50 protein-coding genes, 1 tRNA gene and 1 riboswitch (2 of these 52 cut by a window edge) are annotated in these 56,951 nt (G+C 62.9%); of the genes, 13 read left to right on the forward strand and 38 right to left on the reverse strand.

Translation table 11 applies throughout. From position 1 onward, the window contains the following. The 14 genes from nuoN to ACFC20_RS02440 all read right to left on the reverse strand — a co-directional run. Nucleotides 1-606: the beginning of an NADH-quinone oxidoreductase subunit NuoN gene (nuoN, locus tag ACFC20_RS02375; protein ID WP_375191635.1), read on the reverse strand. 825 nt of this gene lie to the left of the window's left edge; only the first 606 of its 1,431 coding nucleotides appear in the window; it begins with the start codon at nucleotides 604-606; its stop codon lies beyond the left edge, outside the window. Then, nucleotides 603-2,135 (reverse strand): NADH-quinone oxidoreductase subunit M, encoded by a 1,533-nt coding sequence (gene nuoM / locus ACFC20_RS02380; protein WP_375191596.1) that lies wholly within the window; start codon nucleotides 2,133-2,135, stop codon nucleotides 603-605. The genes nuoN and nuoM overlap by 4 nt, the downstream gene beginning before the upstream one ends. Next, the gene (nuoL, locus tag ACFC20_RS02385) at nucleotides 2,132-4,009 is read right to left on the reverse strand and encodes an NADH-quinone oxidoreductase subunit L (protein WP_375191597.1); all 1,878 of its coding nucleotides are present in this window, start codon (nucleotides 4,007-4,009) and stop codon (nucleotides 2,132-2,134) included. Before nuoL ends, nuoM begins: the two co-directional genes overlap by 4 nt. Beyond that, nucleotides 4,006-4,314 carry an NADH-quinone oxidoreductase subunit NuoK gene (gene nuoK, locus ACFC20_RS02390; protein ID WP_375183194.1) on the reverse strand — a complete coding sequence of 103 codons (309 nt, stop codon included), beginning with the start codon at nucleotides 4,312-4,314 and terminating at the stop codon, nucleotides 4,006-4,008. The genes nuoL and nuoK overlap by 4 nt, the downstream gene beginning before the upstream one ends. Next, nucleotides 4,314-4,841 (reverse strand): NADH-quinone oxidoreductase subunit J, encoded by a 528-nt coding sequence (gene nuoJ, locus ACFC20_RS02395; RefSeq protein WP_375183195.1) that lies wholly within the window; start codon nucleotides 4,839-4,841, stop codon nucleotides 4,314-4,316. The genes nuoK and nuoJ overlap by 1 nt, the downstream gene beginning before the upstream one ends. 18 nt (nucleotides 4,842-4,859) lie before the next feature. Beyond that, nucleotides 4,860-5,429, reverse strand: a complete 570-nt coding sequence (gene nuoI / locus ACFC20_RS02400) for an NADH-quinone oxidoreductase subunit NuoI (RefSeq protein WP_375183196.1) — start codon at nucleotides 5,427-5,429, stop codon at nucleotides 4,860-4,862. Nucleotides 5,430-5,448: 19 nt separating this feature from the next. Next, nucleotides 5,449-6,426, reverse strand: a complete 978-nt coding sequence (gene nuoH / locus ACFC20_RS02405) for an NADH-quinone oxidoreductase subunit NuoH (protein ID WP_375183197.1) — start codon at nucleotides 6,424-6,426, stop codon at nucleotides 5,449-5,451. Beyond that, nucleotides 6,423-9,176, reverse strand: coding sequence for an NADH-quinone oxidoreductase subunit NuoG (nuoG, locus tag ACFC20_RS02410; RefSeq protein WP_375183198.1), 2,754 nt, complete (start codon nucleotides 9,174-9,176; stop codon nucleotides 6,423-6,425). Before nuoG ends, nuoH begins: the two co-directional genes overlap by 4 nt. 38 nt (nucleotides 9,177-9,214) lie before the next feature. After that, the gene (nuoF, locus tag ACFC20_RS02415) at nucleotides 9,215-10,585 is read right to left on the reverse strand and encodes an NADH-quinone oxidoreductase subunit NuoF (protein WP_375191598.1); all 1,371 of its coding nucleotides are present in this window, start codon (nucleotides 10,583-10,585) and stop codon (nucleotides 9,215-9,217) included. After that, nucleotides 10,582-11,109 carry an NADH-quinone oxidoreductase subunit NuoE gene (nuoE, locus tag ACFC20_RS02420; protein WP_375191599.1) on the reverse strand — a complete coding sequence of 176 codons (528 nt, stop codon included), beginning with the start codon at nucleotides 11,107-11,109 and terminating at the stop codon, nucleotides 10,582-10,584. The genes nuoF and nuoE overlap by 4 nt, the downstream gene beginning before the upstream one ends. Continuing rightward, complete coding sequence (gene nuoC, locus ACFC20_RS02425) at nucleotides 11,109-12,869, reverse strand: NADH-quinone oxidoreductase subunit C/D (protein WP_375191600.1); 1,761 nt, start codon at nucleotides 12,867-12,869, stop codon at nucleotides 11,109-11,111. The genes nuoE and nuoC overlap by 1 nt, the downstream gene beginning before the upstream one ends. Before the next feature lie 50 nt (nucleotides 12,870-12,919). Further along, complete coding sequence (locus ACFC20_RS02430) at nucleotides 12,920-13,597, reverse strand: NuoB/complex I 20 kDa subunit family protein (protein ID WP_375183489.1); 678 nt, start codon at nucleotides 13,595-13,597, stop codon at nucleotides 12,920-12,922. Nucleotides 13,598-13,671: 74 nt separating this feature from the next. Then, on the reverse strand, nucleotides 13,672-14,079 hold the full coding sequence (gene ndhC / locus ACFC20_RS02435) for an NADH-quinone oxidoreductase subunit A (RefSeq protein ID WP_375183491.1): 408 nt from the start codon (nucleotides 14,077-14,079) through the stop codon (nucleotides 13,672-13,674). Between the two features lie 169 nt (nucleotides 14,080-14,248). Further along, nucleotides 14,249-14,322, reverse strand: a tRNA-Gly gene (locus ACFC20_RS02440). Between the two features lie 71 nt (nucleotides 14,323-14,393). Between ACFC20_RS02440 and ACFC20_RS02445 the strand changes: the two genes are divergently transcribed. The 3 genes from ACFC20_RS02445 (at nucleotide 14,394) to ACFC20_RS02455 (ending at nucleotide 17,277) form a co-directional block, all read left to right on the forward strand. Continuing rightward, on the forward strand, nucleotides 14,394-16,118 hold the full coding sequence (locus ACFC20_RS02445; protein ID WP_375191601.1) for a potassium/proton antiporter: 1,725 nt from the start codon (nucleotides 14,394-14,396) through the stop codon (nucleotides 16,116-16,118). A 107-nt stretch (nucleotides 16,119-16,225) separates the two neighbouring features. Continuing rightward, on the forward strand, nucleotides 16,226-16,789 hold the full coding sequence (locus ACFC20_RS02450; RefSeq protein WP_375191602.1) for a murein L,D-transpeptidase family protein: 564 nt from the start codon (nucleotides 16,226-16,228) through the stop codon (nucleotides 16,787-16,789). A gap of 206 nt (nucleotides 16,790-16,995) precedes the next feature. Then, the gene (locus ACFC20_RS02455) at nucleotides 16,996-17,277 is read left to right on the forward strand and encodes an Lpp/OprI family alanine-zipper lipoprotein (RefSeq protein ID WP_091989520.1); all 282 of its coding nucleotides are present in this window, start codon (nucleotides 16,996-16,998) and stop codon (nucleotides 17,275-17,277) included. Between the two features lie 40 nt (nucleotides 17,278-17,317). Here the strand turns inward: ACFC20_RS02455 and ACFC20_RS02460 are convergent, their stop codons facing one another. The 7 genes from ACFC20_RS02460 to ACFC20_RS02490 form a co-directional block, all read right to left on the reverse strand. Further along, nucleotides 17,318-18,121, reverse strand: a complete 804-nt coding sequence (locus ACFC20_RS02460) for a slipin family protein (protein ID WP_375191603.1) — start codon at nucleotides 18,119-18,121, stop codon at nucleotides 17,318-17,320. A gap of 39 nt (nucleotides 18,122-18,160) precedes the next feature. Then, nucleotides 18,161-19,657: a nodulation protein NfeD gene (locus ACFC20_RS02465; RefSeq protein ID WP_375191604.1), complete on the reverse strand. Its 1,497-nt coding sequence runs from the start codon at nucleotides 19,655-19,657 to the stop codon at nucleotides 18,161-18,163. Further along, nucleotides 19,629-20,615 (reverse strand): L,D-transpeptidase family protein, encoded by a 987-nt coding sequence (locus ACFC20_RS02470; RefSeq protein WP_375191636.1) that lies wholly within the window; start codon nucleotides 20,613-20,615, stop codon nucleotides 19,629-19,631. Before ACFC20_RS02470 ends, ACFC20_RS02465 begins: the two co-directional genes overlap by 29 nt. Before the next feature lie 115 nt (nucleotides 20,616-20,730). After that, nucleotides 20,731-21,300 (reverse strand): TMEM165/GDT1 family protein, encoded by a 570-nt coding sequence (locus tag ACFC20_RS02475; RefSeq protein ID WP_375191605.1) that lies wholly within the window; start codon nucleotides 21,298-21,300, stop codon nucleotides 20,731-20,733. A 7-nt stretch (nucleotides 21,301-21,307) separates the two neighbouring features. Then, nucleotides 21,308-21,493: riboswitch (yybP-ykoY riboswitch) on the reverse strand. A 51-nt stretch (nucleotides 21,494-21,544) separates the two neighbouring features. Next, complete coding sequence (locus ACFC20_RS02480; RefSeq protein ID WP_375191606.1) at nucleotides 21,545-22,936, reverse strand: DHA2 family efflux MFS transporter permease subunit; 1,392 nt, start codon at nucleotides 22,934-22,936, stop codon at nucleotides 21,545-21,547. Nucleotides 22,937-22,939: 3 nt separating this feature from the next. Then, complete coding sequence (locus tag ACFC20_RS02485) at nucleotides 22,940-23,365, reverse strand: MarR family transcriptional regulator (protein WP_091989504.1); 426 nt, start codon at nucleotides 23,363-23,365, stop codon at nucleotides 22,940-22,942. 152 nt (nucleotides 23,366-23,517) lie between these two features. Next, entirely contained in the window at nucleotides 23,518-24,801 is a 1,284-nt protein-coding gene (locus tag ACFC20_RS02490) for an MFS transporter (RefSeq protein WP_375191607.1), read from the reverse strand. A gap of 272 nt (nucleotides 24,802-25,073) precedes the next feature. Between ACFC20_RS02490 and ACFC20_RS02495 the strand changes: the two genes are divergently transcribed. From ACFC20_RS02495 to ACFC20_RS02510, 4 genes are all read left to right on the forward strand, one after another. Further along, nucleotides 25,074-25,976: a helix-turn-helix transcriptional regulator gene (locus ACFC20_RS02495; protein WP_375191608.1), complete on the forward strand. Its 903-nt coding sequence runs from the start codon at nucleotides 25,074-25,076 to the stop codon at nucleotides 25,974-25,976. A gap of 23 nt (nucleotides 25,977-25,999) precedes the next feature. After that, nucleotides 26,000-27,763, forward strand: coding sequence for an ExeM/NucH family extracellular endonuclease (locus ACFC20_RS02500; protein WP_375191609.1), 1,764 nt, complete (start codon nucleotides 26,000-26,002; stop codon nucleotides 27,761-27,763). A gap of 111 nt (nucleotides 27,764-27,874) precedes the next feature. After that, a complete protein-coding gene (locus ACFC20_RS02505) occupies nucleotides 27,875-28,762 on the forward strand; it encodes an alpha/beta fold hydrolase (protein WP_375191610.1) in 888 nt (295 codons plus the stop codon). A gap of 148 nt (nucleotides 28,763-28,910) precedes the next feature. Then, entirely contained in the window at nucleotides 28,911-29,975 is a 1,065-nt protein-coding gene (locus tag ACFC20_RS02510) for an AraC family transcriptional regulator (protein WP_375191611.1), read from the forward strand. Nucleotides 29,976-29,978: 3 nt separating this feature from the next. On the opposite strand, the gene queE is transcribed toward ACFC20_RS02510, so the two are convergent. Both queE and queC read right to left on the reverse strand, forming a co-directional pair. Beyond that, nucleotides 29,979-30,635, reverse strand: a complete 657-nt coding sequence (queE, locus tag ACFC20_RS02515) for a 7-carboxy-7-deazaguanine synthase (RefSeq protein WP_375191612.1) — start codon at nucleotides 30,633-30,635, stop codon at nucleotides 29,979-29,981. Next, complete coding sequence (queC, locus tag ACFC20_RS02520) at nucleotides 30,635-31,303, reverse strand: 7-cyano-7-deazaguanine synthase QueC (RefSeq protein ID WP_375191613.1); 669 nt, start codon at nucleotides 31,301-31,303, stop codon at nucleotides 30,635-30,637. Before queC ends, queE begins: the two co-directional genes overlap by 1 nt. Nucleotides 31,304-31,489: 186 nt before the next feature. Between queC and ACFC20_RS02525 the strand changes: the two genes are divergently transcribed. After that, on the forward strand, nucleotides 31,490-32,023 hold the full coding sequence (locus ACFC20_RS02525; RefSeq protein WP_375191614.1) for a hypothetical protein: 534 nt from the start codon (nucleotides 31,490-31,492) through the stop codon (nucleotides 32,021-32,023). A gap of 20 nt (nucleotides 32,024-32,043) precedes the next feature. Here ACFC20_RS02525 and ACFC20_RS02530 read toward each other — a convergent pair whose 3' ends face one another. Beyond that, nucleotides 32,044-32,283, reverse strand: a complete 240-nt coding sequence (locus ACFC20_RS02530; RefSeq protein WP_375191615.1) for a hypothetical protein — start codon at nucleotides 32,281-32,283, stop codon at nucleotides 32,044-32,046. A 542-nt stretch (nucleotides 32,284-32,825) separates the two neighbouring features. Here ACFC20_RS02530 and ACFC20_RS02535 point away from each other — a divergent pair. Beyond that, entirely contained in the window at nucleotides 32,826-33,098 is a 273-nt protein-coding gene (locus ACFC20_RS02535; RefSeq protein ID WP_375191616.1) for a hypothetical protein, read from the forward strand. 33 nt (nucleotides 33,099-33,131) lie between these two features. Here ACFC20_RS02535 and ACFC20_RS02540 read toward each other — a convergent pair whose 3' ends face one another. From ACFC20_RS02540 to ACFC20_RS02550, 3 genes are read right to left on the reverse strand one after another with little or no spacing between them, the layout of a single operon-like run. Beyond that, nucleotides 33,132-33,545, reverse strand: coding sequence for a response regulator (locus ACFC20_RS02540; RefSeq protein WP_375191617.1), 414 nt, complete (start codon nucleotides 33,543-33,545; stop codon nucleotides 33,132-33,134). Nucleotides 33,546-33,558: 13 nt separating this feature from the next. After that, nucleotides 33,559-34,116, reverse strand: a complete 558-nt coding sequence (locus tag ACFC20_RS02545) for a hypothetical protein (protein ID WP_375191618.1) — start codon at nucleotides 34,114-34,116, stop codon at nucleotides 33,559-33,561. Nucleotides 34,117-34,146: 30 nt separating this feature from the next. Then, entirely contained in the window at nucleotides 34,147-37,614 is a 3,468-nt protein-coding gene (locus ACFC20_RS02550) for a response regulator (RefSeq protein ID WP_375191637.1), read from the reverse strand. 201 nt (nucleotides 37,615-37,815) lie between these two features. Between ACFC20_RS02550 and ACFC20_RS02555 the strand changes: the two genes are divergently transcribed. Next, nucleotides 37,816-38,886, forward strand: coding sequence for a hypothetical protein (locus ACFC20_RS02555; protein WP_375191619.1), 1,071 nt, complete (start codon nucleotides 37,816-37,818; stop codon nucleotides 38,884-38,886). Here the strand turns inward: ACFC20_RS02555 and ACFC20_RS02560 are convergent. Beyond that, nucleotides 38,883-39,140 (reverse strand): hypothetical protein, encoded by a 258-nt coding sequence (locus tag ACFC20_RS02560; protein WP_375191620.1) that lies wholly within the window; start codon nucleotides 39,138-39,140, stop codon nucleotides 38,883-38,885. The two genes, ACFC20_RS02555 and ACFC20_RS02560, sit on opposite strands and share 4 nt — an antisense overlap. A gap of 197 nt (nucleotides 39,141-39,337) precedes the next feature. On the opposite strand from ACFC20_RS02560, the gene ACFC20_RS02565 reads away from it, so the two are divergent. After that, nucleotides 39,338-39,682, forward strand: a complete 345-nt coding sequence (locus ACFC20_RS02565; RefSeq protein WP_091989469.1) for a hypothetical protein — start codon at nucleotides 39,338-39,340, stop codon at nucleotides 39,680-39,682. Between the two features lie 10 nt (nucleotides 39,683-39,692). Here the strand turns inward: ACFC20_RS02565 and ACFC20_RS02570 are convergent, their stop codons facing one another. Both ACFC20_RS02570 and ACFC20_RS02575 read right to left on the reverse strand, forming a co-directional pair. Next, nucleotides 39,693-40,979, reverse strand: a complete 1,287-nt coding sequence (locus tag ACFC20_RS02570; protein WP_375191621.1) for a serine hydrolase domain-containing protein — start codon at nucleotides 40,977-40,979, stop codon at nucleotides 39,693-39,695. Nucleotides 40,980-41,099: 120 nt separating this feature from the next. Then, on the reverse strand, nucleotides 41,100-42,290 hold the full coding sequence (locus tag ACFC20_RS02575; RefSeq protein ID WP_375191622.1) for a GGDEF domain-containing protein: 1,191 nt from the start codon (nucleotides 42,288-42,290) through the stop codon (nucleotides 41,100-41,102). 177 nt (nucleotides 42,291-42,467) lie between these two features. Here ACFC20_RS02575 and ybaK point away from each other — a divergent pair, with 177 nt between their 5' ends. Continuing rightward, nucleotides 42,468-42,938 (forward strand): Cys-tRNA(Pro) deacylase, encoded by a 471-nt coding sequence (gene ybaK, locus ACFC20_RS02580; protein ID WP_375191623.1) that lies wholly within the window; start codon nucleotides 42,468-42,470, stop codon nucleotides 42,936-42,938. A gap of 90 nt (nucleotides 42,939-43,028) precedes the next feature. Here ybaK and ACFC20_RS02585 read toward each other — a convergent pair whose 3' ends face one another. From ACFC20_RS02585 to ACFC20_RS02620, 8 genes are all read right to left on the reverse strand, one after another. Beyond that, nucleotides 43,029-45,272: an NADP-dependent isocitrate dehydrogenase gene (locus ACFC20_RS02585; protein WP_375191624.1), complete on the reverse strand. Its 2,244-nt coding sequence runs from the start codon at nucleotides 45,270-45,272 to the stop codon at nucleotides 43,029-43,031. A 482-nt stretch (nucleotides 45,273-45,754) separates the two neighbouring features. Further along, on the reverse strand, nucleotides 45,755-47,743 hold the full coding sequence (locus tag ACFC20_RS02590; RefSeq protein ID WP_375191625.1) for an acetoacetate--CoA ligase: 1,989 nt from the start codon (nucleotides 47,741-47,743) through the stop codon (nucleotides 45,755-45,757). 16 nt (nucleotides 47,744-47,759) lie between these two features. Continuing rightward, the gene (locus tag ACFC20_RS02595) at nucleotides 47,760-48,539 is read right to left on the reverse strand and encodes a 3-hydroxybutyrate dehydrogenase (protein WP_375191626.1); all 780 of its coding nucleotides are present in this window, start codon (nucleotides 48,537-48,539) and stop codon (nucleotides 47,760-47,762) included. Nucleotides 48,540-48,550: 11 nt separating this feature from the next. Further along, nucleotides 48,551-49,915, reverse strand: a complete 1,365-nt coding sequence (locus ACFC20_RS02600) for a TRAP transporter large permease subunit (protein WP_375191627.1) — start codon at nucleotides 49,913-49,915, stop codon at nucleotides 48,551-48,553. Beyond that, nucleotides 49,915-50,553 (reverse strand): TRAP transporter small permease subunit, encoded by a 639-nt coding sequence (locus tag ACFC20_RS02605; protein ID WP_375191628.1) that lies wholly within the window; start codon nucleotides 50,551-50,553, stop codon nucleotides 49,915-49,917. The genes ACFC20_RS02600 and ACFC20_RS02605 overlap by 1 nt, the downstream gene beginning before the upstream one ends. Nucleotides 50,554-50,668: 115 nt before the next feature. After that, entirely contained in the window at nucleotides 50,669-51,721 is a 1,053-nt protein-coding gene (locus ACFC20_RS02610; protein WP_375191629.1) for a TRAP transporter substrate-binding protein, read from the reverse strand. 324 nt (nucleotides 51,722-52,045) lie between these two features. Next, nucleotides 52,046-53,458 carry a sigma-54 interaction domain-containing protein gene (locus tag ACFC20_RS02615; RefSeq protein WP_375191638.1) on the reverse strand — a complete coding sequence of 471 codons (1,413 nt, stop codon included), beginning with the start codon at nucleotides 53,456-53,458 and terminating at the stop codon, nucleotides 52,046-52,048. Nucleotides 53,459-53,605: 147 nt separating this feature from the next. Beyond that, nucleotides 53,606-55,705, reverse strand: a complete 2,100-nt coding sequence (locus ACFC20_RS02620) for a 3-hydroxybutyrate oligomer hydrolase family protein (RefSeq protein ID WP_375191630.1) — start codon at nucleotides 55,703-55,705, stop codon at nucleotides 53,606-53,608. A gap of 352 nt (nucleotides 55,706-56,057) precedes the next feature. Here ACFC20_RS02620 and ACFC20_RS02625 point away from each other — a divergent pair, with 352 nt between their 5' ends. Beyond that, nucleotides 56,058-56,951: the 5' portion of an alpha/beta hydrolase fold domain-containing protein gene (locus ACFC20_RS02625; RefSeq protein ID WP_375183305.1), read on the forward strand. 69 nt of this gene lie beyond the right edge of the window; the window shows 894 of its 963 coding nt (coding positions 1-894); its start codon is at nucleotides 56,058-56,060; its stop codon lies off the right edge, out of view.

Genomic DNA, 56,951 nt, shown 5'->3' on the forward strand with positions numbered 1-56,951 from the left:
CGCCGCCCCAGCCAGCATCCAGATATCCGCATTGCCTGTCAGTGCGGTTGCCACGCCGTTCAGATCGAGAAAGCCGGTGCGCGCGTAGATCAGCGCCATGCCGAACAGCAGGAAGGCGGTCGCCGCAGCCGACAGCACCAGATACTTGATGCCCGCCTCCAGGGATTTTTCCGCCCGGAAACTGTAGGCCAGCATGCCGTACAGGGGCATGGACAGCAGCTCCAGGCTGATGAACAGCATGGCCAGGTGGTCGCTCGCCACCAGCCCCAGGGCACCGGCGGTGGCGCACAGCAGCAGCAGATAGAATTCTTCCTTGGGGCCGATGTAGCCGGTCAGGTAATGGTGGCTGAGGATCACCGTGACCAGCGCCGACACCAGCACCAGGGTGCCGGCCATCAGGGCCAGTCCGTCCACCGCCATCAGCGGCGGCGCCCCCCGGGGCACCAGGGGCAGCACCACCAGGGCCAGCAGCAGACCGGCCCCGGACAGCACGGCAGTGAGTCCGTGGCGTCGCTGCCAGGCAATGGCCAGCATGGCGACCACCGCCGTGGCGCCCACGATGATCAGGGGCATCAGGGTGAGCAGGTGGGCAGCGGTCAGCATCAGTACACCTCCCCGAGCGCCGCCGAGAGCCCGTCACCGCCGGCGAACAGGGCAGCGACCGCATGGGCAAGACTCTCCGTGGTGTCCAGTACCGGCTGAGGGTACAGGCCCACCAGAATCACCAGGGCCACCAGGCTCAGCATCATCAGATACTCCCGCGGGGTGGGTCCGTGCAAGGCACCGGTGCGATACACCGGGCCGAAATGCACCCGTTGCATGAGAATCAGGGAATAAATGGCGGCCAGCACCAGACCGGTACTGGCAATCACCACCACCACCGGTGCCGTCGGAAAGGTACCGAACAGGATCATGAACTCGCCGACAAAATTGGCGGTAGCCGGCATGCCCAGCGAGGCCGCCACAAAGCATAGAGTGAACCCGGGCAGCACCGGTATGCGCCCCCAGAGGCCACCCATGATGCGCATGTCCCGGGTGTGGATACGCTCGTACAGCTGGCCGCTGAGGATAAACAGGCCGGCCGAGGAAAACGCATGCGCGACCATCAGCACCACTGCCCCCTGGATGGCCAGCTGGGAGCCGGAGTAGATGGCGATGAGCACAAAGCCCATGTGGGAAATGCTGGTGTAGGCGATCAGCCGCTTGATGTCCTGCTGGCCGCAGGCCACCACGGCGCCGTAGACAATGCCCACCAGGCCCAGGGTCATCGCCACCGGTGCGAAGGCCGCCGACTCGGCCGGGAACAGCGGCAGCGCAAAACGCAGCATGCCGTAGGCGGCGGTTTTCAGCAGGATACCGGCCAGGTCGACACTACCGGCAGTCGGCGCCTGGGCGTGGGCATCCGGCAGCCAGCCGTGGAGCGGCACCACCGGCAGCTTGACGGCAAACGCCACGAAGAAGCCGAGCATCAGCCAGGGGGCCAGCGCCTCCGGCACCTCGGTGGTCAACAGCACCTCGTAGCTGAACGACAGCTGGCCGGTGTTGTCGAAATGGATGAACACCAGCGCCAGAATGGCCACCAGCATCAGCAGGCCGCTGGCCTGGGTGTAGATGAAGAACCGGGTGGCGGCCCGGATACGGGTCTGGCCGGCGGACCCGCTGTGGCCCCAGAGCGCGATCAGGAAATACATGGGCACCAGCATCATTTCCCAGAACAGGAAAAACAGGAACAGGTCCAGGGCCAGGAACACGCCCACCACGCCGCCGAGAATCCACAGCAGGTTCAGGTGGAAGAAGCCGATGCGGTGGCCGATTTCATGCCAGGAACAGAGCACGGCGAGCGCGCCCAGAAACCCGGTCAGGGCCACCAGGATGAGGGACAGGCCGTCCATGGCCAGGTGAATCTCTATGCCGAAACGGGGGATCCAGTCCGCCCGCCATTCGATCAGCCAGGAGGCGTGGCCGGGGCCGTCCAGCACAAAGTCGCCGGCCACCCACAACCAGAGGCTGATCAGCAGCACAAACAGCATCGTGGCCAGGGCAATCCAGCGCGGCGCCTGCTCACCCCAGCGATCGGCGTGCCAGCACAGCAGGCCGCCCAGGAACGGAATCACGATCAGCCACACCAAGATCATGGGGCACCTCCCGGCACTATTCCCTGCACCATCGCCAGCGCCAGCAGAATCACCGTTGCGCCCAGAATCATGGCGGTAGCGTAGCCTCGCACCCGCCCGGTCTGGGCGCGCACCAGGGCGCCGTTGAACAGACGGGCGAGCACTGCCACCAGGTTGATAGTGAGGTTGATCAGATCGTAGCGCAACAGCCTGACCAGCAGTTGCCAGGGCTGGACCAGCACCCGGTCATAGAACGCATCAAAACCCCAGGCCTGGTGCCAGAGCGTCCACAGGAAAGCGCCCACGCCCCGGGCGGTCTGTTGGCGCAACCAGTCCGCCCGCTTCAGGAACAGCCAGAGCGCCAGCGCCAGGCCGGCAACGACCGTACCGATGGCCAGCAATTGCAGCAGCGTGTGGCCAGTCTCGGTCCGTTCGCCCGGAGCCACCGGGAACAGGTCGCCCAGGTGGGGGTACAGCCAGGTGCCGACCACCGTGGACAGCACTGCCAGTATTGCCAATGGCAGGTGGTGAGTAAGCCAGGCGGTACCCGGCTCGGCATGGCGGGCCTTGTCGCTGCGGCTGGCCCCGTGGAAAGTGCCCAGAACCAGCCGCACCGTGTACAGGCAGGTCAGCAGGGCACCGAGCAGGCCGGCGAACAGCAGTCCGTTCTGGTCTGCCGCCATGGCCTGCCAGAGAATTTCATCCTTGCTGTAGAAGCCTGCGGTCACCAGCGGCAGCGCCACCAGCGCCGACCCGCCCACCAGGAACCCGGCGTAGGCCACCGGCAAACGCTTCCTCAGGCCGCCCAGTCTCGTCATGTCCTGCTCGTGATGGCAACTGGTGATCACCGCCCCGGCAGAGAGGAACAGCAGCGCCTTGAAAAAGGCGTGGGTCACCAGGTGGAAGACGGCGGCGTCGAAGGCACCCACGCCCAGGGCCAGGAACATGTAGCCGATCTGGCTCATGGTGGAGTAGGCCAGCACCCGTTTGATGTCGGTCTGGGCCAGGGCCGCGAACGCCGCCAGTAGCAGCGACACCGCTCCGATAACGCCCACAAGCCAGAGCACATCCGGCGCCATCAGGAACACGCCGTTGAGCCGGGCAATCAGGTACACCCCGGCGGTGACCATGGTGGCGGCGTGGATCAGCGCGGAGACCGGGGTAGGCCCGGCCATGGCGTCCGGCAGCCAGGTGTGCAGCGGCACCTGGGCGGATTTGCCCAGGGCGCCGCCCAGCACCAGGAGCGCCACCAGGCTGGCGGTGGGATCCCCCACCGACCAGACCTCCGACGCCCGCGCCATTACCTGCTGGATATCCAGGGTCCCCAGGTCCCGGAAGATCAGGAACAGGCCCAGGGCGAGGAACACATCGCCAATCCGGGTAACCACAAACGCCTTGAAGGCGGCCCGGCCATTGGCGCTGTCCTGGTAGTAGTAGCCAATCAGCAGATAGCTGCACAGGCCAACGCCTTCCCAGCCCAGGAACAGCAGCAGGAGGTTGTCCCCGAGCACCAGCATCAGCATGCTGAACACGAACAGGTTCATCCAGGCGTAGAAGCGGGTCACTCCGGCTTCACCGGCCATGTACCAGGCGGCGAACAGATGGATGAAGAACCCGACGCCGGTAATCACCGCCATCATCACCAGGGCCAGGCCATCCACCGCCAGGCCAATGGTGGGCTGGAAGCTGCCCACCTGGATCCAGCTCCAGAGCGTGAACCCGACCGGGCCGTCGTAGAGCGCAATGGCCCAGGCCGTAGCCAGGGCGGCGAGGCCGATGCTGGCCACACCAACAAACGCACCAAACCGCACCCCGAGGCGACCGCCGGAGAGCGCGAGTATCAACGTGCCCATCAGGGGCAGAACAAACGACAGGGTGACCGCCAGCTCCATCATCCGCGCATCCTGCTTGCCAGATCGAGGTTCAGGGACTTGAAGCGCTGGAACAGCTGGATCATCAGTGCCAGCCCCACGGCGGCTTCTGCGGCGGCCAGGGTGATCACCAGCAGGAACATGGCCTGGCCGTCCGGCTGATTCCAGGCAGTGGCGCCCACCACGAAGGCCAGCGCGGCGGCGTTCAGCATCACCTCCAGGCTCATCAGGACAAACAGCATGTTACGGCGCAGCATCAGGCCCACCAGGCCCAGCACAAACAGAATGGCCGCCAGAATCAGGCCGTGTTCCATGGGAATACCTGCCATTACGGTGCCCTCCCCGGTCGCTGCTGGCGCAGCGGGTTGGACCGGCGCCCCACGTGCGAGGCGGCCACCAGCGCCCCCAGCAACAGCAGGCCGGCCAGCTCCACCACCATCAGCCAGGGCCCGAACAGGGTGAGCCCGACCGCCTGTGCGGTCAGCAGTTCGCCGTCAATGGCCCGGGCCATGTCGCCGCCGGCAATCAGGTAACCGAGGACCGCCAGCAGCACCGCCGCGAGCACAGACGGACCCAGCCAGTGTCGGGGGTGGCGCCAGGCGTCGGTGTCGTCGTCCTGGTCCGGGCCCAGGTTGAGCATCATCACCACGAACACGAACAGCACCATGATGGCGCCGGCGTAGACGATGATTTCGAGGGCGCCGGCAAACGGGGCGCCCAGGGCAAAGAACACCAGCGCCACCGAAATCAGCGAGACAATCAGGTACACCACGGCATGCACCGGATTCCTGCCGGTGATCACACCCAGGGTGGCCAGCACCGCCACCAGGCCACTGAGATAAAAGGCCAGTTCCATGGGGCTCATCCTCCGGTTCTAGGGCAACAGGGAGCGGACATCCACCGGTTCCTCCTCGTTGAGGGCCTGGCCCTTGTCCTTGCCGCCGATGGCCATGCCGGCCACCTTGTAAAAGTGGTAGTCGTGATCCTTGCCGGGCCCGTTGATCAACAGGTCCGCTTTTTCGTACACCAGCTGCTGCCGATCGTACTCACCCATCTCGAAATCCGGCGTCAGCTGGATGGCCGAGGTCGGGCAGGCCTCCTCGCACATGCCGCAGAAGATGCACCGGGAGAAGTTGATCCGGAAGAACTCCGGGTACCAGCGGCCGTCCTCCTGCTCACCCTTCTGCAGGGAAATGCAGTCCACCGGGCAGGCCACCGCGCACAGGTTGCAGGCCACGCAGCGCTCCTCGCCGTCCGGATCCCGGGTTAACACGATCCGGCCCCGGTATCGGGGCGGCAGGTCGACGGGTTGGTCCGGGTAGTTCACGGTTTCCCGCTTGCGAAAGCTGTGCATGAACACCATGCCCAGGGTACGCAGCTGGCTCCAGGTGGCCGGCACCAGCCAGAGCACGGATCTGATGAAAGGGACCTTGTCTCGTTCCATATCCGGGTCCTCCCAGGCGTCAGGGGCCAACCAGCAGCATCACCGCGCCGGTGGCCAGAAGATTGATCAGAGTCAGTGGCAGGCAGACCTTCCAGCCGAAGCTCATCACCCGGTCGTAGCGGGGCCTGGGCAACGAGGCCCGAAGCAGGATGAACAACACCAGGAAGGCGCCGGTCTTGAGGGCAAACCAGAGCACCGGCGGCAGCCAGGGGCCCTGCCAGCCGCCGAAGAACAGGGTCACGATCAGCGCCGAAACCAGCACCATGCCCACGTACTCGCCAATGAAAAACAGCCCGAACTTCATGCCCGAGTATTCAATGTGGTAACCGTCCGCCAGCTCCTGCTCCGCCTCCGGCTGGTCGAACGGATGGCGATGGGTCACCGCAATGCCGGCAATCAGGAAGGTGCAGAAACCGAAGAACTGCGGCACCACAAACCACAAACCTTCCTGGGCCGCGACTATCTCCCGCAGGTTGAAGGAGCCGGCGAGGGCCACCACGCCCATCAGCGACAGCCCCATGAACACCTCGTAGGAGAGGGTCTGGGCAGATGAGCGCATGGCGCCAAGCAGGGCGTACTTGTTGCCGCTGGCCCACCCGCCAAGCAGCACCGCGTACACGTTGATGCCGGCCATGGCCAGAAAGAACAGCAGCCCGATGTGCAGGTCCGCAATGCCCCAGCCGGGCGTGATCGGAATCACGATGAACGACAGCAGCAGGGAGGCGAAGGCAATCACCGGCGCCAGCAGGAACAGGGGGCGATCGGCGAAGGGGGGAATCCAGTCTTCCTTGAAGAAGATCTTGATCATGTCCGCCACCAGCTGCAGCAGGCCGAACGGGCCGACCCGGTTGGGGCCGTAGCGGTCCTGCCAGAGCCCCAGCAGGCGCCGCTCGACGATGGTCAGGGCGGCGCCCAGCAGAACCGCGCCCAACAGGATCACCAGGGCCTGGAACATGGCCCAGAGAATGGCCTGCCACTCCGGAGTCAGCCAGCTCATGGCCGCACCTCACAATGGGCGCCCGGCGTAGAGCCCGGGCCCGCGGTCAGTGTGACATCGCCCCCCATTCCCCAGGGCACGCTGCCGGCCGGCAGCCCCACCAGTCCCCGGGGCCAGTCCGCCTGCACCCGTACCGGCAGGGTCACACAGCTGTGTTCGCCAGACACTGTCACCAGCCCGCCCAGTTCGGCGCCCAGGGAGGTGGCATCGGCCTCGCTCAGCACCAGCGTCGGTTGGTCCATCCGCTGCTGGATGGGCCCGGCCAGTGCCGAGGTTTCCTCGCCGCCGAACAACCGCGGCAACACCAGGGCCCGCTGCCTGTCACCGGTCGGCTGCCAGGCGTCGGGAATGTCACGATCGTAGTGGTATCGGCCCGGCACGGGGCCGGCGAGACGGATACCCGGGTCGCCGCCGCGCAGATGGCCACCCACCTCATCGGTGAACTTGTTCCAGGCCTGGGGCGAGTTCCAGCCCGGCGCCCAGGCAAAAGGCACCTGCTGGTGCGGGTGCCGGTAACCGCTGTAACCCTCCATGGAGTAGGCAAAGGCGGTATCCGGATCCTGTGGCACCCGGGGCTCACTGACGCTGCGATTGGCCCGCATGGAGGTGCGGCCACTGTACCGGTGGGGCTCCCGGGCCAGACGCAGGCCCTCGATCCGGAAACCGGCATCGGGTGCAGCAGCGGTCATCAGCTCAAGGTCCGGACAGGCCCTGCTGCAGGCCCGGGTGACCTGATCCAGGGTAATGTCCTGCGGGGGATGGCCCTGCACTTTCGCCGCCAGCCCGTGGAGCCAGCGCCAGCTTTCGTGAATGCGGGCCTCCGGGCGAAGATAGCCCGGCTCAAACACCTGGAAGAAACGCTGGGCCCGGCCTTCCAGGCTGACCACGGTGCCGTCGCCCTCGGCGAAGCTGGCCGCCGGCAGGGAGTAGGTCGCCCGCTCGAGTGTCGGGGTGCGCTGGTGGTCCAGCACCACCAGCGTCCGGACGTTGTTCAGGGCCGGGTCGATCTGCGCCGCCGGCAGCCGCTGGTAGAGATCGTTCTCGAGGATCACCGCGGCATCGGCGTGCCCACTCTCGAGCTGTTCCAGGGCCCACTCCAGAGGCTGTCCGCCAAGCAGCGACAGGCCCGTGCTGTTGGCTTCCCGGCGCACGAACATCAGCCCGCCCCGGCTGGCGCGGCGGGCCAGTGCCCGGGCAATGTTGCCGGCGGCCCGGATGATGGCCGGGTGTGCCAGGGTACCGCCGCTGACCACCAGAGGCTTTTCCGCCGCCATCAGATCACCGGCAATGGCCTGCGCCCGGCTTTGCAGAGACGAATCCAGGTCGGGCACCGAAGGTGCCGATGGATCGATTATGTGGGCCACCGCGTAGCCAAGGCGGGCAATGTCTTCGGGCGCCAGCGCCAGTCGTTCCCGGGCGATGCCATCCAGCTCCGTCGCCGCCGGGTAGGCAATGTACAGCGGCTGGCGGTGGTCCTGGGCCAGGGTCTTGAGCGCATCAGCATTCCACCGGGGTATGCCTACCCGGGCTGCCTGTTCCGCGGGCGGCGTGGTAATGGCCTGGCGAATGGCCAGTCCCAGCCGGGCCGTGCTTTCCATGGGGTCTTCCCCCAGAAGCAGCACGGCGTCGTGGTCCTCCACCTCCCGCAGGGTTGGCGCGGGCAACCCGCAGCTGCGACCGAGGTCCTGCATCAGCGCCAGGCAGGTCTGCTCGCGCGCGTGGATACCGGTGGAAAAGTTGGCTGCACCCACCAGCTCCCGAAGCTGATGATTGCTCTCCAGGCTGGCCCGGGGCGAGCCAATGCCAATAATCCGCCCGGCGTGGCGCAGGGCCTCGGCAATGCGGGCCAGGGCGGCATCGGTTTCCAGCGGCTCCCGATCCTGTTCCGGCCCCGGGAGAAACTCGGGCATACGCGGCCGGTCCGTCCGGTTCACGTAGCCGTAGCCGAACCGGCCCAGGTCGCACAGGAAGAAGCCGTTGACCTCGCCGTGGTAGCGGTTTTCGATGCGCCGGATATCGCCGTAGCGCTCGCCCGGGCTGATGTTGCAGCCCATGGCGCACTGGTGGCAGATGCTGGGCGCAAACTGCAGGTCCCACTTGCGGGTGTACTGCTCGGAGTGGCTCTGGTCGGTGAACACGCCGGTCGGGCAGACTTCGGTGAGGTTACCGGCAAACCGGCTTTCCAGGGTGCCCTCCTGATGGCGGCCAAAGTAGATGTTGTCCTTGGCGCCAAAGGCGCCCAGATCGGTGCCACCGGCGTAGTCGTTGTAGAAGCGCACGCAGCGGTAACAGGTGATGCAGCGGTTCATCTCGTGGGCGATGAACGGGCCCAGGTACTGATTGCGGCGGGTGCGTTTGCGGAACCGGTATCGACGGCGGTCGTGGCCGGTCATCACCGTCATGTCCTGCAGGTGGCAGTGGCCACCCTCCTCGCACACCGGGCAGTCGTGGGGGTGGTTGATCATCAGCCACTCCACCACGCTGGCACGGAAGGCGCGGGCCTCCTCGTCCTCGATGTCGATGCGGGTGCCGTCCGCCGCCGGTGTCATGCAGGACATCACCAGCATGCCCCGGTCATCGTCGCGGTTCTTGTACTGGCGCACCGCACACTGGCGGCAGGCGCCCACGCTGCCCATGGCCGGGTGCCAGCAGAAGTAGGGAATGTCCAGACCCAGGGACAGGCAGGCCTGGAGCAGATTGTCTGCCCCGTCCACCTCGTAGCTCTGGCCGTCCACGTGAATGGTTGCCATGGTGCCCGATTACTCCCCGTCGCCAGTGAATGGTTGGTTCATAGATCCCCCGCCGGTATCGCGTCGGCGTGGGCCTTGCCCGTGGCGTGGCGCACGCCCTGCTCGAATTCGTGCCGGAAGTGACGCAGCGCGGTCTGCAGGGGCATGGCCGCGCCCGGGGCGTGGGCGCAGAAGGTCAGGCCAGGGCCGCAGTCGGCGGCCAGCTTGTCCAGCAGTTCGATATCACCGACTTCCCCCTCGCCCTGTTCCAGCGCCCGCAACAGCTTCACCGTCCAGGGCAGCCCATCCCGGCACGGCGTGCACCAGCCGCAGGATTCCCGGGCGAAGAACTCCTCGAGGTTGCGCATCAGCGACACCATGCTCTGGTCCTCGGTCACCACCGTGATCAGGCCGGTGCCCAGGCGGCTGCCCTCCTTGCCCACGGTGTCGAAATCCAGCGGCAGGTCCAGATGCTCCGGCAACAGAAAGCCGGTGCTGGCGCCGCCGGGCAGCCAGGCCTTGAGCGCCCGGCCATCTCGCAGCCCGCCAGCGCGCTCGAGAATTTCCCGGCCGGTGACCCCCATGGGCAGCTCCCACAACCCCGGCTGGTTGATCAGCCCGGACGCGCCGTAAAGTTTGGTGCCACCGTCTTTGGTGCGATCGCCCGACAACCGCTGGTACCAGTCGGCGCCCCTGAGCATCACCGCCGGCACGTTGCACAGGGTCTCCACGTTGTTCACCACGGTGGGTTTGCCCCAGGCGCCGGACTGGCCGGGGAAGGGCGGCTTGGCCCGGGGATTGGCGCGCTTGCCTTCCAGGGAATTGAGCAGGGCGGTCTCTTCCCCACAGATGTAGCGCCCGGCCCCGGTGTGCAGGGCAATGTCGAAATCAAAGCCGGACCCGGCAATGTCCGGCCCCAGCCAGCCGGCATCCCGGGCCTCGGCCAGGGCCTGCGCCAGCACCCGGGCCGATTCCACATACTCCCCGCGCAGGAAGATGTAGCCGTAGCGGGCGTTGTTCGCATAGCCGGCCAGCACCATGCCCTCGATCAGCAGGTGCGGCTGCTGCTCCATGAGCAGGCGATCCTTGAAGGTGCCGGGTTCCATCTCATCGGCGTTGCAGACGATGAAGCCGCGGGGCATGTCATCGCCCTGCATGGTCAGGCTCCATTTCAGGCCCGCCGAGAAGCCGGCCCCGCCACGGCCACGGACATTGGCCTCCTTCAGAGTGGCTATGACCGCCCGGGGATCGCCGGCGTCCAGTACCCGGCGGAGCGCACGATAGCCCTCTTTGGCCTGGTACTCCTCAAGCTCCACCACCTGGCCGTCGTCGCGCAGCCGCCAGGTCAGCGGATGGGTCTCGGGCCCCCGTTCCGAAGCCGATTGCTGCAGCCGGCTACGATACACGGGAGACTGACGCTGGCCGGTCATGGGTAGCCCTCCAGGATGCCCGGCAGGTCGCCGTCAGCCACCGGCCCGTAGACATCGTCGCCCACCATCATCGCCGGCCCACCGTCACAGGCGCCGAGGCAGCACACGGGCAGCAGGGTAAAGCGGCCATCGGTCGTGGTTTCGCCCAGGCCAATGCCGAGTTGAGTGGTCAACGCCTGCCTCAGCTGATCGAAGCCGGTGAGAAAGCAGGAGCTGCTGTCGCACACCAGAATCACATGCCGGCCCACCGGCTGGCGGAAAATCAGGCTGTAGAAGGTGGCCACGCCCTCAACGCTCGCCGGCCCCACGCCCAGCACCCGGGCAATGGCCGGGATGGCCTCATCCGGTACCCACCCGTGGCGGCGTTGGACAATTTTCAGGGCCTCGATGCAGGCGGCCTGGGGCTGCTCATAGTGGCCCACCTCCGCACGCATGGCGGCCTCGTCGTCCGGGTGCAGCCGGAAGCCATCGGTGGCGATGGTGGTCGGGCCTGCGGTTTGTGGGTTCGGTGTCGGTTCCATCATCAGCGGTCCACATCGGCCATGACAAAATCAATACTGCCCAGGTGCGCGATCAGGTCCGGCACGAAGCCTCCCCGCATCACGCTGGGTATCTGCTGCAGGTGTGGAAAGCTGGGCGTTCGTATCCGGGTGCGGTAACTCATGGTGTTGCCGTCGCTGGTCAGGTAATAGCTGTTGATGCCCTTGGTGGCCTCCACCATCTGCATCGATTCCTGGGGCTTGAGCACCGGCCCCCAGGACACCTGCAGGAAGTGGGTGATCAGGGTTTCAATGTGTTTGAGCATGCGCTCCCGGGGCGGCGGGGTGGTCAACGGGTGGTCGGCCTTGAACTCCCCGGCCGGCATATGGTCCACGCACTGCTGGATGATCCGCAGGCTCTGGCGCATCTCCTCGATGCGCACCTGGCCCCGGTCAAAGACGTCACCGTTATGGCCAAGGGGCACCTCGAACTCGAAGTTGTCGTAACCGGAATAGGGACGTTGCTTACGCAGGTCGAAGTTGCAGCCCGTGGCCCGCAGGTTGGGGCCGGTAACGCCCCAGGCCAGGGCCTGGTCGGTGTCAAAGGCGGCCACATGACGGGTGCGCTCACGCACCAGGGCATTTTCCATCATCGCCCGCTCGTATTCGCGCAGTCGGGGCGGCATCCAGTCCAGGAACTCCTGCACCAGTTTCTCCCAGCCCTGAGGCAGGTCCTGCATGACACCGCCAATGCGGTACCAGGCCGGGTGCATGCGAAAGCCGGTAATGCCCTCGATCACCTTGTACCCCCGCTGCCGGTCGCTGAAGGTGAAGAACACCGGCGTCATGGCGCCCAGGTCCTGGAGGTAGGTGCCGAGAAACAGCAGATGACTGGTGATCCGGAACATCTCGGCCATCATCACCCGGATGGTTTTCACGCGGTCGGGCACCTCGATGCCGGCGAGCTTCTCCACCGCCAGCACGTAGGGCAGGTTGTTCATCACCCCGCCGGTGTAGTCAATGCGGTCGGTGTACGGAATAAAGCTGTGCCAGGACTGACGCTCGGCCATTTTTTCCGCGCCCCGGTGGTGATAACCGATGTCCGGCACGCAGTCGACGATTTCCTCGCCGTCCAGTTGCAGCACAATGCGAAAAGCGCCGTGGGCGGAGGGGTGGTTGGGTCCGAGGTTCAGGAACATGAACTCGGCTCCGTCCCGCTCCCGCGCCATACCCCAGTGCTCCGGCTGGAACTGCAGGGCTTCCTGCTCGGCATTCTGGCCCTCCACCGTCAGGGTATAGGGGTCGAACTCCGTGGCCCGGGCCGGGTAATCCTTGCGCAGGGGGTGGCCGGTCCAGGTGGGCGGCATCAAGATGCGTTCCAGGTGCGGGTGGCCGGAGAAGCTGATCCCGAACATGTCCCAGACTTCCCGCTCGTACCAGTTGGCCGAGGGGAACACGCCGACGGCGCTGGGCATGTTCAGGTCGTTGCTGGTCAGGGCCACCTTGAGCATGATGTCCCGATTACCGGCAACGGACATCAACTGGTAGAACACCGTGAAATCCGACGCCGGCAGGCCGCGGCGGTGGTCCCGCAGACGCTCGTCCACCGCCGACAGGTCGAACAGCAGGTTGTAGGGCGGGGCCAGCCCCTTGAGGTAGCCGAGCAGGTCGGTGAGGGCCTCACGCTGCACCCAGAGCACGGGCATGCCCGTGAAGGTCGGCTGCTCGCACCGCACCGCCTCACCAAAGTCCCGCTGCAGAGCTTTGATCAGGTCTTGGTCGGTCTTTTCCATGCGGCTGCTCATGCTCGTGGTCTGGCTCCTGGCAATACCTGGTAATCGACGGCAAGCGCGTTCTACAGCTTGTCGGGGGTCCTCAACTCGGTGGCCTGGATACGACGATCGCGCCATTTCTCCCGCTGTGAAGGCATCTCGGCCCGATAGACGCCCTGGTCACCCACGACCCAGGACAGCGGGCGGCGCTCCTCCTGGATCGAATCCTGCAGCAGTTGCAGACCCTGCAAGAAGGCCTCGGGACGGGGCGGGCAGCCCGGCACGTAGACGTCCACCGGCAGGAACTTGTCGACGCCCTGCACCACCGAATAGATGTCGTACATGCCCCCGGAATTGGCGCAGGAACCCATGGAAATCACCCACTTCGGCTCCAGCATCTGGTCGTAAAGCTGCTGGATCACCGGCGCCATCTTGATGAAGCAGGTACCGGCGATGACCATGAAATCCGCCTGCCGCGGGGACGCCCGGATCACCTCGGAGCCGAACCGGGCAATGTCGTGGGGCGAGGTGAAGGCGGTGGTCATTTCCACGTAGCAACAGGACAGCCCGAAGTTGTAGGGCCACAGGGAATTCTTGCGTCCCCAGTTCACGGCGGAATTGAGCACCTCGCTCAACTTGCCGGTGAACACATTGCGTTCCAGCTGCTGCTTGACCGGATCCTCGACCCGCTCGCGCCGATCAATCGGATAGCGGGTATTGCCGCCCGCAGACCCGTCTGCCCGGGTCAGGGTGTAGGCCATGACAACCTCCCAAGATGATCACACCGCGGCCCTCCTCCCGATCCCGACGAATCCGGAGGGCCGGGAATGCGTTGCTATGCGCCGCGCTTGCGTGCCGGGCTCTGCTCGGGCGCCCAGTCGAGGGCGCCGCTGCGGCTGTCGTAGATCAGCCCGGCCAGAAGAATGAAGACAAACACCGCCGCGCCCCAGAACCCGGTCCAGCCCACATCGTGGATAACAATGGCCCAGGCGAACAGGAACACCGCTTCAATATCGAAGATGACGAACAGCATCGCCACCAGGTAAAACTTCACGGAGAAACGCTGGCGGGCGCTGCCGGCACCCACAATGCCCGATTCGAACGGAAGTGATCGACTGATGCCGTGGCTGCGACCGCCCAGCAGGCTGGACGCCCCCACCATGAACGCGCACAGTCCGGCCACCGCAAGGATAAAAAAACCGGTGGCCCAGTTCTGGACAACACCGCTGGCCGCGCTTTCGATCATGTACTTCCCCCGTACAGCCCTGCAGCTGCCGATTTGGATACCTGACTTAAAAGCTAGCAACGGCCCCGGCATTGCGCAAACCGGCAGGCATTCCGGCTGGCCACTGCGCAAGCATTTGATGTAAAAGAAAGGGCGGACACGGCAGGGGAATATGAGAAGATGGTCATGGAGCGGGTGAAGGGAATCGAACCCTCGTATGCAGCTTGGGAAGCTGCCGTTCTACCATTGAACTACACCCGCGTACGCAACCTCTGCGAGAGCAATATAAGCGCTGTGCCCGGCCCGGGGCAAGCGTTCTGTCTGGAGCACCGATGGACCCCACGCTAACGCTGATTGGCGCCCTGATGCTGGTCATCAGCATCGTTCTGAGCCCGCTGTCGAGCCGGGTGGGCATGCCTGTTCTGCTGATCTTCCTGGTGGTTGGGATGATCATGGGCGAGGACGGCCCCGGCGGCATCGAGTTCGACAATTTCGAGCTGGCCTTCCTGATTGCCAATCTGGCCCTGGGGGTCATTCTGCTGGACGGCGGCATGCGAACCCGGGCCGAAACCTTCCGGGTTGGCCTGAAGCCGGCGCTGATCCTGGCCACACTGGGCGTGGGGCTGACCGCCGCCGGTGCCGCCGTGGTGGCCTGGTGGGTGTTCGACCTGCACTGGCTGACGGCCCTGCTGGTGGGCGCCATCATTTCCTCCACCGACGCCGCCGCGGTGTTCTCGCTGTTGCAGGGGCGCGGCCTGCACCTGAACGAACGGGTGAGCGCCACCCTGGAAATCGAGTCGGGCAGCAACGACCCGATGGCCATTTTCCTGACCCTCATGCTGGTTACCCTGATCGGCAATAACGGTGAACACGCCGGGTGGGCCGCCCTGACCATGCTGGTGCAGCAATTCGGCATCGGGGCCGTCGCCGGCATCCTCGGCGGCTTCGCCGTGGTGGAGCTGGCCAACCGGATCCGCCTGACGCCCTCGCTGTATCCTTTGCTCGTGGCGGCTGCCGGCATTGCCGTGTTCTCGGCCACCAACGCCATGGGCGGCAGCGGCTTTCTGGCCATCTACCTGACCGGCGTGGTGATCGGCAACCGCCATGTCCGGATGATGCCGATGATTCTCCAGGTGCACGACGGGCTGGCCTGGCTGGCCCAGCTGTGCCTGTTCCTGATGCTGGGTTTGCTGGTAACGCCGTCCGACCTGATTCCGTTGGCCGGGGGTGGCCTGATACTGGCCTTGTCGCTGATTTTCATCATCCGCCCGCTGACCGTGGCGCTCACGCTCTGGCCCTTCGCCTTCAACCGCCGAGAGCTGGGTTTCATCAGCTGGGTAGGGCTGCGCGGCGCAGTGCCGATCGTGCTGGCCCTGTTCCCGATCATCGCGGGTCTGCCCGAGGCGCAGCTGGTGTTCCATGCGGCCTTCTTCATCGTGCTGGTGTCGCTACTGGTCCAGGGCACCACCATGGCGCCCCTGGCCCGCAAGCTGCGCCTGGAGGTCCCGGCCGGCGAAGACCCCTATCGGCGCCTGCCACTGGATGCCCCGGCGGCCGGTGACCACGAGCTGATGCTGTTCCCCCTGCGTGGCGAGACTTGGGAAACGCCCCGCCGGCTGGGCCAGTTACGATTTCCGGAGAACACGGCGGTGGCCGGGGTATTCCGCAATCGGGTCTGCCTGCAGCCGAAAGCCGATCTGGAAGTGTCCAGTGGCGACATGGTGGCCATGTTCGCCACCCCGAACGTGCTGCCGGAACTGGGCAAGGCGCTCAGCGGCCGGCACGCCCCGCGATATCTGGCCGAACGGGCCTTTTTCGGTGATTTCGTGCTGAACGGCGATGCCCTGCTTGGGGATGTGGAACAGGTGTACGGCATCGAGTTTGACGACCTGCCGCCGGAGTTATCCCTGGCCGAGTGCTTTGCCCGACGCACCAAAGGCCACCCGGTGGTAGGCGATGTGGTTACCCTGGGCCCGGTTACCCTGGTTGCCCGGGCTACCAGCGCCGACCAGGTGACCAAAGTGGGTCTGAAGATGGACAGTTCACAAAATGACTGATCCCGGAACCAGATAGCCAAAAAAGTTAACAAAACCCCTTAACAGATGGCCCGCCGCCTATGGTATAAAACGCCTGTGCGAAGATTAACCATTGGTAAGTTAAGGACATGAGCATTCCTCGCAGCCTGCTGGCAGTCATTGCCCTGTTCAGCCTCACCCTGGCGACCCCACTCAGTGCCGACGAGCTGCTGGCCCGTGCCGACGCCCGGATTCCGACACCGGGCGCCTACTCCGGGGCGGACATTCCGACCATCAGCGAGGTCGTCGTTCGCAAGGGAGAGCGTCGCCTGTACCTGATGGACGGTGATGCCGTGGTGAGCAGCTACCGCATTTCCCTGGGCGATAATCCGGAGGGCCACAAGCTGTACGAGGGCGACGAGCGCACCCCCGAAGGTAACTACACCCTGGATTGGCGCAACGCGGAAAGCGACTTCTACAAATCCATCCACATCTCCTACCCCAGCGAACGGGATCGCGAGCTGGCCTCTGCCTGGGGCCTCGACCCCGGCGGCAGCATCATGATCCACGGCCTGCCCAACGACGCCGGCGATATGGCGTTTGCCTACGCTGGCCTCGACTGGACCGACGGCTGCATTGCCGTGACCAACGAGGAGATGGACGAAATCTGGGAACTGGTCTCCAACGGCACCCCGATCAGCATCCTGCCCTGAGTCGAGTCTGACAACAGTATTAAGTTGTTGTCATATGCATAGGAAATTTACCTATCTGCAGTTAACATTCTTCGTGAGAGTGTTTTACACTGTTTCACGACTCCGGTAGTCAACGCCCGGATTTTGTCCGGGCGCAGGTTGACAGGAAGTCGTCTATACTGACTTCCGGATCACAGGAAATAACTCGACCAATAAGGGGATTTACAATGCGTAAACTGACGATCGCCGGGTTTGCACTGGCTACAGCTCTGACAGCAGGTTGTGCCACCACTGATCAGGGCGCTATCGACGAAGCAAATGCAACTGCCAGCTCCGCTGAGCAGACTGCAGAGAATGCACTGAACACCGCTAACAGCGCTGCCAGCACTGCCCGCACTGCCCAGCAGACCGCGGAAGAAGCACTGGCCGCTGCTCGTGCAGCCCAGAAAGCTGCCGACGAAGCCAACGAGCGTGCCAAGCGTATGCTCCAGCGTGCCAGCCAGAAATAAGGCTGATACGTGACGAAAAGGCCGGCACTGCCGGCCTTTTTTATGCCTCCGGTTCGGGGGTTTCCGACCCGGACCCGGTTGTGCCTTTCGGTTTGTTGTCCTTCAGGAACGTGGTCATCAGCTCCATCGGCAGCGGGAAAACAATGGTGGAGGAATTGGTGTTACTCATGTCCGCCAGTGTCTGCAGGTAGCGTAGCTGCATGGAGCCCGAGTTGGTGGCCATCACATCGGCAGCCTCAACCAGTTTCCTGGACGCCTGCAGCTCGCCTTCCGCGTGAATGACCTTGGCCCGGCGCTCCCGTTCCGCTTCCGCCTGGCGGGCAATAGCCCGGATCATCGACTCGTTCAGATCCACGTGTTTGATTTCCACGTTGGCGACCTTGATGCCCCACTCCTCGGTCTGGGCGTCGATGATCTCCTGGATGTCGGAGTTCAGCTTGTCGCGCTCGGACAGCATTTCATCCAGATCATGTTTGCCAAGCACCGATCGAAGAGTGGTCTGTGCCAACTGGCTGGTGGCGGAGTTGTAGTCCTCGACCCGGATAATAGCCCTTTCGGGGTCAACCACCCGGAAGTACAGAACGGCGTTAACCCGCACGGTAACGTTATCGCGGGAGATCACGTCCTGGCTCGGGACATCCAGCGTGATCACCCGGAGATCCACCCGCACGATCTGCTGGATACCGGGGATGACGATGATCAGGCCCGGGCCTTTCACGCCCTGGAACCGGCCCAGGAAGAACACAACACCACGCTCGTATTCGGGCAGTATCTTGATCGCCGAACCGAGAATGAGCAATAGCACCACGGTGGGCGCCAGATAGGGAATCAGATCGCCAATCATACGGCCTCCTTGTCTTGCCGTTGGTTTCTGTCGGTCCGGTCAGCGCTGGTCCGAAACGACCCTGACGGTGACCGTCAGGCCTTCGATAGCAGTAACTCGCACCCGGTCGCCCTCGTGAACAGGGCTGTCGCTGACCGCGTTCCAGCGTTCACCGCTGAGACGGATATGGCCCCGATAGTGCCCCTGGTCCCCCGGGAAATCTTCCAGCGCCACGGCTTCCTCGTGGGTGATCTGCTCGGGCCCGCTCACCGGGTGCTGGCGACGAAGACCGATAAAACGGGTCACGGTCCAGAGGATAAAGCCGGCCGCCACTACGGCGGTGCCACCAATGGTTGGCAACGAGATGTCCCGGTGGCTGCCATCCATGAGGATCACCGAGCCGGTCACGAAGGCGACAATACCCCCCACCCCGAGGATGCCGAAGCTGGGCACAAAGGCCTCGCCCACGATAAACGCCAGCCCAAGGAGGATCAGTGCCAGTCCGGCATAGTTCACCGACAGCACCTGGAAGGCAAACAGCGCGAGGATCAGACAGATGGCGCCAATAACACCCGGCACCACTGCGCCGGGGTTGGCCAGCTCGAAGATAATCCCGTAGAAGCCGATGATCATCAGGAAATAGGCAACGTTGGGATCGGTAATCACCGACAGCAGGCGGGTACGCCAGTCCGGACCGGAACGGACAATCTCCAGATCGGCGGTTTGCAGGATGCGGTCCCCGGACGCCATGCGCACCGTTCGGCCATCAATCTGCTGCAGCAGGTCCCGGATGTTGGGAGAGACCACGTCAATGACGTTCCTGTTCAGGGCTTCGTCGGCGCCAAGATTCACCGCTTCACGGACCGCCTGCTCCGCCCAGTCGGCGTTACGTCCGTGGCGTTGGGCCAGTCCCCGGATGTAACTGACGGCATCTTCCAATACCTTGCGTTCCATGGCGGTGCCGCCACGACGCTTGCTGTCGCTGTCTTCCGTCTTTGGCGCGTCGTCCGGTGCCTCGGTTGCCGATTCGTCGCCGCTGCCGCTCTTGGGGTCGCCGGAATTCGGATCGTCCGCCGGCTCCGGACTGCCCGGCAAGCCGCCCATCTGCACCGGCGTTGCCGAGCCCAGGTTGGTGGCAGGCGCCATGGCGGCGATGTGACTGCCGTAGAGGATGTAGGTCCCGGCACTGGCGGCCCTTGCGCCCTGGGGTGACACGTAAGTGGCAACAGGCACGTCCGAGGCGAGGATCGCCTTGATGATATCCCGCATGGAATCCATCAGACCGCCCGGAGTATCCATTTCAATGACCACCAGGCCGTGACCCTCAGACTCCGCCCTGCGGATACCCCGGGTGACATAGTCCATGGTAGCAGGGCCAATCGCACCCTCGACAGTGAGCACCAGGGCGGTATCCGAAGAGGGTTGCTGGGCCAGGACGCGATGCGCCAGGGAAGCGAAGGCCATTACTGAACCGGCCAGAAGCACAAGTGCCCACAGCTTCAGGCGGCGGGTGTTCGGGCGTCTGCCGTCAGAAATACAGCCGCTGCTCCGGCTCATTTACCTTCTCCGGTGTTTTCTCCTCAACCGTCTTGTCGGCGGCCATCTGAGTAATGCGCTCACCGATCATGGTCGGCAGCCCATCGGCCTGGTCCACGGCAATCTCGATGGCCCCGCGCTTGACCTCAACCCCGGGGTGACGTTTCCGGAACGCTTCCACCTCTGCAAACACCTGCCGCCAGAGCCGGTCCCGGTCCTCACGGGGGTATTCTTCATGGGGGCGGTGTACCTCCAGCCAGACTTCGCCGTCGGAAAAGCCGATCTTGACCGGATCGTGCACCACCTGAACCGGCGTGCCCTTTTCAACCTGATAAACAAACCGGGAAATATCCTCGTTGTACATCCGGAAACAGCCGTGACTGACCGGCATGCCGACTCCGAACTGTTTGTTGGTGCCGTGGATCAGGTAGCCCTTCTCGCTGAGCAACAACGCGTGCGTGCCCAGGGGATTACCGGGGCCGGGCGGGATCATTCGGGGCAGGTATTCCCCGGCCGCCTCATACTCCGCACGTATGCTCGCCGGCGGGTACCAGGCCGGTGATTCCAGGGGCATGGTGACCTTGGCATCGGTCAGCGGCGAGGGGTTCTCGGCGGTGCCCACGCCCACCGGGTAGACCTGCACACCCTGGTCCGTGAAGTAATAAAGTCGGTATTCCGCAAGATTGATCACGATACCCTCACGCCGGGCATCGGGCAGAACGTACTGCCGCGGCAGGGTAATGGTGGTGCCCTCGCCAGGCAGCCAGGGATCCACCCCCGGGTTGGCTTTCACCAGCTCGAGATAACCCAGGGCCAGGCGATTGCCGATACCGGCAAAGGTATCCTCATAGCTGGTTTCGAAGACCCCCAGCTGGCCGGCCAGATCGCCGTCAATCGCAAAGGTGGGCACGCGCGGGCTACGGTCCGGCTGCTCTGGAGTGGCCTTGTCACCGGCGCCATTGGCCGACGGCTCCGCCATGCCGGTGCCAGCGAACACCAGAGCATGGGCCATGAAAAACAACGCTAGGATTCTGAACGACATAGCACACTTTCCGAAAACATCAGGTACCCGGGTACAGAGACAGGCATCCGTCTCAGGAGTTCATGTAAGTTGCCACCAGGGTCACAATGGCAAGCGCCACGAACAGCAGACTTGCGCCAATTCGCGCCATCGCCAGGGGCATCCGCTCCATCAGCCAGCGCCCAGCCATGATAACCGGTATATTGGCCAGTAGCATCCCCACGGTGGTGCCCAGTACCACCCAGAATGTCTCGGTAAACCGGGCAGCCAGTACCACAGTGGCAACCTGGGTCTTGTCGCCGATTTCGGCCAGGAAAAACATCACGGTGGTGGCCATGAACGCACCCATGCCCAGGAACCGGGAGTCGTCGCTGTCATCCTTGTCGGGGATCAGCAGCCACAGGGCAATGGCGACAAAACTGATGGCCAGGATCCATGGCAGCCAGGTATCCGGTATGAACGACGCAATCCAGGCACCCAGCCAGGCTGACAGCGCGTGGTTGAGAATGGTCGCAACCAGGATACCGAGAATGATCGGAAGGCGGGCGGCGTAACGGGCCACCAGGAACAGTGAGAGAAGTTGGGTCTTGTCGCCGATTTCCGCTATTGCAACGGCAACCGTTGAGGCGAGGAAAGCATCCATCAAGAAAACTCCAGGGCGGAAATCCAGACATGAGACAGCCCACCTTCCGCCCTACGGAGGTGCAGCCGCCTCAGGTCTTGCCAACTCCACCCAGTTGCCGGTGAAGCACGATAGCCATGGGGATTTGGCCCCAAGTATGTTGACTACCATCCGGCCGCAGTGACGATCCGGAGGCTACTCCCCTGAAGAGTGGTTCGCATGTTAATGAATTCGCCGCCCGCTCGCAAGCACCTGCCGGGCCGGGCTAGGCCCGCATGCGCCACACAGGGACCACCGCAAGGGACACGAACACCGCCACCAGCCACCAGGCCGAATGGAAGGCATTGATCGTTGGCAGGCCCGAGCTGTGCTCACCGAACTCAATGGTCAGGGCCACCAGATTCACCCCGAAGGCACCGCCGAGCTGACGCATGAAGTTGAGGGTACTCGAGCCGGCACCCAGCTCGCTGGATTCAAGCGGGTTCAGTGCGCCGGTCGACAGCGCCGGCAACATGAAGCCGATACCAATACGACCCAGCACGGTCCAGAACGCCAGCCACAGAAAGCCCAGCTCGAGGTCCGACAGGGCAAACAGCACTGCCGAGAGCGCAAACACGCCAATGCCAAAGGTCACGAGCATACGCGCGCTGTGTTTGTCCGCAAGGCGGCCCGCCAGCGGAAACACCATGCCCAGCACAATCCCGGCCGGCAGCATCATCAGACCGGCTTCCATGGCAGTAAAGCCCAGGGCGGTCTGCACGAACAGGGGCACCAGGTAGGTGGATCCGAACAGCGCCAGACCCAGGGCCATGGCCCCGAGACAGGCGCAAAGGAAGGCCGGTTTACGAAGCAGATTCAGATTGACCAGCGGGTGTGGGGTGAGGCGCTCACGCAGCACAAACAGCGTGAAGGACACCAGCGCCAGCAAAGCCTCCACGGCAATACGGACTTCCTGGCCGCTGGCCGCCTGGAGCCGGTTAAGGGCGTCAAGGGCCAGCCCGATGGTGAGGCCCAGCAGCACCAGCCCCGGCAGGTCGAAGCGGTAAGGCGCTGGTCTGGACACCGGCAACGGCAGGAAGCGCCAGGCCATGGCTACGCCAATCAGGGTCACCGGCGCCGGTGCGAACATCACGTAACGCCAGTCCAGCTGGTCCACCAGAAAACCGCCCAGTACCGGACCCAGTGCCGGCGCCAGTATCACGCCCATGCCATAGATGCCCATGGCCTGGCCGCGTCGGTTCCGGGGGAAAATCCGGAAAACCAGGTACATCCCCATGGGCTGCATCAGCCCGGCCATGGCGCCCTGGCCAATACGAGCCAAAATCAGCTGCTCAGGGGTCGCGGCAAAACCGCCCACGATCGAGATCAGGGTGAACACCGCCATGGCCGAGGCCAGCGTCTTGCGAACGCCGAAATGATCCAGCAGCCAGGAAGAGGCGAGCATGGTGGTGGTCATGGCAGCAATGAACCCGGTAGCCAGCCAGTGCACCTGGCCCTGACGGATACCGAATTCCACCATGATGTCGTGCAGCGCCACGTTGACCACCGTGGCACTGAGCACCGTTGCCATGGTGCCGGTCATCACGGTGATCACCGCCAGCCAGCGCCAGCGCTCTCCGTAACGGGCCCTCAGGCCTTCGACCGAGTTATCCGCCAAGGGTTACTTCTGCTTTTCCGCGTTTTCCAGAATCTTGTTGAAGACCTTCACGGTGCATTCGATGTCCTTGTCGCTGATGCCTTCGAGCATTTCTTCCCGAAGCCGCTCTGCGCGCTCTGACAGCTCATCCATGAAATTCCGTCCGGCCTTGGTCAGGTGCAGGCGCCGGGCCCGGCGGTCGTTCGGACAGGGTCGGCGCTCAATCAGCCCCTGCTGTTCGAGACTGTCCAGCAGTCGCACCAGGGTCGGGTTCTCGATGGCCATCAGACTGGCAAGTTCCCGCTGGGTCAGGCCTTCACCGCCTTTCTCCAGATACACCATGGTGCTCCAGCGGGCCTGGGTGACGCCCAGATCCTTCAGGCGCTCATCAAGCATTTTTCTCCAGCGACGGGTGACTCGCGCCACCGCAAAAGGGAACTGGTCTCTCATGGTTCTCTGCTCCTGAAACAGGCCGCTTCCGGCGCTTGGGCGCTACGTGTGGGCCATTAACTCACATTATCGGAAAGTTACCAATAGTATGCTAACCATTGAAATAAAAACAGATGTGGAAGTAAATACAAATCGGGAAAAACCGAAGTGCGTCAGCTGGCCTGACGCAGCTCCTCCTCGAGTTCCACTGCCTCGGTTGCTGCGTGGAACTCGTTGTTGCGGGGATCGATCTCGGTAAGCACCGGCGAGGTCTCCGGCATGGCGGGTACAAAGTGCTCCTGATCCTCCACCGCAACATCGTCGGTATGGCTGATCCGGTAACTGGTAATCAGGGCCAGCAGTACCAGGAATCCGGCATTGCCCACAAACAGCCCCTTGGGTCCCAGGAGATTGATCAGCTCGGCCATGGCCACCGGTCCAATCACGCTGCCAACACCATAGCTGAGCAGCAGGGTGGCACTGGCGGCCACAATACGGCTGCTCTCCATGCGGTCGTTGGTAATTGCCACGGCAATTGGATACAAGGTCGCGGACAGGCCCGTGAACAAACCCACCAGCAGGGTGAGCATCCACAGATTGGCAGCGCCCAGCACCGCCACCGCGCCCGCGGCACTGGCCGCAAACGCCGCCACCCAGAACATCACCCGGCGCCGGTCAAAGCGGTCACACAGGCGCCCCAGGGGCCAGGCCAGAATCATGGCGGCGACAATGGCACTGGCCATGAAGGTCGAGGTACGGGCCACATCCAGCCCCACCAGGGTCGCGTACACCGGACCCAGCGCATAGAACCCACCGATCATGATGCCGCAGATGAGCGATCCGGCCACGCCGGTGAAGGACTCCCTGGCCAGGGTGAAAATTGAAATGCGCTGGACCTGCTCGATCACCGGCGCTTCCATTCGGGTCAGCGACAGGGGTACCAGAGCCAGCACCAGCAGGATGGCGGCAATGGAGAAAGGCATGAAGTTGGCAGGGTCGCCAATATTCACGATCAGCTGCCCACCGGCCGCCGAGGTGTAGAACACAATCTGGTAGACGGCGAACAGGGCGCCGCGATTGGCGTTGGTGGCGCGGCTGGAAAACCAGCTTTCAATCACCACCAGCACACCGGCAATACTGAAACCGGAAATGACCCGCAGCGCCGCCCAGAAAATTTCCGAAACAGCCATCGGGTACAGCAGGGACGCTACCGCCGCCATGGCGGCAAACGCGGCAAAAGCACGGATGTGGCCAACACGGCCGATAATCCGGTGAACGTACAGCGTGCCCAGCACAAAGCCGATGGAATAGCACACCAGAATCCAGCCAATGATATCGGGCGAGACTGCCTCGATACTCAGACGGATACCGAGCAGGGTCATCAGAAAAGCGTTGCCACTCACCAGCAGAACAATGCTGAGAATCAGGGCAGACAGGGAAGTGACCATTCGGGTCATTGCAAGCAACTCCGGGCAGTACGGAACGGGTTTCGGACGATGACAGACACAATAGCAGCAAGCACCGGACTTTGCCGCGCGGTATTAGACCAGCCCGCGGCCCGCAAGCCACTAGGCACTTCCCGAAACCCGTTAACCACGTCACAAAAACTCTCGAAGGCTGTCGTAGAGCGGTTTGACAGGGTTTTACATTAATGTGCCGTAACAGACCCTGCGTGCTGGAGCAGGTAACATAATCCGCGAGCTATTCATTGGACCGTGAGCGCCTGGTTATGAAAAAAACGGACTGGCCCATCCGCTGGGATCTCCTGCTTCGCTATCGACTGATCGAAACCGTTGCCCTGTGGGAAGGTCGACTGACCACCAATCACATCTGCCACAGCTTCGGGATTGGCCGGCAGCAGGCGTCCAAGGACATCAACACCTATCTTCGGGAGCTGGCTCCCGGCAACCTGGTCTACGACCGGCATCTCAAAGGCTACGTTCCGGCTGCCAAATTCCGGCCGGTGGTCACGCGGGGGCTGGTCAATGAATACCTGGACCTGCTTGCCCGCCAACAGAACCTGAGCAACACCTTCGAGTCTCTCAACATCGGCCTGCCGGACAGCACCGTGGTTCAGGGACCAAACCGGGTGATTGCACCGGAAACCATGCGGGCAGTCGTAACGGCCACCCGTTACGGCCGGCAACTGCGGGCCAGCTACGCTTCCCTGAGCCGCCCGGAAGCGGTTGAGAGCATCCTCGAGCCCCACACCCTGGTATGCGCCGGAAACGCCTGGCACCTGAGGGCCTGGTGTGAATCCAACCGCGAGTTCCGGGATTTTGCCCTGAGTCGGTTCCGCACGTCACCGGAGGCCCTCAGGCAGCGGGCAAGACACACCCGGCAACAGGACGACGACTGGAATCGGGAAGTCACCCTGGTGATCCTGCCCGATCAGCGCCTCACCGAGGCACAGCAGGATATCATCGCCCGGGACTACGGCATGGAGCGTGGCCGCCTGGAAATCGACACCCGCGCTGCCCTGGCGCCCTATGTGCTGTCCCGGCTGGGCATCACCTTTGACAACCAGCATCCGGACCCGTTGATCCAGCAGCTGGAGCTGGCCAACCCCGATCAGCTGGGCTTCGGCAGCAAGCGCGAACGAGCACTCAAAGCCGTAGCCGGCCTGTCCTGATTGGCCTGCCCCAGTCGACCGATGTGATCTCACCGATCCTCCTTTTCCGCGCAGCGCTCGCCCTGGCCACAGGGCTGCTGCCGTCGGTGGGGCTGGCGGAACCCACCTGCGGGCGCCCAGCTACTCCCATAGCCACTGTCCAGGGCCATGGCCCCGCCTCACCCATGGTCGGTCAGACCGTTACCGTGGAGGGCATTATTACGCTGGATTCGCGAATCGAGGGCGGCTTCGGAGGTTTTTACCTGCAACAGTCGGATTCCGAGGCAGATCAGGATCCACGGACCTCCGAAGCCCTGTTCGTCTACACCAGGCGCAAGGCGGGAAAGCCCGGCAACCGGCTCCGGGTGACCGGCACGGTGAAGGAATTTCACGGCCTGACCGAGCTGGTGTCGACAAAGGAAGTGGCAGTCTGCGGCCCGGCACCCATGCCTGAGCCAATCGTGGTGACCCTGCCCTGGAGCCAGCCGCCAGAGCAGCTCGAAAATATGCGGGTACGCTTTGCCGAGCCCCTCACCATCGTCGACAACTACAATCTGACCCGCTACGGAGAGCTGACTCTGGCCGCAACCGATCAGGTTCAGCCCACCGAACTCCACCCGCCCGGCCCGGCAGCCCTGGCGCTTTCCGAGCAGCAGAAGCGACACCGGGTGCACCTGGACGATAACCGGGCACTGCGCAATCCCCGACCCGTACCCTGGCCCCCGGAGGGCCTGTCCTTTGCCACGACCGTGCGCGCCGGTGATCGCATCCGGAATCTGGCGGGCGTGCTCGACTTCCGCTTCGACGCCTGGCGGGTACAGCCCGAGTCGCCACCGGTCTTCGTCAATGCCAATCCCCGGCCGGCGGTCCCTGAACGCCCGCCCGAGGCAACCGTACGGATCATGGCCCTGAACCTGGCCAACTACTTCAATGGCGACGGCCGTGGGCAGGGCTTCCCGACCCCCAGGGGCGCAGACACCGAAGCTGCCTTTCGCCAGCAGCAGGGGCGACTGGTCAGGGCCCTTCTGGCCCCCGACCCCGACATCCTGGCGGTGACTGAACTGGAAAACGACGGCTATGGTGCAGACAGCGCAATCGCCGGCCTGGCAAAGGCCCTGGGAGAGCCGTGGCAGTTTGTACGCACCCCCGGCGGCGACGGCGATGACGCCATCCGCACCGCCCTGCTGTTCCGGGCAGACCGTGTACGCACCCTTGGCCCGGCCCAACGCCTGGCCCGCGGCCCGTTCCAGTCCAGAGGTCGGCCACCCCTCACCCAGGTGTTCCGGCCTTCCGGGGGTGACGCCAGTTTCCGGGTGATTGTGCCCCATCTGAAATCGAAATCCTGTCGGGGCGCCCGGGGCGCTAACCAGGATCAGGCCGACGGTCAGGGCTGTTACGCGCAGCGACGGGCAGAAGAAGCCCGGGCCCTGGCCGACTGGGCAGCGACACTCCCCGTTCCGCAGGGCTCGGCAGGCACACTGATTGCCGGCGATCTCAACAGCTACGCCCGGGAATGGCCACTTGCCATCCTGGAAGACGCCGGCTTCGCCAGCGCGGTCCATAGCCAACACGGCTGTACCGCCAGCGAATGCCCGCATTACAGCTATCGATACCGGGGAGCCAAAGGCAGCCTCGACTATGCTCTGATTTCCCGGTCACTGAGCAACCGCATGGTCAGGGCCCAAACCTGGCTGATCAACGCTGATGAACCACCAGCCCTCGGATACCGGGGTGACCTGGCAGGCAGCGGCGACGCACCCTGGCGCTCCTCCGACCACAACCCCGTTATACTCGATCTTCAACTGTAAGCGCCGGGACGCTCGCTCTGATGCCGATCCCGGACTGGCATTGGGGCCAACGTACCTCGCCACTGCAAAGGTAAACTGGCCGGACGACCCATAACTTCTGGTGGTTTTCCTATGCAGATTCCCGCACCCAACCTATGGCCCGCTGCCCGCACAGGCCAACGCCTGCTGGTCGGCGCCCGCCGTCGCGAAACCACAGTAGATGGTCACCGACTGGTGTTCCTTGAACGGGGCAAGCCCGGCGACGGCGTACCCACCGTTGTTCTGGTTCATGGTTTTGCTGCCATGAAGGAGAACTGGGCCCTTTGGCTCCAGACGTTGCCCAGGCACTGGCACCTGTTGGTTCCCGACCTGCCCGGCTTCGGCGAGAGCAGTTACCACAGCGACGCCAGCTACCGGTATGAGACCCAGGCCAGCCGCCTGCAGCAGTGGCTGGCGCGAGTGCCAACGGACAACCTGCACCTGGCCGGCAGCTCCATGGGTGGCGCCATTGTGGCGGTTCTTGCCCACCGGCTGGCTCCGGCGCCCCGATCCGTCACCCTGCTGAACAGTGCCGGCATCCCCGAGCACGCTGACGTGGATGTGACGGCGCCGGTGCAATCCGACCGGGACGACATCCTGATCCCCCGGGACTGGAAAGGCGTCTACCGGATGTTCAACAGCGTCGGTACGGGCAAGCCCTCGCTGTCCGCCCTTGCCATGGCCGGCCTGCTTGGCCCGGATCTTCTGGACCGAACGCCGGCCCTGCGGCACATATTCAACGACATGCTGGCAGACGGGTTCGCACCCGTGCGCTACCTGGGTCCAAAGACCTCGCCACTTCAGGTGCAGTGGGGCGATCGCGATGTGATCACACCCACCCGTTGCGTGGACTGGTTCCAGTCGGCAACCCCCCATGCCGAAATCCATATGTTCCGGGGCATCGGGCACCTGCCCATGCTGGAAACGCCCTGGCGCTCGGCCGCCGTTCTCAAACGCTTTGTTCAGTATCACAGCCGGTAGGTCAAGCGCCCGGGCCCTATGGTAATTGGCCTTTCGGGCCATTCGCTCCGTCAACCCGGTCATGGGGGAAACGCACCGAACAGGCCATAATCCTCAGAACTACGCCGTTGGCGACATAACAAGAACAGAACCAGACGAGGAATTCCCCATGCGCGCCTCCGTTTCAACCGCACAGGACCTGGGCATGCCGGCCATCTACCTGCATCTGCTGGCCGAGCTGCTCCGCAGTATCGGCGTGGACGAGCAGGACCTTCTGCTCCGGGTCGGCCTGGATCCGGCCAGGCTGGAGTCCACCGATCTTCGGGTGAGCCAGCCCCAGGCCAGTGAATTCGTCACCCGGGCCATTATCGAGAGTGGCGAGCCGGGCCTCGGCATTCTGCTGGCGAAGGAGCTGAAGCTGCCACTGCACGGCGCCCTTGGCACCGCCGTCATGAGCAGCCGCACGCTGGGCGATGCCCTGGAACTGATGACCCGCTACCTGACCCTGCGAGTGCCACACCTGCAGGTTCGCAAGCGGGAAAACGCCGGCCTGGCCTGCTACCAGGTTACCTGCGACGTGGACCTTGGCCCCCTGCACGGATTCATCATGGACGCCATGCTGTTCGGCTGCGTGTCCATGGGCGCCCAGCTCACCGGTTCGGTGGTGGACGGCCTGAAGATACTCCGCCGCGGTCCTGAGCCGGCCTATTTCCGCCGGTTCCGTTCACAGATCCCGGTGCCGGTGGAATTTGACGCGACCGAGAATGCGCTGGTTGTGCCCGCTGCACGCCTGGCGCTGCCAGTCCGGTTCACCGACGACCAGCTGGCCGCGTCTTCCCGGGCACAATGCGAGGAAGCCCTGCGACAGCTGACCGAGGACGCCGGCTTTTCCTGCCGGGTCAGGCGTGTGATCGAGACCAGCCACCCGTTCCCGCCCAAGCTGGCGAGGGTCGCCGGCACCCTGTTTGTCTCCGAGCGCACCCTGAAGCGGCGGCTGCAGGAAGAGCAGGCCAGTTTTCAGCAACTGGTGGACGAGGTAAGACTGGAGCGAGCCGGGGACCTGCTTCGTAACTCGGGCCTGAACCTGAGCCAGATTGCCGATGCCCTCGGCTATGCCGACGCCGCCAACTTTACCCGGGCCTTCAAGCGCTGGACCGGCACCAGTCCGAGCCAGTACCGGACTCAGGCCGACCGATCCGAAGCGCCGGCTCAACAGGCACTGGCGGCGGATTAGCGATCAATCGATACCGACAATCTTGTGCATCTGCAGGGTCAGGCGCCACTGTGGATGCGCCAGGCAGTAGTCGGTGGCCAGGCGGGTGTTGCTCTGTTTGATTTCGTCCCGACCAGACGCCGGTACCGACGGCGATGCCATGGGTGACAGAAAATAGTGCCGGGCCCGAATCGACAGGAACCGCTCGGGCGGGGCCAGCGGTTGCGGGTAGACCAGCTTGAGTTCGTCGCAATCGTGGATCACCACCTCGGCATCGGCCTTGGGGCTGACACACAGCCAGTCAATGCCTTCGGGGGCGGGCAGAGTGCCGTTGGTCTCAACCCCCACCTCCAGACCCTGGCGGTGGAAGGCATCAATCAGCGCCCCGTCGAGTTGCAGCAGCGGTTCACCACCGGTACAGACCACGTAGGGGCGACCATCGGCTTCCGGCCACAGGCCCCGGATGTGGCGCGCCAGGGCCTCGGCCGTTTCAAAACGACCACCGTTCTGGCCATCGGTGCCAACAAAATCGGTATCACAGAAGTTGCACACAGCCCCGGCACGGTCCTTTTCACGACCGGTCCACAGGTTGCACTTGCTGAAACGGCAGAACACCGCCGCACGGCCTGCCTGGGCACCCTCGCCCTGGAGCGTGTAGAAGGCTTCCTTGACCCGGTACATCAGTGCGCCACCTCGTAGTCCAGTGGATCCGTCACCCCGTTGGCGGCGAAGGCCTCCAGGCGCTCAACGCAGGAGCCGCAGCGGCCGCAGGCCTGCTCGCGGCCGTTGTAGCAGGTCCAGGTGTGGCGGTAATCAAGCCCGAGGCGGAGCCCTTCCGCCAGTATCTGCCCCTTGTCCATGGCCATGAACGGCGCCTCGATGGCCACCGCTTCGTAATTGGCGATGCGACAGACCGCATCCATTTTCGCCACGAATTCCGGACGGCAGTCCGGATAGATGGCATGGTCCCCGCCATGGGCCCCGTACCAGACGGCACTGGCACCCACGGTTACCGCGTAGCCGGTGGCCAGGGACAGCAGGATCATGTTGCGGTTGGGCACCACGGTGGCCTTCATGCTGTCTTCCTGATAATGCCCTTCGGGCACCTTCAGATCCGACGTCAGTGACGATCCGGCCATGACCACCTCGCTCATGGCGCGAATGTCGATGGTCTGGTGGGGAATGCCATGGGCCTCGCACACCGACCGGGCGCAATCGAGTTCGCGCACGTGGCGCTGGCCGTAATTGAAGGACAGGGCATGTACCTGATAGCCCCGGCTGCGAGCCAGGTGCAGCAAGGTGTAGGAGTCCATACCTCCGGAATAGATTACAACCACGGTGTCAGTCATTCGGGCTCCCCGTATGGTGCGCTTGGGTTCTGGGTGGTTTACTGTCGCGTCCCGTGTCGGACGCTGTCATCGGGCTTTTACATCGAGTGGACATATTGTAACAGTGCACGCACAGGTTCGGTTCGCGTCTCGGGTTCGGGGCGGGTAAACTCGGCTAAAAAACAACGGATCAACTACACTGGCGCCATGACCACGACACGCCCGGCATTCATCGACTTCGAGGCCTCCAGCCTCGACCTGATCGCGAGCTATCCGATTGAGGTAGGCATCTGCATGCCGGACGGAACCCTGCACAGCTGGCTGATCTGCCCCCACGTGCTTTGGCAGGACTGGTCGGACAGTGCCGAACAGATCCACGGCATTACCCGGGAAACTCTTGAGGCAGAGGGCACGCCGGTCAGCGAAGTCGCGCAGGCGCTCAATGAGCTGCTGCCCGACCAGGTGTTCTGCGACGCCTGGACGTTTGACAGCTTCTGGCTGCACCGACTGTTCCGGGCGGCCCGCATTCGCCCTCAGTTCCAGCTGGAATCCATCTCGGTGTTACTCAACGCACGCCAGGTCCGGCAATGGTCGGCCATGCGTCAACAGGTCATCGGCGAGCTGGGCTTGCCGGTACACCGCGCAGCCAATGACGCCCTGATCCTGCACAAAACCTGGGAGCGGATGACCATCGAGGGGGAATCCGTCGCGTCAGTGGCAGGTCAGGACCGTCAGGCCTGACCTGCATCCAGCGCAGCCTCTCAATGCCGGGCGCGCCGCACCCGCAGGGCGAGCACTTCCAGACCATCCCGCAGGGTGTTGAGCGTCCAGTAGCTCACCAGGGCCATCAATCCCGCGCCAATCACGGTAAACGCCAGGTTTTCGCCGACGACCTGCTCCCGGGCAATCAGCAGGTACACGCCCAGGGCTAATACCAGGGCAACTTCGACGAGGGCATGGGAATGAAATTTTCTGCGTGCTAATCCGGGGTCTTCGGACATGATGTTCGGTTTCAACCTCTGAGCTTGGCGATTTAAAAATGCTTAGGGTGCGAATTATCGCCCGAACAGAGCCGGAACGCAGTACGAAGTACCGGCTACGAGGTTTCCACTACGCAAAAAAAACGCAGCCCAATGGGCTGCGTAGAAAGGAGAGATCCATCAACTGCCTGGCGCGGCAGGCAGTCGGGATTGCACAACGTAAAACACGTGACGCTGCAAATTATGGCAAGCCGTCCGAACACCGTCTGTAGGGGATTGCCGAAGAGCGCGGCCTATTGCAAAAGGTCAGAGAGCCTATACACTGAGAGTCGAACCGAAACACCAGAGCCGATATGACCAGAATGATTCCACAGAGCATTGTTTACGCCACAGCAGGCCGCCGCGCAGCGCAGTCTGTTCGTGCCATGGTGAAAGACATCTAACGGCTTTCGGTCAGTCCCGGGAGCCTTCGCAGCGACCGGGCCAGCTTCTCCGCGAAACCCCGGTTGCCTTCGGCTCCGGGGTTTTTGTTTTTGCAGCCGCAAAACGACAAGGAGAACATCATGAGAAGACATCCGACCACTCGCGCAGCGAACCAGCCCATGACCAACCGCCAGGGCCCGATCAAGCGTCCGGAAAAGCTGCCGCTGCTGGATGCGATCTGCAAGAAACTCAATCAACGCGTCAATTTGGATGACGAGCAGCGGGTGCTGGGCGTGTACGAGCGGGGCTGGATTTTCAAAGGGGTACTGGGCAACCTGAACGACTCGGAAGCGCGGTATGTCCGGGCCCTGGCCACCCGTTACAACTCCTGGATTGCCAAACAGGTCGCCTGACGCTTTCGCTCAGGCATCAAGAGTCTGAACCGGTCAGTGGCGCCGGTTCAGGCCCTGCATCAGCGCCATGTCTCCGCCGTGCACCATGGCGTAATTGTTGACCACATCGTGAATTTTCTCCTGGGAATAGGGTTTCACCACATAGCCGTTGGCGCCGGCACTGATCGCCCGCTGGATACTTTCGATGGAATCGTCGGCCGTCACCAGCACGATGTGCTGCTGTTCCCGGGCAGCCTTGAATTCCCCCATCAACTCATGACCATCACCGTCCGGAAGACCCAGATCCAGCAGAATAATGTGGTATTCACCGGCAGCAAAAGCCACCCTGGCCGAAGCCGCATCCACGCATTCCTTCACCTGGGTGGCGCCGGCCTCATAAAGCATCCTCACCAGCCGCTCCCGCATCAACGGTTCGTCTTCCACAACCAGTACACTCAAATCTGTCATTGAGTCACTCCTGTCAAACTGTTGGGTCATTGCCCGTGCGGCGCGGCAGGTCGAGCGGCACCGGGCGATTCCGGCCTGCATTCGTCTGATCTCGCTCGGACTCTGGCTCGTCGGAGTCGGCAGCGGTGGCATGATCACCGAAGCGAGTCAGCAGATTACTGATACTCACGGCCGTGGTATAGAGGGAGATGGCAATGATCAGCAGGACCGGCTGGACGAAGGTGACAAATCCCGGCACGTCCGTGCTTCCCAGAATACTGAGGATCAGAATAATGGCCGGGCCCAGCACCAGGAACAGGGTGAGGGCAATGAAGAAAACAATCCGTTCCTTGTATCGGCCCAGATCACGATTGGTGACCAGTCCCAGAACAAACTTGCCGATGGCCAAGCCGGCGAGAATGGCCGCCGCGATGCTCAGGTCCGGTCGCAACAGGGCCTCGTAGAGACGTCCTTCCCACAGGCGCTGCATCCCGATCACCAGGAACGGGAAAAGCACGAACAGGATGTCCGCGTAGGTTCCGTACATCATGCTCAGGGACTGGTGTTCTTTACGTTCCGGCAGATCACTCATGGGCTGGTTCCTTGGTTTTCCTGGCGCCTGTCAGTTTCGGGTCTCGGCCGCCGCCAGGGCACGGTCTATCATTTCACCAAGTCCGGCAAGTTCGCTGCGAACCCGGTCCCAGTCTGGCTCGGTGGCTTTCAACAGCCCTTCAAGCTGGCCCGCCTGGCGGGTCATCAGCGGATAGCCCATGGCGCCGGCTGTACCCTTGATCTGGTGGGCCTCGGTTTTCAGGGTGTTCCGGTCACCCCGGGCCAGCGCCCGTTCCATGGTGGCACGGCGCTCCGAGAGACCGTCCAGAAAACGGGCGATCAGGTCCGCAATTTCCGCGTCTTCGTCGCTGGCGTCCGACGCATCCAGCATGGCACCCAACAGACGATCGAGCAACGAGGTGAGATGGGCCTGGTCGATCGGCTTGTTCAATACACCGTCACAACCGGCCTCCAGCAGGGCATCGATCTCCTGCTGGTCACCTGCGGTAAAGGCGATGACGGGCCGCCGAAAACCCGCCTGGCGCAACAACCCGGTGGCGGCAACGCCGTCCATGCCCGGCATATGCCGGTCCATGAGCACCAGATGCACGGTATCCGAGAGGGCCGTTCGAACCGCCTCCTCGCCGCTGGTAACCGAGACCACTTCCAGGCCCTGCCGGCGAAGCATGCGTTCCACCAGCTGCCGGTTATCGTCATTGTCCTCGGCCACCAGAACCCTGCCCTGGTAACGCTTGGGCGCCGCTGAGGGGCTCTCGGGGCTGACCGTCAGGTACCTTGCCAGGGTCTCGTAGAAGCGCTGTTTATCAATCGGCTTGGCCAGGTGTTCATTGCAGCCGGCCAGACGGTAATCGGCAATGTCCTCCGACATCACATTGGCGGTGAGAGCAATCACCGGCGTGTTCACGCCGGCCTCGCGCAGCGCCGCGGTCGCATCCCGGCCATTCATAACCGGCATCTGGATATCCATCAGGATCAGGTCGAAACGCTCACGAATGGCCAGCTCGAGGGCTTCGGCACCATTGCTCGCGTGCACCAGTTCCGCGCCGGTGCGGGCCACCAGCAGGGAAACCAGGCGCCGATTCACCTCGTTGTCCTCGGCACAGAGGATTCGGCCGGACAGCGCCGGCGCCACCACCATGGGAATGGCACGCCGCCGCTGGCTCAACTCCGACGCGTCGCGCAGGAAGTGCACGCCGTCCAGAGCACCGGTCCGGATCGAAAGCTCGAACTCGCTGCCCTCGCCGTAGGTGCTGTCGACCCGGATACTGCCACCCAGCAGTTCCGCCAGCCGTCGCGAAATGCTCAGGCCCAGGCCGGTGCCGCCATACTGGCGGGAAATGGCGGCGCTGCCCTGGGCGAAGGGGTCGAACAGCCTCTGCAGCTGTTCGGGCTTCATCCCGATGCCCGTGTCCACTACCCGGGCCACCAGCCGCTGCTGGTCACGATCGCATCGCACAGCCAGGGAGATCGACCCTTTTTCAGTGAATTTCAGGGCATTTCCGCACAGATTGATAATAATCTGTCGTAATCGCGTGGGATCGGTCTGAATCCGTTCCGGCAGCGGATACTCGCAGACAATGCTGAAATCCAGCCCCTTCTCCCGGGCCCTCGGGGCGAAGAAGGCGCGGATCTCGTCCAGCAGTTCCGGCAGGTTGACCGAGACGATGTCCACGTCCAGTTTGTTGGCGTCGATCTTGGAGTGGTCGAGGATGTCGTTGACCAGGTCCAGCAGGTGGCGACCACTTCGCACCACCGTTTCGGCGCTGCTGCGCTTTTCCGGTTCGGTCAGATCCGTGTCCAGCAGGGTTTCACCGTAGCCGATGATCGCCGCCAGCGGCGTCCGGATCTCGTGGCTCATATTGGCCAGGAACTGACTCTTGGCCTCGGCCGAGTTGCGGGCCAGCTCCTTCTCCAACCGCTCCTGTTCACGCTCACGCTCGATCTTCTGCCGGTTGTGGCTCTCGGTGGCATCGATGCAGGTGCCTTCCAGATGGGTCGGCTCGCCGTCGGCGTCGTACACCGTGTGCAGGGAGATGGTGGCCCAGCGCTCGTCGCCGCTGCGGGTGCGGTAACGGGCCTCAATGCCCTTGACGGTTCCCCGGGCTTCCAGTTGCTCCACCACCAGCCGGCGTAGGCGCTCGTCGGCAATGCAGGTTTCCAGCACATCGGGATTATGCCGGAGCAGCTCGCCGCTACTGCTATAACCGAGCAGTCGTGCCATGGCCGGATTGGCCGTGACAAAACGACGCTCGGGGGACATCTGGAACACCCCTTCGATGGCGTTGTCGAAAAGGGACTGGTAGCGCTGCAGGTTCGACAGGGCCCGCTGGCTCCAGCCCAGGGCTTCAGCCTGCACCTGCTTGATCCGGTCGGCCAGAGCAAAGGAGAACAGGATGATCTGTCCGGTCAGACCGAACTGCGGTGAATAGTTGGTGAATGTGTTCAGTGGCAGCACGCCCATCACCGTAAGCGCGTAAATACCAAAGCCCACCAGAGCCAGGGTCCAGGCAAAAAAGTAGGATCGGGCCGCCGGATTGTAGTACCGCCAGGACAGGTAGCTGACAACGATCATGATCATACTGAGCAGAATGGAACCAACGACGATCCACTCCATGGCCACGTGATAAGGCAGGAACAGGGAGAGCACGAAGGTGACCACCACCGAATACAGGCACAGGCGGATCACCTGGTCCAGATCGTTGGAACGCTCCCGGGTTTCCAGCAGCGACCTCGCCATCAACAGGCCCCAGAACCAGGTCAGGATGATCTGGAAATGCAGGTATTGTTTGTCGAACAGGGCGGGTCGGTTCTCCAGCAACTGGATGCCATGGACCTGCTCGGTGAAGATGAACACGGTTGCCGACACCAGATAGAGCACGTAGTAGATGTTGCTGCGCTCACGAACCGACACCGCCACAAACAGGTTGTAGGCCAGGATGGCCAGCACGGCGCCCAGGAGGATGCCGCGCACCAGTTCGTCCACGGATACTTTTTCGATGTAGCTGTCTGGATGCCAGAGACTGATGGGAAGACGGAAGGTATTGGTGTTGGTGACGCGCAAGTAGAGCCGGTTCAGCGTTCCGGGCGAGACGTCCAGCCGGAACGTGGGGTTGGGCACCGCCAGATCGCGGTCGGCCCAGTTGTCCTCGTAACCGGCGCGGCGAACCTCAACCAGGCTGCTATCCCGCACCATGTACAGCGCCACTTCGTCAACCAGGGGCAGGGCCAGCTCCAGAATCCAGTCGTGCTGGTCGAGGCCATTGGCAGCCCTCAGATCCACGCGCACCCAGTAAGCGGATTCCGTGTATCCGAAATTGAGCACCCCACCCTGGTGAAGGGTAAATGCCTGCTCGCCCAGACTGCGCACCTCATCGAGGGTCAGGGTCTGAGCCGGATCCTCCAGATACCAGATGCATCCCCCCAGATTGCGGATGCTCCCGACCCCGTCGTCCAGCACCACCTCGCCCTCGCGACAGGTGTCGGCGGCGCCCGCCGGGATGGGCGCCAGTGTCGTCATCAGGAGCACAAGGGCCAGCAGCCAGTGGCTGGCCGCCGTGGGTGCCCACTCAAACCGTTGCCGCAAAATGTGATCTCCGCGAGGGTAGATGGCGGTTTTTTATTTTACTCTCTCAAGCCACCGGTGGCCGAGAACAGGATTCCAGCCCCGGAGATCACTTTAGCCTGTTACACCTGTTTTCGCATCCCGGGGCCTTACGAAATGAGACATTCCTGCACGTTCGCCGCTGTTTACGCCTCCCTGGTTGCTCTGAGCGGATGCGGTCTCGAGGATACGGGGCCATCCGCATTCAATCCCGCCACCGATGTGGACCTCACCTTTTCCAGTTTCGACCTGGAAAACACCGACACCGCGCCAGACAACCTGGCCAACACCCGCTTCTGGCATTTCTACCGGGGTATAGAGCCAGCCGACGACAACGCCGACGACCGTGAGACCGCACGGGAAATCCGCCGCCATATCGACATCTTCATCGGGGCCACGCCCAGCGAATCTGGCGCCAGCTACGTTCGGGTGCGCAACCCGCTGGATCTGATGAACCAGGTGCTGGCCTCCGGCGAAGTGACCAATTTCCAGGAAGGCAAACGCTACATTCGCCAGCGGATTGCCGACGGCGCCGGGGGCACCTACAACACCCGCGGCAACGGTGCCCAGATCCGCTTCACCGACCAGAACGCCGCGCTGGCGAACCAGCCCCTCAACGACCAGCTCTGGATCTACCCGACCCTGGACTGGCGGTACCTGCCCGAAGGACCAGAAGGCTCGGACCTGGACAACAAGGTATACCGCACCATCCAGTACGTCAGCCGCAGCGTTCCCGAAGAGCAGAAAGCCGAGCAGCCGGAACTGCTGAGCGTGCTGGCCGGTAGCCGGTTCGCCGCCAACCAGTTTGTGGAGCTGGGCTACAGCCCGGCGGAATTTGCCACGGCGGATTACCTGAGCCGCAGTTTCGGCAGTATTGAATTGCGGCAGGATTTCATTGCCGATAATACCGACACCCTGTTTATCAAGAGCGGAGACGCAGAGGTGATCGGTCTTGACCGCTACCCGGGCTACAGCGGGGCAGACAACAGCCCGGACTGCCTGAGGGTGGAACTGGACTACAACATGGAGCGGGTACGGATATTCGCCTCGGACGGGGAGCCGGCCCGCATCGACGACCCTAACTCTTCGGACGACCAGGACACCATCGCCAACCCTGATAACTGCACCAACCAGGAAGACGCCGATGCGGTAACAGACTGGGCCACCGTTGCCGTCACCGGACGCTAGTCGGCACCGCCGTTAAGATCCCAGTTCTGCAGGAAGCCTTTCTTCCGGTCGATCAACCGTTCGTAGGTGGAGATCATGATCGCCGCGTGCGGGGACTTGACCAGACGCAGGGTCTCGATACGGCGTTCCAGGCGTTCAACCTCGGAGCGGACCTGCTGGTGTACGTGATGGCGAACGCTGTCGTGGTGGTCCAGCTTGACTTCGCGATGTGCGCCAGGCTGTTCTGGCTGGGGGGGTGCTTGGGGCTTGTCCATTCGGCTTCTCGTCCATTGAGTCGTGATAGATCCCTTTCCCGTTTCGCCAGTCTGCACAACTGCCTGACAGACTGCAATAAAAATGAATAGAGTTTCACTTTTATTTCTGCGCCGGTACCGGTCTTTCTGTAATCCACACGTTCGCAGCCCTGCTATAGTTCCGTCTGGATCCAATTTTTTACCAGACAGGAGCTCCCATGACCCAGACCTCCGTGGCGGATACGCTCCGTGAATATTCGTCGCTGCTGGAACTGCTCGACGACGCCTACTGGGAGGCCAGTAGCATTCACCACAAGGACATGCTGTACGACATCATCAGCATCTTTAGCCAGGAAGTGGCGGAGATCAACAAACTGAGCATCCAGGATCACCACTACCCCTATGAGGTGATCACCGAAGGCATACGCCGCGTGGTTCCGAAACTGGAGCGGCTCGATGAAAACCGCGAGGACGTTATCCAGCGGACCCAGACCCTGACCGATTTCCGCGACATCCTGTCGTCGGTGCTGGGCATTCTGGAGGCCCAGCTGCGAACCCTGTGAGCCGCCCCTCTCAGGCGGCCACCAGGGGGCGCTGGTGTTCCGGAATCAGGGGAAACTGTTTGCCCACGGTGTAGACAAATTTCGCCAGCGCCGGCAAATGGTGCCCAACAATCGGAAAGCCGGTGTTGAGCAGGCTGACCGAGATGTCCCGGGCTGCATCTGCCCAGCACAGTTTGTTGATCAGCCCGACATGGCCGAAGGCGAACCGGCTCTGCGGGCCCCATAGGCCCACCGGGTTACCGCCGAGCATCATGCCCGCGCTGAAGCGCATGGGGATCATCATGGTGCGATCAATCTGCAGGGACCCGAACTGCTGGATGGCCCGTCGCACGGTGATCTCGCTGCATACTCGTCGACCGTTCCAGACCCCGCCGTTGAGCATCATCTGGAAGAACCGGCCCATTTCCTCGGCAGTCCCGCACAGGTTTCCGGCCGGGATGACCGCCTCCTGGAACCGGGGATCGTTGGTCACTGCTTCCACGGTGCGAATGTCGCCGCCAAGGGCCCGATTAACCACCCAGGATACCGGAAAGCGCGGCCTGGGCCCCGTGGCGTAATTGCTGGCCAGGTCGCCGAGATGCTCCGGGGCAATGCCATAGGTAAACCACTTCATACCCATGGGCTGGCGGAGGTGGCGATCCAGATAGTTCTCGATGCTGTCGCCGGTGACGCTCTCCAGCACCCGCTGGAGCACGAAGCCGCCGGTAATGGCGTGGTAGGCAACCTTGGCACCGTCCACCTCCACCGGCCGCGCGGCGCACAACAGCCGCCAGATCTCATCGCGGTTCCAGAGCACATCGATCGGGGTTTCCCGGGGAATGGCGGGGATACCGCCTCGATGGGACAGTATCTGATGGACGGTGATGGTGCGCTTGCCATTACTGGCAAATTCCGGGCAATAGTAGGACACCGGATCCATCAGATTGACCAGGCCCTGTTCCGCCAGCATGTGCATGAGCAACGCCGTGACCGCCTTGGATGCGGAGAAATAGCAGATGGGCGTGTCCGTGGTCATCGGCACCGGGACCGCATTGGCCGGGTCGTCGGGCCCATTGCCACTGGCGTGGCCAATGGCGCGGTGCAGCACCTGCTCTCCCCGGTGGCGGATCGAGATCTGGATGCCCGGATGGACACCGGTGCGGTACAGGCTCTGCACGCTGCTCCACAGTGCCTCAACCGTTTGCCCACTGATACCCACCGCCTCCGGATGCTCGCCGGCCGTGTCCCGGAAGGTCACGGCCTCGAGGTCGTCGGGCACACGGCAGGTGTGTAGTGCGTAGCGGGCAAGTCGATTCATGGGCAAGACCTTTTATTGGACGGATGTTTTCAGCCTATCTTTCATCTTACCGCCAAACTCTGCATTGGCCGAATCACAGGCACACGGGTGTCAGGGCTTCCACCGGGCCGCGTATCCGCATCAAGGTGCGTTTCTGAGCTGTTGATGCAAGTGGGCAAGGGCGACGCAATTCCGACCCCGATCCTTGGCCAGGTACATGGCCTTGTCTGCGGCGGCGCACAGGGCCGGTACCGAGACACCGTGGTCTGGATAAACAGCAATCCCCACACTGATGGTGAGGGGTACCGACTGGCCGTCACCCAGGGGCTGGGCTGAGGACGACACCCGCTTACGGAGCCGCTCCGCGGTCTCCCGGGCCTCTTCCAGATCCATCTCCGGCAGCACGATGACAAACTCCTCACCGCCAAACCGGCCGATGGAATCCACGCTCCGGACACTGCGCTCGAGCAGGCGGCTCACTGACCGGAGCACCGAGTCGCCGGCGGCGTGGCCGTAGGTGTCGTTGATGTCCTTGAAGTGATCAAAATCGATCCAGAGCAGGGCCATCGGACGTTGATAGCGACGGGCGCGCTCGAGCTCTTCTTCCATCACGCGCGACAATTCCCGGCGGTTGTAGAGCCCGGTCAGCGGGTCCCGTGTCGCCAGTTCCGACAGCTCACTTTCCAGGGCCTTCCGGTCGGAGATGTCGAGCACGATACCTTCCAGGATCACCGTGCCATTGTCCTCTTCCACGCCCCGGCCCCGTTCCCAGACCCAGATCCGGCTGCCATCCCGGCGGGTAAGGCCGTATTCCAGCGAGAAGGACTCACCACTGGCCACGGCGGCCTGTACGTCCGCGACCAGTTGCTCGTTGTCCTCGGCATTGATAAGGCTGGCGTAACTGACCAGGCGGTTCTCCACCAGGTCCTCCGGCTGGTAGCCGGTGAGCCGCGCACAGCCTTGCGACACAAACAGCATGGTCCACTGGGGATCGAACCGGCAGCGATACGCCATGCCCGGCAGGTTGTCCATGAGAACCTGGAGCTGCCGTTCACGTTTACGCAGTGCCTCACGCTGTTTGTGCTGGAGGGTCAGCAGCGACCGATCCTTGACCAGCTGACGCAACAGGACCACGAACAGAACCGCACCGGTGGCCAGCACGAAAAAGAAGCCCTTCCAGGTCTGGATCAGGGAGAGGGTTTCCGGGTCGGGAAACCAGGCCTCGACGGCACGATCGGAAAACGCAATCCACGCCAGGCCCGCCACCAAGTAGAGCAGCGCCGCCCATGTTGCCCTGCGGATGGGGGTCTGGTTATCGGTCAATCTGGTCATTCCCTGAGAGTTTTGCCGGGACGGCTCCATGAACGCACAGCCATCGGTGTTTGGAAGTTGGTGATGTACAAAAAATAGTCATAACGCCACACCAAGTCGAGGAACAAATTGCCAAATGTTGTTGAAGGACGGCGCACCTGTTTTAATTTTCAGTTTCCATCCTGCAAGGAGCCAGGCATGACCCCCGGTATCAATGCCGCCCGCAAGGCGGGCATTCACCACACCATTCATGAGTATGAGCACGATCCGGCGAGCGAGAGCTACGGCCTGGAGGCCGCAGAAAAAACCGGCGTGGAGCCGGCCCGTGTCTTCAAGACCCTGGTCGTCGCCATCGACGGCAAGGATCTGGTGGTTGGCATAGTGCCGGTTACCGGACTGCTGAGCATGAAGCTGATCGCCCGCGCCGCCGGGGGCAAGAAGGCCGCCATGGCGGATAAAGCGTTGGTGGAGCGCGCCACCGGCTACGTGCTGGGCGGTGTCAGCCCCCTGGGACAGAAAAAAAGGCTGAAAACCTTTATCGATGACTCGGCCCTGAACTTCGACACCATTTTTGTCAGCGCCGGGCGTCGGGGCCTGGAAATCGAGCTGGCGCCCCGGGACCTGGCGGGTCTGGTTGGCGGCGGCTTTTTTCCACTCCATCAGGAGTAGATCCGCGGCACAAAAAAACCGGACAACCGCCATGGCCGTCCGGTCTTCCTGCCCGCCGCCGGGACGTGACCCGGCGGCGTTGGCGAGAGATTACTTCACGGATGCGCGGGCATCCGAAAGAATCTTGTTGAACGTCTCGCTCGGCTGCATCACCTTGCAGACTTTCTCCATCGGCGGGTGGTAATAGCCACCGATATCCGCCGGATGGCCCTGGACCACGGTCATCTCTTCCAGAATCTTGTCCTTGTTGTCTTCCAGCTGCTTGGACAGCTTGGCAAAGAACTCCTTCAGATCCTTGTCGTCGTCCTGTTTGGCCAGCTCTTCCGCCCAGTAACGGGCCAGATGGAAGTGAGAGCCCCGGTTGTCCAGCTCGCCGGTGACCCGGGACGGGGACTGGTTGTTCTCCAGCAGGCGTTCGGTGGCCTTGTCCAGGGTCTGGCCCAGCAGGCGGGCGCGCTCGTTGTTCTGCTTCTCGCCCAGCTCGTCCAGGGACACGGCCGTGGCCAGGAACTCACCCAGGGAATCCCAGCGCAGGTGGTTCTCCTGGATCAGCTGCTGCACGTGCTTGGGCGCGGAACCGCCGGCGCCGGTCTCGTAGAGGCCGCCTCCGTTGAGCAGCGGCACGATGGACAGCATCTTGGCGCTGGTGCCCAGCTCCAGGATCGGGAACAGGTCGGTGAGGTAGTCACGCAGCACGTTGCCGGTCACGGAGATGGTGTCGAGGCCGCGGATCAGACGCTCCATGGTCCAGCGAATGGCGCGGACCGGCGACATGATGCGGATGTCCAGGCCTTCGGTGTCGTGGTCTTTCAGGTAGGTTTCCACCTTCTTGATCAGCTGGGCATCGTGGGCACGCTCGTCGTCGAGCCAGAACACCGCCGGCATGCCGGTAGCGCGGGCACGGTTGACCGCGAGCTTGACCCAGTCACGGATCGGCAGGTCCTTGGTCTGGCAAGCGCGCCAGATGTCGCCTTTCTCGACCTTGTGCTCGGTCAGCACGGTGCCGTCCTCGGCCACGATGCGGACAATACCGTCTTCCTTGATTTCAAAGGTCTTGTCGTGGGAGCCGTACTCTTCGGCTTTCTGCGCCATCAGGCCCACGTTCGGCACGGTACCCATGGTGGTGGGATCAAAGGCGCCGTGGGTCTTACAGAAGTTGATCACTTCCTGGTAGATGGTGGCGTAGGTGGACTCCGGCATCACCGCCTTGGTGTCCTTGAGCTTGTTGTCCCGGGCCCACATCTTGCCGGAGTTACGGATCATCGCCGGCATGGAGGCATCCACGATCACGTCGCTGGGCACGTGCAGGTTGGTAATGCCCTTGACCGAGTCGACCATGGCAATTTCCGGACGGTGCTCGTAGCAGGCGTGCAGGGCTTCCTGGATTTCTTCCTGCTTGGATTCCGGCAGCTGCTTGATCTTCTCGACCACACTGGACAGGCCGTTGTTCGGGTTCACGCCGATTTCGTCAAACAGCTCGCCGTATTTATCGAACAGGTCCTTGTAGAAAACCTTCACCGCGTGACCGAACACGATCGGGTGGGAGATTTTCATCATGGTGGCCTTCACGTGCAGCGAGAACATCACACCGGTGTTCTCACAGTCGGCGATGGCGTCCTCGAAGAACTTCACCAGGGCCTTCTTGCTCATGAACATGCCGTCGAGCACTTCGCCGTCCTGCAGCGGCAGGTCGGACTTCAGGACGGTCTGCTCGCCCTTCTTGTTCTCGAACACGATGCGGGCATTGGTGGCCTTGTCGAGGGTGACGGACTGCTCGCTGGAGTAGAAATCGCCGCCGCGCATGTGGGCCACGTGGGTGCGGGAAGCCGGGCTCCACTCACCCATGGAATGAGGATACTTGCGGGCAAACGCCTTGACGGCCGCAGGGGCCCGGCGGTCGGAGTTACCCTCACGCAGCACCGGGTTGACGGCACTGCCCAGGACCTTGGCGTAGCGGGACTGGATTTCTTTCTCTTCGTCGGTTTTCGGATGCTCGAGGTACTCGGGCACCTTGTAGCCCTGCTTGTTCAGCTCCTTGATGGCGGCACGAAGCTGGGGAATGGAAGCAGAGATGTTCGGAAGCTTGATGATGTTGGCATCAGGATCTTTGGTGTACTCGCCCAGTTCGGCCAGGGCATCCGGAACCCGCTGATCTTCCTCAAGGTAATCCGGGAAGTTCGCCAGAATACGCGCCGCGAGAGAAATGTCGCTGGTCTCGAACTCGATGCCAGCCGGCTTGGCGTAGGTTTCCAGGATGGGAAGAAGTGACCGAGTCGCGAGGGCTGGGGCCTCGTCGGTCAGCGTGTAGACAATCTTGGCTTTGGATGATGTCATTTTCGTCCTCAGGCTAATGGGTGGGTTCAGGACGGTCATGGCGGGGTCTGACGTCTTTTGAACGTCCGACCTGAGCAATGACTGATTGGGAACTTTTGATAGACCTACTAAGATACCATTTTTTCGTTAATTTTGGTTACGATCTTAGTATAAGAACGGACTAAAAATGCCGGATCTTCGGTTACAAGACGATGAAATGGCGGGAATTTACGAAACTTTCTAACATCAGACATTCGGGTAGAGCGACAGAGGAACCCCTTTCCAAAACACGCTCCTTGCGGCACATCCATGTGACGCTTGGGCTCCGCCATCCCTGGCTCCGCACAGTTTTGGAAAGGGGTCCCTCTGCCGCTCACCGGGCTTCTCGGTATGCCTCCGCGCATTCAATCACAGCTGCTTTCGGATGCATTTTGTCGACAAAACCGGAGTAGACTGGATCAGCCGTCCGCGTAATCCGGCAACTACCCTCCCATTCCAGACCTTCAAGCGGGCAACAACCCGGCCTCAGCCAACCGCTCCCGGATATGATCCAGTGCCTCCGGATTGCCCAGGGCATCCCGGTTGTCGGCCTTTTTCGAACCGTTGATTAACCGGGCCACGGCCAATTCCACCTTTTTGCCGCTGCGGGTGTACGGGATATCGTTCACCTGCACGATGTGCCGGGGCACGTGGCGGGGGCTTGCGCCTTCGCGGATGCGGGTCTTGAGCTGCTTGAGCAGGTCGTCGGTGATGGCCTGGCCGTCGGCCGGCACCACCAGCAGCACCACTTCCACGTCGCCGTCGATCTGGCGACCCACTACAAGGCTGTCTTTGACCTCGGCGACGGTTTCCACCTGACGATAGATTTCCGCCGTGCCGATGCGAACGCCGCCCGGGTTCAGGGTGGCGTCAGAGCGGCCGTAGATGATGGCGCCGCCGAGTTCGGTAAACTCGATGAAATCACCGTGGGCCCAGACGCCCGGGAAGGTGTTGAAGTAGGCGTCTCGGTAACGCTCGCCATTCGGGTCTTGCCAGAAGCTGACCGGCATGGAGGGCAGCGGCTGGCGGCACACCAGTTCCCCGCGGCCTTCGCTGACCGGCTGGCCGTCTTCGCCATAGGCGACGGCATCCACGCCCAGGAACCGGCACTGGATTTCGCCGCGGCGCACCGGCAGCAGCGGTGTGGAGCCGACAAAGCAGCCGCAGATGTCGGTGCCGCCGGCGATGGAGCCGAGCAGGGCATTCGGGGCGCCGTCGCTGTAGATCCAGTCATAGTCTTCCGGCAACAGCGGCGAGCCGGTGGAGAACACCACGCGCAGAGCGCTCTGGTCCAACGTTTTCGCTGGCTGCAGTTCCGCCTTGCGACAGCCGGCGATGAAGCGGGCGCTGGTGCCAAAATGGGTGACCTTTTCTTCAGCCACGGTGTCCCAGAGAAAACTCAGGCTGGGATAGCCCGGGGAGCCGTCGACGGTAATAACGGCGGCACCGGTCAGCAGAGCGGAGGCCTGCCAGTTCCACATCATCCAGCCACAGGTGGTGAAATACAGGAAGCGGTCTTCAGGGCCCACGTCGCCGTGCAGCATCAGTTCCTTGGCGTGATTGACCAGCAGGCCGGCGGTGCCATGCACAATGCACTTGGGTTTGCCGGTGGTGCCGGAGGAGTAGAGGATGTACACCGGGTGGTCCGGGTCCACCGGGGTGAATGAGGGGGCCTGGCCGTGGCCGGCTGCCAGGGCGTCGTCCCAGGTGGTGACCAGGTCACCGGGGACCGGTGCGTCATCGGGCAACTGCGCGATACTGACCACGGTCTTCAGGGACGGCAGGCCGGCAATCAGCTCGGCAAAGTCGCTCTGGCGGGCGAAGACCTTGCCGCCATAGCCATAGCCGTTGACCACGATCAGTGCCGAAGGCTCAATCTGGCCAAAGCGGTCGTTGATGGCGCCGATCCCGAAATCCGGCGAGGCGGAACTCCAGATGGCGCCCAGGCTGGTGGCCGCCAGCATGCCGACAAGCGCTTCGTAGCCGTTGGTGACGACACCCGCCACCCGGTCGCCCTTCTGGATGCCCTTGCTGCGCAGGAAGGCCTCGAGGGCCCCGGCATCGGCTTTGAGTTCAGCGTAGGTCTTGCGCAGGACCGGCCGAGTTTCGCAGTAGGCCACCACCGCTTCGCGGTTGGCGTGGTCGCCATCGGCCAGCCGCAGCAGGTTGGCGGCAAAGTTCAGCTTCATGCCGGGAAACCACTCGGCTCCCGGCATTTCCCGCTTGCCCAGCACTTGCCGGGCAGGGGTGTCACAAACCAGGCCACAGTAGTCCCAGACCTTCTGCCAGAAGGTGTCGAGGTCGCTGATCGACCACTGATGCAGGGCGTGGTAGTCGGCAAACGGGCCGTATCCCTGCTGCTCCAGCCAGGCCTTGAAGCGGCCCATGCGGGATTGCGTCAGGGTGGCCTCCGAGGGCGACCAGACCACCGGTGACTGTTGTTGATTACTCATCCGTCTCTCCTGAAGTTTACTGCATATGCCAGCCATGACTGACCACAATGGACTGGCCAGTCAGGGCAGCGGACGGAAACGCCGCCAGGTGAACGGCGAGCTCGGCGACGTCTTCGAGGGTCGTGAATTCCCCGTCCACTGTATTCTTGAGCATGACTTTGCTGATCACTTCCTCTTCGGAAATGCCCAGCTCCCTGGCCTGTTCCGGGATCTGCTTGTCCACCAGGGGCGTGCGCACGAACCCGGGGCAGATGATGTTGCTCCGCACGCCGTGTTCTGCCCCCTCCTTAGCCACCGCCCGGCACAGGCCGAGCATGCCGTGCTTGGCGGCCACGTAGGGCGCCTTCAACGGTGAGGCTTCCAAGGAATGCACCGAGCCCATGTACAACATGGTGCCGCCACCACTTTGATACATGTGCTTGAGAGCGGCCCGGGTGACCAGGAAGGCACCGTCCAGATGCACGCTCATGACCTTGCTCCAGTCGGAGAAGGCAAGCTTGTGCACCGGGTCGATATGCTGGACGCCGGCATTGGCCAGGGCAATGTCCAGACCACCCCACTGTTTAACCACATAGTTTACGTTTACGTCAACTGCTTCTTCGTTGGTGACATCCATTTCCAGGGCCATGGCGGTACCACCCGCCTGCTCGATGGCATCGACTGTGTCCTGCGCCGCGGCCATGGTCAGGTCCGCCACGGCGACCTTGGCGCCCTCCCGACCATAAGCCTCGGCAATGGCACGACCAATGCCACGACCGGCCCCGGTAATCAGGGCAATCCGATTTTCCAGACGCATTGTTGTTCTCCTTAATCGTAAGCCACGCTGGGCAGCCAGGTCGCGATTTCCGGTACCACGAACACGATAGCCAGTGCTGCCAGCTGAATGATGATGAACGGCACCACGCCGCGGTAGATGTCGGTTACCTTGATCTCGGGCGGCGCCACGCCCTTGATGTAGAACAGGGCAAAGCCCACCGGCGGCGTCAGGAAGGAGGTCTGCAGGCACATGGCGAACAGAATGGTGAACCACACAAGATCAAACCCAAGGCTTTGCACAACCGGGGCAACGAGGGGAAGGATGATCAGCGTGATTTCCACCCAGTCGAGGAAGAAGCCCAGCAGGAAAACGGCAAACAGGATGGTGAGCACCACGCCATAGGGACCAAACGGCAGCCCCAGCAGCGCTTCCTCGATGACTCTGTCACCACCCAGGCCCCTCAATACTACCGAGAAGGCCGTCGCGCCCAGGAAAATGGCGAATATGAAAGCCGCCGTGCGGGTTGTCTGTTGCATGGACGCATTCAGGACCTTCAGGTTCAGTCGTCGCGCCATCAGGGCCAACAGCAACGCACCCAGGGCGCCCACGCCTGACGCCTCGGTCGGCGTGGCGATGCCGGCAAAAATGGAACCCAGCACCCCCAGAATCAATGCGGCCGTGGGCACCACAGCCTTGGCCACTTCCCAGACAATGGCCCAGGTGACTTTCTCCGTGCCCTCCGGCACGGGCGCAATATGGGGCTGCAGCATGGGGCGGATGATGGCGTAGGCCACGTACATGGCGCCTAACATCAAGCCGGGGAAGAAAGCCCCCATGAACAGGTCGCCTACCGAGGCCTCGGGAACCGCCAGTCGATCGGCCATCAGTACCAGCATGATTGAGGGAGGAATCAGGATACCGAGGGTTCCCGTGGCACAGGCAGTGCCCACGGCAAACTCCTTGTTGTACTTGCTCTCCATCATGACCGGCAGCGACAGCATGCCCAACAGGACCACCGAGGCACCAATGATGCCAGTGGTAGCCGCCAACAAAACGCCGATCACGATGACGGTCACTGCGTAACCGCCTCGAACTGCGCCAAACAGCTTGACCATGCTGTTCATCAGTCGCTCGGCAACGCCGGACTGATCAAGCATGATGCCCATGAAAATAAACATGGGCAGTGCCACCAGGGTTTCGCTGTTGACCACGTTCCATATCCGCTCGGGGACCAGGCCCATAGAGGATGCATAGTCGAACCACAGATTGGCGCCGAAATTTTCAACAGCGATGACACCCACAACCGTCCAGATGACTGCGGTACCACCCAACACCCATGCGACCGGATAACCGGTCATCAGCAATGCCCCGAAGGTGAGGAACATGCCGATTACGAAAAGGGTTTCAAGCTCCATCAGGACGCGTCCTCTTTCTTGTTATCAGCAGACTTGATCGGAATCGGCCTGGGAAAGCCGAACAGCAGGGCAGTCACTTTCAATAACCGCGACAGGGCGGCGATGATCAGGAGCACGAAAGAGAGGGCCAGAATGCTCTTGAGAATCCAGCGGTGTGGCAGCCCGGCCGGCGCCTGACTGGTTTCACCCTGCTCCCACGAGCTGTAGGCGTAGGGGATCATTTCCTGGACCGCCAGCACGAGAAACGGCAACAGCAGCAACAAGATACCGAGAAGCTCCACCCACGCCTGGCCTTTCAGCGACAGACGCTCATGGAGCACGTCGACCCGCACGTGATCATCGGTCACCAGGGTGTAACCGAGGCCCAGCAGCCAGCCGGCGCCCGCCAGGTGCCACTGCACTTCCTCCAGGGTGACCGACCCCATGCCGAAGGCATAGCGACCGATGACGGCGTAGATGATCACACCGGTCACCACCAGCCAGAGCCAGGATGCACTCTTGCCGATAGCCGAGATAACGCCGTCCAGAAACTGGCTGAAGCGGGTGGTGGGAAACTCCGTGTGATGATGAATGAATTGACCGGCGTCCGACGCCGACGGGTGCACGTCGGGCGGTGAGCCTTTATCAGATACGGCCATACAACAGTTCCTCGCTCAGAAAGCCTGCCGTGAAACAAGGATGGCCCCGCAGGGCCATCCAGACTCGATAGGAAAGCACCGGCGTTGCCCCCGGTGCCTGGGTCAGCCCAGTGCCTTAGAGGTCCGCCGGGACATAAGCGCGGGTATCCCACACCTCGTAGGTGTCCATGAACTCCTGCTGGCTTTCGTAAACACGCTTGAAGTCGGCATCCTTGGCGGCTTCTTCTTCAAGCACTTCCTGGGTAACCTGCTTCAGCTTGAGCAGAACGTCGCGCGGGATCTGGTCAGCCTGAACGCCTTTGTCCTGGAACTCGGCCAGAACCTTGCCGTTCTTGTACTCACCCTCGGCCAGGCCACGGGTTGTGGCAGCCGTACAGGAGGCTTCAACCAGCGCCTTCTGCGCCGCTGTCGCCTTGTTCCACTCATCCTTGTTGATCAGCATGTACTGCGCGGTGAACTGCTGGTGCCAGCCCGGGAACAGGTTGTACTTGACCACCTGGTTGAAGCCCAGGATCTGGTCGATGGCGGGCATGGAGAATTCGGTGGCATCGATGGTGCCTTTTTCCAGGGCCTGGTAGAGCTCACCGCCGGGCATCATGGTGACGGAAGCGCCCAGTTTTTCCAGAACCTTGCCGCCCAGGCCGGCGAAGCGGATCTTCAGGCCCTTGTAGTCTTCCAGGGTTTCGATGGGCTCAGCATACCAGCCTGCTGTTTCCGGCCCGATGATGCCGCACAGCTGGGCGTGAACGTTGAAGCCCTTGTTCGCGTAGGTCTCCTGAAGCATTTCATGGCCGCCACCGAAGTAATACCAGCCGATGTAGGCGGGAGGCTTCATGCCGAAGGGCACGGCGGCAAACAGGGGAATCGCAGGCACCTTGCCCTGGTCATAGCCAATCCAGGTGTAACCGGCCGCCACCTTGCCGTCGGAGACGGACTGGAGAATATCGAAGGGCGGAACCAGCTTGCCCGGCTCGTAAACGCGGACCTGGATGCTGCCGTCAGAGGCGGTGGTGAGGTTGTCGGCAACCCAGGCGGAGGGGGAGCCGAGGCCTGGAAGGTTGGTTGCGAAAGCAACCGGCATCTTCCAGCGCAGATCTTCTGCAAACGCGGAACCCGTAGTGAGTGCGATCGCACCGGCCACTCCGGTGAGAGCCTTGAGAAGTTTCATTGGCAAGTCTCCTAGCATTGTTATTGTAGCTGGCCCGGTGATCTCAGCCCGGGACCTTATTCGAGTATAGCCAGAGAACGCAGGAACAGACGGACATGGTTAGTTTGGGTCCAACGGTTTGGCGCCAGTCTTGTTCTCTGCCTTCTTCTGACGTCCTGCATCCCGGAGACAGCAGGGTCTGTGCCAGATTAGCTTTTTTATTTAAAAACAATGGGTTGAATTCAAGCAGGAGAGGTCAGGCGAGCAGAGGATGTCCGGATTTCCAGACATATATAGACATCAGTCGTAGGCAGTTGTACGGATAACAGGACAAGCGTCCGGGTTTCAGGACAACCTGGAAAGCTTCTCGTAGAGAACGGATCGGGAGATGCCCAGCAGCTTGGCGGCACGGGTTCGGTTACCACGGCTGGCCACCAGCGCCTCTTCAATGGCGTGGGCCTCCGCCTCGGCGAGGGTCTGTGCCAGCGGTCGGACCGGTTGCGGCGCCAGGGATGACGCCGGTCGGTTGCCAGTGCGGGGCAGCACCTTGAAAATGGCGTCGGCATCCAGCAGACCGCCTTCCTCGCCCATGGTCAGGGCACGCTCCAGCACGTTCCGCAGTTCGCGGATATTGCCCGGCCAGTCGTAACTGCCCAGGGCCGAAACCCCGGCATCGGTCATCTCCACCCGCAGTCCCTGATCCTCGCAGATGTCCTCCAATAAGGCTTCACACAGCACGCCCAGATCCGCCAGCCGGTCCCGCAGGGGCGGGATGGGGATCTCAAGCACGTTCAGGCGATAGTAGAGGTCGGAGCGGAACTGGCCCTCGGCGATCATCACCTCCAGATTACGGCTGGTGGCGGCAATCACCCGAACGTCCACCGACACCACCTTATTGGAGCCCAGCGGTTCGATCTCGCCTTCCTGCAGGGCCCGTAGCAGCTTGGCCTGCAGCGGAAGGGGCATATCGCCGACTTCGTCCAGGAACAGGGTGCCGCCGTTGGCGAGCTGGAACTTGCCGTCCCGGGTACGGCGGTCGGCACCGGTGTAGGCACCCGGGGCCACCCCGAAAAACTCCGCCTCCAGCAGATTGTCGGGTATGGCGGCCACGTTGACACCCACGAAGGGTTTGTCGGCACGGCCCGACACTGCATGAATCGCCTGGGCCAGCACTTCCTTGCCAGTGCCGGTTTCGCCCAGCAGGAGTACCGGCATGTCGCGGCCTGCGGCCAGGCGGGCCCGCCGTTTGACTTCCAGCGCCGCCGGGCTGGCGCCGACGAAGTCGCCCAGGCTATAGCGTGTACCCCGCGCCTTCTTCGCCAGCGCCTTGCGAGCCGCCGCCAGATCCTGATGTAAACGGCGATACTTCGACACCAGCGGGGTCAGTGGTTCCAGATCGTCGTACAGCACGAAAGCCACCGCACCGACAATCCGACCCTGGTCGTCGTAATAGGGCAAGCGGGTCACCACCAGCTGCTGCTGGTTGTGTTCCATGATGTCGAGGAGCAGCGGCTTGCCGGTTTCCACCACCTCCGGCATGCGGGTTTGCGGAATCACCTGGCGAACCGGCTGGCCGATAACGGCGGAGGGGTCCCCAAGGCCCAGCAAATGCGAGTAGCTGCTGTTGATCCAGGTAATGCGGGCGCTGCGGTCTACCGCAATGGCACCGGCACTGGCCTCCTCGAACATCGGGAACAGGGCCTCGATCAGGTCCCGGGTCAGGCCACTCTTGTTGTTATCGGAAAACAGCTCTGTCATGTACCGCGTACCAACGGGTCGAATCTCGTTCATGGTAGAAACCCTGGCACCCGGCGGGCCGGGTGCAATCACGGAAGTATATGAGGGCCCCGAAGCCGGGGCAAACAAACTCCGCCCGGCGCACGGCCGGGCGGCTCAACGGTCGGATTACTCCGGTATCCGCAGCTGGTCGTCCACAAAGACAATCCGGTCGCCTTCGGCCGGCTCGGGCGCAATGGCCGGCAGGTTGGCCTCGGTCAGCGGCGTTGCGATCGTGCCCCGGGGCACCGTGCGCACAACCTGACTGGGCGGCAATGGCTGCTTGTCGGTAAGCCTTGCCCAGACCAGATCCAGGGCCTGGAAATAGTAGTGGTGCAAAGGCACGTAGCGGTCGGCAATGCCGGGGAAGCCGTTCAGCACATCAAGGTGATGGGCATTGAGAATCTCGTAGTAACGCAGATTGCTCTTCTTGCCTTCCATGCGCTGGTTCAGCCCGACATAAGGCCGGGACGTGTGATTGATCGGCAGGATGGCATCGGCCCGACCGGTCACAAACACGGTCGGCTTGCCCTGCAGGTCCCCTGTGGCCCTGACCTGCGAGATACCGCCGGCGATGGCGGTCGCCAGTTCGTCCTGCGCGCCTTCCAGCGGCGCGCCGGTTGCCACGTTACGGCCCAGGGCCAGGCTGCGCAGACACAAGAGCGCATCCAGACCGTAATCCGGCTGGTTGCTGCTCGGGGAAGCGCTGGCCGCGAGGTTGGTGGGCTGACCGTCGGCGTTGTCGAAGACAATGCTCACGCCCCCGGTGGGCGGTATGCCGTTGCTGGTGGCAAAGAGCGCGGCCTCGGCGGCAGGCGCCAGCTGGGTTACCGCGCCGGCAGCACCGGTGGCGGCCAGGCTCAGCTCACAGACCCGGTCCTCAACCCCGGCGCGGCCATAGGCATTGGCGTAGGTCATGGAGATACTCTGGGCCACCGCCAGGCCGAAATGCACCGGCGCCAGCAGGTTCTGCTCCGGCTGGATGCCAATCTCCTCATTGAGGATACGCAGGGCGTCGGTGGCCCGGTCATCCCGGGTAGCACCGGTCACCAGTCCCTTATTGGCCAGGGAATTACAGATGTTTTCACCGACCACCGGCGAGTTGAACACAGCGTTCAGGGGTGCGGTATCGCGAACCGCCGGCGCCAGGTTGGCGCAGCCCTGGTAAACCGCCAGTGCCGTGGTGTAATCCAGCAGGCTGCGGCTGTGTTCGGTGATCACCGGCCCACTGCCCTGGCGAATGGTGAAGCTGCGATCCACCTCCGGGTTAACATTCGGCTCCGACACCGCCACCCCGTCGATCAGGCCTTCGGTGTCCAGCTCGGCAGCCCGAACCGAGGAGCCGCCTCCGTTGGAAACACTGGAAGCGATGACCACCGTGTTTTTGGGGTGGATGGTCCGTAGCGTGGCGCCATTACCCAGCTCTTTGCCGAATTTTTCGTTAAGCACGTAGAAACCAAACTCGATGGACTGCAGCACGTGTCGGCCCCAGTCGGCTTCCGGGTTGGCTTTCGAGTGGGCGTGTTTCCAGGCAAAGCGATCGGGCCAGTCCGCATTGAAGGAAGCCCTCTCCTCCTCGCTTAGATCGGCCCGGAACTGCACGGGCCCGGCGGCATCGGTCAGGGTGCCATCGATGCGCTGGGCGGTGTTGGTTGCCAGGTTATGAGCGCCGGTACCGGTGCCCTTGTCGGTGTAGACAACGGCACAGCCCGTCTTCAGGCCCCACTCACCGGCCGTGCCAATGGCCCCGTAGATGCCACGGGAGCCGGACGAGGGGGCAGTGACCATGCACGGCTGTTCAGGATCAAAGCTGTCGGGCACCTGGGCCATGACCGTCACCGGCACCTCGGTGCCCGGAACCGACATGAAGGCAATGTACTCATCGCCGGGAATCAGGCCTTCGCCGCCAACACCCACCTGCGGCCCGAAGAAAGTGCCAAAACCACCGCCCGGGACCGTATCCACCAGCGCGCGGTAGTTGTTGTAGATGGCCAGGCGACGCAGCTCGGCGGGTTCCGGGTTGAGCGGGTCCACGAACGCGGGTGCGGGGGTACTGGCAAGACCGCTGGCACCAAGCCCGGCGGTCAGCAGGTCGTCGGTCACACCATCGTATCGGGTGTGCTGGATATCGCCCCGAACGAACTCGGGGAGGTCGTTGAACGGTTGTTTGCAGGCACTGAGGGTCAAACCGGCAGCGCCAACAAAGGCGCAGAGCAGTATTCGTTTCATGATCGTTCCTTGTTTGTTGTTGTAAACGAACGGGCCAGACCTCAAACAGGCCCGGCCCTATGCCATGCGCATCCTGTGCCAATGCTCTACATCACTGTTTTAGCGGGATTTTCTGAAATTTTCGGCGGCGCAATGGTCGAACAATCCGGAATTCCGGACACCCACAGCCTCACCCGGCTGCCCGCAGCGCCCGCTGGCAGAGCCCGATCACCCGCCATCCGGAATTTCGGACACTGTCAGGAAATCCGGACAACCGTCGCCCGAACCCCTGGTAACAGGGCATCCGGGCGCGCCGAATGGCCGTACAAGGAAGGAACAAAACGGGGATATCCAGAACGAGGAGGTCAATACGGTGATCCGCTTTCCGCCGCCCGCGGGTAAAGCCGTGAGTCTGGGGCTGCTGGTGATAGTGCTGGCCACCACCGGCTGCGCCACTCACCACAACGGGCCCTCGGCGACGGTAGTGCCCGCCGAGCGTCCGTTCCGGGTGGAACCGGGCCTGAGGTATTCGCCGCCGGACTGGCCGGAAGCCCTTTACGCCGATCTCTATCTGCCCGAGGGCCTTGCCGACGATAGCGCCCGGCCGGTGGTGTTGATGGTGCATGGCGGCGGCTGGCGCCGCCGGTCACGGGAAGATATGACGTGGATCGCCGAGGACGTGGCCAGCCATGGCTTCGCGGTGCTGAACATCGACTACCGCTTCGCGCCAACCCACACCTTTCCAGCCCAGCTCCACGACCTGCAGATTGCCCGGCAGTGGCTGAACCGCAACGCCGACCAGTATCAGCTGGACCACGCACAGGTCAGCGGTTTTGGATTCTCCTCCGGCGCCCATCTGGTCGCCCTGCTGGGTGTGGTTGCCAGTTCCGACAGCGAGCTCAACCAGCCCTACGGTGGCCCCGGGACCACCCTGGATGCGGTTGTTGCCGGGGGACTACCCTCCGACCTTCCGGCCTTTGGCTCGGGCAAGCTGATCCGGCAGTTCCTTGGGGGAGAACAGCGGGACATGCCGGAAACCTATCGCAAGGCCTCGCCAATCACCCACGTTACCGACCAGTCACCGCCCTTCTTCCTGTTCCACGGCGCCATGGACGCACTGGTGCCGTTCAGCCAGGCACAGCGTTTCCATGCGGAGCTCCAGCGCCACGGGGTGTACAGCGAGCTGTACGAGATGCACCTGCGCGGCCACATCACCAGCTTCCTCACTGCCGGCAATGCCGTGGACGAAGCCATCGGGTTTCTCAGC

The organism is Marinobacter sp., from assembly GCF_041984545.1.
GTDB lineage: Bacteria > Pseudomonadota > Gammaproteobacteria > Pseudomonadales > Oleiphilaceae > Marinobacter.

Bases quoted from the DNA above. Each gene is read 5' to 3' on its own strand.
- nuoL (WP_375191597.1), bottom strand. From the start codon at position 4,009: ATGATGGAGCTGGCGGTCACCCTGTCGTTTGTTCTGCCCCTGATGGGC.
- ACFC20_RS02495 (WP_375191608.1), top strand. From the start codon at position 25,074: ATGAAAAAAACGGACTGGCCCATCCGCTGGGATCTCCTGCTTCGCTAT.
- ybaK (WP_375191623.1), top strand. From the start codon at position 42,468: ATGACCCCCGGTATCAATGCCGCCCGCAAGGCGGGCATTCACCACACC.
- ACFC20_RS02555 (WP_375191619.1), top strand. From the start codon at position 37,816: ATGAGACATTCCTGCACGTTCGCCGCTGTTTACGCCTCCCTGGTTGCT.
- queE (WP_375191612.1), bottom strand. From the start codon at position 30,635: ATGTACCGGGTCAAGGAAGCCTTCTACACGCTCCAGGGCGAGGGTGCC.
- ACFC20_RS02605 (WP_375191628.1), bottom strand. From the start codon at position 50,553: ATGGCCGTATCTGATAAAGGCTCACCGCCCGACGTGCACCCGTCGGCG.
- ACFC20_RS02490 (WP_375191607.1), bottom strand. From the start codon at position 24,801: ATGACCCGAATGGTCACTTCCCTGTCTGCCCTGATTCTCAGCATTGTT.
- nuoH (WP_375183197.1), bottom strand. From the start codon at position 6,426: ATGAGCTGGCTGACTCCGGAGTGGCAGGCCATTCTCTGGGCCATGTTC.
- ACFC20_RS02540 (WP_375191617.1), bottom strand. From the start codon at position 33,545: ATGACAGATTTGAGTGTACTGGTTGTGGAAGACGAACCGTTGATGCGG.
- nuoI (WP_375183196.1), bottom strand. From the start codon at position 5,429: ATGGAACGAGACAAGGTCCCTTTCATCAGATCCGTGCTCTGGCTGGTG.
- ACFC20_RS02600 (WP_375191627.1), bottom strand. From the start codon at position 49,915: ATGGAGCTTGAAACCCTTTTCGTAATCGGCATGTTCCTCACCTTCGGG.
- ACFC20_RS02560 (WP_375191620.1), bottom strand. From the start codon at position 39,140: ATGGACAAGCCCCAAGCACCCCCCCAGCCAGAACAGCCTGGCGCACAT.
- ACFC20_RS02525 (WP_375191614.1), top strand. From the start codon at position 31,490: ATGACCACGACACGCCCGGCATTCATCGACTTCGAGGCCTCCAGCCTC.
- ACFC20_RS02470 (WP_375191636.1), bottom strand. From the start codon at position 20,615: ATGGCGGAGCCGTCGGCCAATGGCGCCGGTGACAAGGCCACTCCAGAG.
- ACFC20_RS02450 (WP_375191602.1), top strand. From the start codon at position 16,226: ATGAGCATTCCTCGCAGCCTGCTGGCAGTCATTGCCCTGTTCAGCCTC.
- ACFC20_RS02620 (WP_375191630.1), bottom strand. From the start codon at position 55,705: ATGAAACGAATACTGCTCTGCGCCTTTGTTGGCGCTGCCGGTTTGACC.
- ACFC20_RS02545 (WP_375191618.1), bottom strand. From the start codon at position 34,116: ATGAGTGATCTGCCGGAACGTAAAGAACACCAGTCCCTGAGCATGATG.
- queC (WP_375191613.1), bottom strand. From the start codon at position 31,303: ATGACTGACACCGTGGTTGTAATCTATTCCGGAGGTATGGACTCCTAC.
- ACFC20_RS02575 (WP_375191622.1), bottom strand. From the start codon at position 42,290: ATGACCAGATTGACCGATAACCAGACCCCCATCCGCAGGGCAACATGG.
- ACFC20_RS02505 (WP_375191610.1), top strand. From the start codon at position 27,875: ATGCAGATTCCCGCACCCAACCTATGGCCCGCTGCCCGCACAGGCCAA.
- ACFC20_RS02590 (WP_375191625.1), bottom strand. From the start codon at position 47,743: ATGAGTAATCAACAACAGTCACCGGTGGTCTGGTCGCCCTCGGAGGCC.
- ACFC20_RS02460 (WP_375191603.1), bottom strand. From the start codon at position 18,121: ATGATTGGCGATCTGATTCCCTATCTGGCGCCCACCGTGGTGCTATTG.
- ACFC20_RS02610 (WP_375191629.1), bottom strand. From the start codon at position 51,721: ATGAAACTTCTCAAGGCTCTCACCGGAGTGGCCGGTGCGATCGCACTC.
- nuoK (WP_375183194.1), bottom strand. From the start codon at position 4,314: ATGGCAGGTATTCCCATGGAACACGGCCTGATTCTGGCGGCCATTCTG.
- ACFC20_RS02585 (WP_375191624.1), bottom strand. From the start codon at position 45,272: ATGACATCATCCAAAGCCAAGATTGTCTACACGCTGACCGACGAGGCC.
- ACFC20_RS02595 (WP_375191626.1), bottom strand. From the start codon at position 48,539: ATGCGTCTGGAAAATCGGATTGCCCTGATTACCGGGGCCGGTCGTGGC.
- nuoF (WP_375191598.1), bottom strand. From the start codon at position 10,585: ATGACCGGCCAGCGTCAGTCTCCCGTGTATCGTAGCCGGCTGCAGCAA.
- nuoG (WP_375183198.1), bottom strand. From the start codon at position 9,176: ATGGCAACCATTCACGTGGACGGCCAGAGCTACGAGGTGGACGGGGCA.
- ACFC20_RS02465 (WP_375191604.1), bottom strand. From the start codon at position 19,657: ATGAGCCGGAGCAGCGGCTGTATTTCTGACGGCAGACGCCCGAACACC.
- nuoE (WP_375191599.1), bottom strand. From the start codon at position 11,109: ATGATGGAACCGACACCGAACCCACAAACCGCAGGCCCGACCACCATC.
- ACFC20_RS02530 (WP_375191615.1), bottom strand. From the start codon at position 32,283: ATGTCCGAAGACCCCGGATTAGCACGCAGAAAATTTCATTCCCATGCC.
- ACFC20_RS02550 (WP_375191637.1), bottom strand. From the start codon at position 37,614: ATGACGACACTGGCGCCCATCCCGGCGGGCGCCGCCGACACCTGTCGC.
- ACFC20_RS02455 (WP_091989520.1), top strand. From the start codon at position 16,996: ATGCGTAAACTGACGATCGCCGGGTTTGCACTGGCTACAGCTCTGACA.
- nuoC (WP_375191600.1), bottom strand. From the start codon at position 12,869: ATGAGCAGCCGCATGGAAAAGACCGACCAAGACCTGATCAAAGCTCTG.
- ACFC20_RS02445 (WP_375191601.1), top strand. From the start codon at position 14,394: ATGGACCCCACGCTAACGCTGATTGGCGCCCTGATGCTGGTCATCAGC.
- ACFC20_RS02475 (WP_375191605.1), bottom strand. From the start codon at position 21,300: ATGGATGCTTTCCTCGCCTCAACGGTTGCCGTTGCAATAGCGGAAATC.
- ACFC20_RS02510 (WP_375191611.1), top strand. From the start codon at position 28,911: ATGCGCGCCTCCGTTTCAACCGCACAGGACCTGGGCATGCCGGCCATC.
- ACFC20_RS02430 (WP_375183489.1), bottom strand. From the start codon at position 13,597: ATGGCCTACACCCTGACCCGGGCAGACGGGTCTGCGGGCGGCAATACC.
- ACFC20_RS02570 (WP_375191621.1), bottom strand. From the start codon at position 40,979: ATGAATCGACTTGCCCGCTACGCACTACACACCTGCCGTGTGCCCGAC.
- nuoM (WP_375191596.1), bottom strand. From the start codon at position 2,135: ATGATCTTGGTGTGGCTGATCGTGATTCCGTTCCTGGGCGGCCTGCTG.
- ACFC20_RS02565 (WP_091989469.1), top strand. From the start codon at position 39,338: ATGACCCAGACCTCCGTGGCGGATACGCTCCGTGAATATTCGTCGCTG.
- ACFC20_RS02535 (WP_375191616.1), top strand. From the start codon at position 32,826: ATGAGAAGACATCCGACCACTCGCGCAGCGAACCAGCCCATGACCAAC.
- ACFC20_RS02615 (WP_375191638.1), bottom strand. From the start codon at position 53,458: ATGACAGAGCTGTTTTCCGATAACAACAAGAGTGGCCTGACCCGGGAC.
- ACFC20_RS02485 (WP_091989504.1), bottom strand. From the start codon at position 23,365: ATGAGAGACCAGTTCCCTTTTGCGGTGGCGCGAGTCACCCGTCGCTGG.
- nuoJ (WP_375183195.1), bottom strand. From the start codon at position 4,841: ATGGAACTGGCCTTTTATCTCAGTGGCCTGGTGGCGGTGCTGGCCACC.